We start from the raw sequence: 55575 nt of genomic DNA on the forward strand, positions 1-55575 counted from the left end.
GTCCAGATGGCCGCTCGGGGCCAAGCGCCAGCGCTCAGAGTGCACGGCGGTACTGGATGGCTTCGGCCAGATGCGAGGCGAGGATCAGCTCGCTATCGGCCAGATCGGCAATCGTGCGGGCTACGCGCAGGATGCGGTGGTAAGCGCGGGCTGAGAGATCCAGCCGGGTCATGGCCGTGTGCATCAGCTGCTGGCCGGCGCTGTCGAGGTATGCATGGCTATCAAGATCACGGCTGCCAAGGCGGGCGTTGTCGCAGCCTTGCCGGGCCAGCTGGCGTGCGCGTGCGGTGGTGGTACGGGCGCGGATGGCGGCACTGGATTCGCTCTGAACCGGAGTGCTCAGTTCGAGTTGCGAGACGGCGGGCACCTCGATGATCAGGTCGATGCGATCCAGAAACGGCCCCGACAGCTTGCCCTTGTAGCGGCTCACCTGATCGGGCGTGCAGCGGCAGCGGCCGTTGGGGTGGCCGGCATAGCCGCAGGGGCACGGGTTCATCGCAGCGACGAGCTGGAAGGCGGCCGGGAACTCCGCCTGACGTGCCGCGCGCGAGATGGTGATGCGGCGGTTTTCCAGCGGTTCGCGCAGCACTTCGAGCACTTTTCTGTCGAATTCGGGCAGCTCGTCCAGAAACAGCACGCCGCCGTGGGCGAGGCTGATCTCGCCGGGTCGCGGGTCGGAGCCGCCACCCACTAGCGCGACCGACGAAGCGGTGTGATGCGGCTGTCGATAAGGGCGTTGGCCGAATCGTGCCGGGTCAAACCCTTGCGAGCCCAGCGATTGCAAGGCCGCGGCTTCGAGCGCTTCGGCTTGCGCCATGGGCGGCAGCAAGCCGGGCAGACGGCTGGCCAGCATGGATTTACCGGTGCCTGGCGGGCCCACCATCAACAGCGAGTGCGCGCCCGCTGCGGCGATTTCGAGCGCGCGTTTGGCGGGGAGCTGGCCTTTGACATCGGCCAGATCGGGGTAGCCGGCAGGGGCATCGCAGGGTGGGGCCTCGGCCCTCGCCAGTGCGGTGTGACCAGCCAGATGGGCACAGACGGCGTTGAGACTGTCGGCGCCATATACGGCGGTCTCGGCAATCAATGCGGCTTCAGCTGCATTGGCGCTGGGCACGATGAAGGCGCGGCCCGCCCGGCTGGCGGCCAGCGACATGGCCAGCGCGCCACGTACCGGGCGTAGCTCGCCGGTCAGTGCCAGCTCGCCCGCAAATTCATAGTCTGCCAATGCCGCCATCGGCAGCTGATCGCTGGCCGCGAGGATGCCCAGCGCAATCGCCAGATCGAAGCGGCCGCTCTCCTTGGGCAGGTCGGCCGGGGCCAGATTCACCGTGATGCGTCGTGCCGGGAAATCGTAGCGCGCCGTCTGGATCGCCGCGCGGACACGGTCGCGGGCTTCCTTGACCTCGGTATCGGGCAGGCCAACGATGTTGAACGCCGGCAGGCCATTGGCAAGGTGCGCTTCGACGACGACTTCGGGTGCGGCAACGCCGTTCAGTGCGCGGCTGTAGAGCACGGCCAGCGACATGCGGATTCCTTGTTCAGGGCGAGTTGCGGCGGATTACAGCACGCGTACTGGACGGCGGCATCGTCAGTCCGGCGCGGCCGGGGTTGGTAAAGGCCGGTCTTGCCGCTATGTTGGTAAGCCCGACATGGATGGTTTCACGTGTTACCCACTACGCCACTCAAGATAACCCTGTGAATAGTCCCTTAGCCCCCACCATTCCTGATCGCCTGCCCGATTTCCGTAATCTGGGCGTGGTGTTGCGCGTGCTGGTGGGTGTCAACCTGATTGCACTGGCGGTAAGCCTGGCTGGGTCGGATACCTTGCCGGATGGCGGCTCGCGTTTCATGGCGGGCGCAGCCCTGCTCGAACCAGCCTTGTTGGTCCTGATGGCGATGCTGGCCGGCCTGCGCGACACCCTGCGCGCGTTGCCCTACACGGCGGGGGCCTTGCTGGTGCTACTGCTAGCCATGGGTACGGCAGGATTAAGCCACTGGGCGCTGGCCATGCTGTTTCCCACCAATGCTGCAGCCTATGGCCGCACCCTGGTGATAGCGGCGGCACTGACACTGGTGCTGCTGGGGTATTTCCGCCTGCGCGGCCGGGCGCTCTCGCCCCTGCTCACCGAAGCGCGTTTGCAGGCGCTGCAGGCTCGCATCCGCCCGCACTTCCTGTTCAACAGCCTCAACGCGGTGCTGAGCCTGATCCGCAGCGAACCGCGCAAGGCCGAGCGCGCACTGGAAGACTTGGCCGATCTGTTCCGCGTGTTCATGGCCGAGAACCGCGATCTGGTACCGCTGAAGCGCGAGGTGGAACTGGCGCGCCAGTATCTGGGTCTGGAGTCCTTAAGGCTGGGCGAACGCCTGCGGACCGAATGGCACCTGGAGAACATGCCCGGCGATGCGGCGGTGCCGCCACTGATTCTTCAGCCGTTGCTCGAAAACGCGGTCTACCATGGAATCGAGCCCTCGATACAGCCGGGGGTGATCGCAATTAATGTGTTTCGCGCAAGGAATGAGTTGCATATCGATATCCGTAACCCCTATTACAAAGAGGGGGGACGGCACCACGCCGGCAACAAGATGGCGATGGGCAATATCCGCGAGCGGCTGAGTCTGCACTTTGATGCGGAAGCCAGCCTGAAAACCACCGTAGGCAGCGACTATTATCAAGTGCATATCATCGTGCCTTACCGACCAGCGAAATCATGACCGCCACGCTCAGACTCTTTCTGGTTGACGACGAGCCGCTCGCTTTGAGCCGGCTACAGGATCTGCTGGCCGAGTGCCGCCCCAACTATCCGCATGAGGTGGTGGGTACGGCGCAGACCGGCACCGAGGCGGTGGAGAAGCTGGTGCAGCACCCTGCCGATCTGGTGCTCACCGATATCAACATGCCGGGCATGAACGGGCTGGAGCTGGCGCGCCATCTGGGCCGCCTGCATCACCGCCCGGCCGTGGTGTTCTGCACGGCGCATGATGAGTTCGCCGTGCAGGCGTTTGAAGTGCACGCGCTCGATTACCTGCTCAAGCCCATCCGTATCGAGCGCCTGGCTGCCGCGCTGGCACGGGCACGCGAGATGCCCCATGCCAACCACGACACGCTGGCGGCGCTATCGACCAGTGCACGGCGATACTTCAGTGTGGCCGAGCGTGGCCGGGTGCGGCTGGTGCCGGTGGACGCGGTGCTCTATCTCAAGGCCGAGCTCAAGTATGTGACCCTGAAAACGCGTGAGGCGGAGTTCCTGCTCGAAGAATCACTGACCCAGCTCGAAACCGAATTCGGCGAGCGCTTCCTGCGTATCCACCGCAACTGCCTGGTGGCCCGCGAGAAGCTGCTGGGCTTTGAACGCGACCATGATGAGGGTGAAGGCCACTGGGTGGCCGTGCTGGATGGCTGCGCCGACAAGTTGCCGGTCAGTCGCCGTCAGGCCCATGTGGTGCGCGAGTTCCGGCGCGCCGGTTAAGACGGGTGCATCAAGCGGGGGGGCTCAGCACCTCTGCTGTCAGCCGATCCAGATTCTGTTCATTGGCCGGGGCCACGATATGCGCGACGCCGCTGGCGACGCGTGGGTCGTCGAATACCTGCACCCAGCGAACCTGTGTACCTGTGCCGCCATCTATCGGAGCCAGTGAGATGGTGAGCCGGTAGCGCGGCTGCGATACATGCTGGATCACCAAGCGTTCGTTGAGGACGATCTCGGCAAAGCGGCTTTCGTTGGGATAGTGCTTGTTGTCCGGACCGTGCATCACATATACCCAGGCGCCTCCGGGCTCGAATTCACAGTGGCTGAACGTGTTGCTGAACCCGGCAGGCCCCCACCAGCGCGCCAGACGTGCAGGGTCGGTAAAGGCGGCAAACACGGTAGCGGGCGAGGCAGGAATGTCGCGGCGGGTGTCGAAGTGCATGGGGGCCTCGCCGCGAGCTTCAGTGGCCGCTGACGGCCTCGGCCGCTTGCAGTGAGTCCAGCGCGGGGGCAGTTTGTGTCAGCCCGGCCAGAAAACGCAGATAAACACGCGCCGTCGCCTCGGGCTTCTCCATCATCGGTACATGGCCGCAGGCAGGAATGATGGCAGCCTGCGCGTTGGCAATGCCGGCCTGGAACAGCTTGATCGAGGAGATATCCAGGACACGGTCGTCGTCGCCCCAAAGAATCAGCGTCGGAGCGCTGATCTGGGGCATGCGCTGATCCAGCCACACACGTTCGGTGAAGATCTCGTGGAACACCGCGTCCTGGTCATCCGATGCGAGTACGCGCTGGTCGATCTGGTAATCGCGCAGAAAGCCCGGCAGCCAGGGTGGGCGGTGGTAAACGAGCTTGAGCACCCGGTCGAAATCCGCCTCGTTGCGCACCAGCAGCCAGTTTTCACCGGCCATCGCGGCTTCGTAGAACGGGCTGCGCTTGGGCATATCCACACCCGCCGCGTTGAACAGGGCCAGCGAGGCAATCCGCTGCGGATAGGCCGCCGCAAAGGCCGCCGCAAAATAGCCGCCCAGTGAGTTACCGCACAGATGCACCTGTTCCAGATGCAGCATGTCGAAGAAGTCCTTGAGCCGCGCCACCTGGCGATCCAGCGAATACGATTGGCCCGGCAGGTAGCCGGTCTCGCCGAAACCGGGCAGATCGGGAATCAGGATGCGGAAATCCTTGCCCAGATGGGGTGTCATCAGCACCCAGTTGTCGCCGTCACCAGCAAAGCCGTGCAGCAACACCATGGGCGGCGCATCACGCCGTCCGGCTTCGTGGTAGACCAGCTCGAAGCCATCCACGCCGATGGTGTGACGCACATAGCCGGCGCGCTTGCGCAGCAGCGTGATTGTCAGCGTGGCCCAGTGGCGCCAGGTCAGGCCAATGCCGACGAGGACAACGCCAGCAAGGCCGACGACGAGCCACGGGTTCATGGTTTACTCTCCACTTCGTTCATTTCCGTATTCTAGCCACGTCCCCATGCAGATCGATACTTTCACAGCAAGTGATGGTGTGCGTATCACGCGCTACCACTGGCCGGTTGCTGCGCCTCGCCGGCTTGTCGTCATTGCCCATGGCATGGCCGAACACGCCGCCCGTTATGATGCGCTGGCCCGCCATCTGAACACGCATGGCTGCAGCGTGTGGGCGCTGGATCACCGGGGCCACGGTGGCAGCGCCCATGGGCGACCGGGACACTTTGCCGATGCGTCGGGCTGGGACGCCGTGGTGGGCGATCTGATCCGCTTGCTGGAGAACGTCCGCGCCAGCCATCCCGGTGTGCCCTTGGCCTTGCTGGGCCACAGCATGGGCGCCTTTGTGGCGCGCTCGCTGGTTCTGCAGCGTCCCGGCCTGATGGATGGTTTGATCCTCTCCGCGCCGGGCTTCCGCCAGGCCAGACTGGCCCGCTGGATGGGGCGCATTGCGGCCTGGGATGCTGGCCGACGCGGTGCGGACCAGCCCTCGTCCTTCTTGCGCAAGCTGGTGTTCGGCACCTTCAATCTGCGCTTTTTGCCAGCCCGCACCCCATTTGACTGGCTCAGCCGAGATCCGGCCACGGTGGATGCGTATATCGCCGATCCGCAATGCGGTTTCGATTGCACGCCGCGGCTCTGGCAGGACCTGTTCGAGGCGATTGTGGCCATGGAGGCGCGGGAAGGCAGCTTGGCCACTCTGCTGCCCGCGAGACTGTCGGTCTGGTTGATGGCCGGCTCGCACGATCCGGTCAGCATGGGTGGCAAGGGCTGCAAACAGCTGGCACAGCACTATGTCGCGCGCGGTGTGCGCGATGTGTACACCACCATCTACCCCGGCGGCCGCCACGAAATGTTCAACGAAACCAACCGCGACGAGGTCTGGCAGGCGCTGGTGCAATGGCTGGATCGGCGCTTTGATGGCAAGGCAGAGGCCGCACCATGAGCGCGCCCAGCCTGCGCACGCTGGAAGGCGTGCCCCTTGCCCAGTTGCACGAGGCCTTCATGGCCGCGTTCGCCGATTACAGCGAGCCGATACGGATGGATCAGGCCGGTTTTGCCACCTTGCTCCAACGGCGCGGCTTTGACGCGGCCTTGTCGGCCGGTGCGTTTGCAGGCGAGACGCTGGTGGCGTTCCACCTGATCTGCAAGGGCGAACACGGTGGCCGGCCCTCGGCCTACGACACCGGCACCGGTGTATTGCCGGCTTGGCGCGGCCAGCGCTTGAGCCAAGCCCTGTTCACCCAACTTCTACCGATCTGGCAAGCCGCGGGTCTCACGCAATGCGTGCTGGAAGTCATCGATACCAACACGCCGGCACGGCGCAGTTACGAAGCCTGCGGTTTTGCACCCGTGCGCCGCTTTGATTGCTTGACCCTGCCCATCCTGCCACCCGATGCACTGCCTGCCGGCGTGCAGCTGCGCGAAGTCAGTGCCGCCGCTGTGCCGGCGGCATGCCTGGCTTGGCTGGCGGAAGCCCCTAGCTGGCAGAACAGCCCGGCCTCGCTGGCGCGCAGCCCGCGACCCTTTGTGCAGCTGCGACAGGAGAGCGACGGCCGGCCGCTGGCCATCGGCGTACTCCATCCCGATACCGGCGATGTGCCGCTGTTTGCCGTGCGTCCTGAAGCCCGCCGCCTGGGGTTGGGCACCGCCCTGATTGCCAGCCTGCGGGGTCGCTCTACCAAGCCGCTGCGTTTCATCAATCTGACCGAGGGCAGCGCTTCGGTGGCTTTGCTGCAAAGGCTCGGGGCGGAAATCAATGCGCGCCAGTTCGAGATGATCTGGCGCTGGGATTGAATCAGCCGCGCTTGAACAACGCCAGCGCCAGCTCGCGCTGCACGGCGTGGTCCACTACCGGCTCGGGATAGTCCACCCCCAGCCGCACGCCGGCGCCGGCCAGCTCGATCGGTCGGGCCAGCCATGGCGCATGCAGCGCCTTGGTGGGCAGCTTGGCCAGTTCGGGCACATAGCGGCGGATGAACTTGCCCTCGGCGTCGAACTTTTCACTCTGGCTGACCGGGTTGAAGATGCGGAAGTACGGCTGTGCATCGCAACCTGTGCTCGCGGCCCATTGCCAGCCGCCGTTGTTGGCGGCTAGATCAAAGTCGATCAGCTTTTCGGCAAAGTAGCGCTCGCCCCAGCGCCAATCAATCAGCAGATCCTTGACCAGAAAACTCGCCGCCACCATGCGCAGGCGGTTGTGCATGAAGCCGGTCTGGTTCATCTGCCGCATGGCGGCATCGACGATCGGGTAACCCGTGCGGCCCTCGCACCAGGCGGCGAAGAGGTCCTCGTTGTTGGGGAAGGGCAGTGCCTCGTATTCGGGCTTGAAGGCGTGTTCGACCACATCGGGCCGGTGGTAAAGGATCTGGTGATAGAAGTCGCGCCAGATCAGCTCGCCCAGCCAGCCCAGGCTCCCGGCAGTCTGACGATCCCAAGCCGCACTGGCCAGCTGGCGGATCGAGGTCGTACCAAAACGCAGATGTACCGAGAGATACGACACGCCCTTGATTGCCGGGTAGTCGCGTGCGTCCTTGTAGCGGTCGATGCGATCGCAAAAGTCTTCGAAAAGCGCCGATGCACCTTCCGGCCCCGGCTGCACGCCCAGCGCCAGCAGATTGGTGCGTGCAAAGCCCAGTGCTTCCAGGCTGGGCAGAGGTTCGGGCACGCGCTTGGCTAAAGCGTCCAGATAGCGCTCCACCGGGTAGCTGCGCAGATAGAACGGGCTCAGCTGCTTGTACCAGGCGTTCTTGTACGGCGTGTACACGCTGAAATAGCGGCCGGCCTGGGTCAGCACCTCGTCGCGCTCGAAGATGACCTGGTCTTTGAAGGTGTGGAAATCGATACCCTGTGCTGCCAGTGCGGCTTGGACCTGTGCATCGCGCGCGATGGCGGCGGGCTCGTAATCGTGATTGGTGTACACCGCCTGCGCGCCCAGTTCGCGCGCCAGTTGCGGCAAGGCCTCGGCCGCCACGGCGTGGCGCACGAGCAGATCGCTGCCGCGAGCCTGCAACTGTCGCTTGAGCGCGTCTATCGTTTCCCAGATGAACTCCACGCGCCGGTCGGCACGCGGCAAGGCATCGAGAATGGCACGATCAAACACGAAGACCGGGATGACGGCAGCAGACTGCTTGAGCGCATGAAACAGCGCAGCATGGTCGTGCAGGCGCAGGTCGCGGCGCAGCCAGACCAGGGCAGTGGTGTAATGCGGCATGGTGTGTCCATGTTTTGTACGGTTCATTTAGTTTAACCCGCCCGGGTCGGTCGCGCAGCACAGCCCGGCAGGCGGCAAACACGTATGCGATAATTCCCCTTATGGAAACCATCAACCTGAGTCGCCAGTTCCTGATTGCCATGCCGGCCATGGCCGACCCGCTGTTTGCGCGGGCGCTCGTGTTCGTCTGCGATCACAGCGATCAGGGCGCGATGGGCGTGATCGTCAATCGCCCACTGGGCATGGATGTGCGTACCCTGTTCGAGCAGGTCGATATCGAGCTCAAGCGCGAAGACGTGGCCGGGCAGGAAGTCCACTTCGGCGGCCCGGTGCAGACCGACCGTGGCTTTGTGCTGCACCAGCCGCTGGGTAACTGGCAATCCACGCTGGCCGTAGAAGATGATCTGGGTCTCACCACGTCCAAGGATGTGTTGTTGGCCGTGGGTGATGGCGAAGGCCCGGACCGCATGTTCATCACGCTGGGCTACGCAGGCTGGGAAGCCGGCCAGCTCGAAGGCGAGCTCGCACAGAACGCCTGGCTGACCGTGGAAGCCGATATCGAACTGATCTTCCAGCTGCCCGCCGAAAAGCGCTACGACGCGGCGCTGGGTTTGCTGGGCATCGATATGGCCATGCTGTCGGATACGGCGGGGCACGCTTGAGCGGCTACGTGCTGGCCTTCGACTTCGGCGAGGTCCGCATCGGCGTGGCCGGCGGCAGCATGGAACTCGGTATCGCCACCCCGTTGGCTACGGTAACGGGGGCCGGCAATGATGAAAAATTTGCGGCCATCGGCAAGCTGATCCAGGAGTGGCAGCCGACTCAGCTGGTCGTTGGCCTGCCCAGCCATCTTGATGGCACGGAACACGAACTGAGCCGCCTCAGCCGCACCTTCGCCAATCGCCTCAACGGCCGCTTCGGCCTGCCGGTGGCACTGGTGGACGAGCGGCTGACCTCGGTCGAAGCCGACAGCCTGCTGAGCGAGGCGCAGACCTTCGGCAAAAAGCGCAAGGCGGCGCTTGATCAGGTGGCGGCGATGCGGATTTTGCAGTGCTGGTTTGACCAGCCTGCGTCGTAAGCCATGCAGACCTGCCTAGCAACGCGCCCGTTTGCCCAGGCTGATGCAAAGGCTGTGTCTGGCCTGCTCGACCAGCTCGGCTACCCGGTCGAAAGCGAATCGCAGGTACTGGCACGTTACGCCGACCTCGCCGGTGATGATAAACAGGCCGTGCTGGTCGCCGAATGCGCAGGCAAGGTCGTTGGACTGATCCACATGGCACGGGTGTACCTGCTGGCCTCCGACGGTTATGTGGAAGTGCATGCGCTGGTGGTAGACGAAGCCGCGCGCGGCATGGGCGTGGGTGCCCGGCTGCTGGACGCGGCAGAGGTCTGGACCCAGCGCTTCGGCAATTTGCGCGTGCGTCTCGGTTCGGGTGTGCATCGCCTAGAGGCACACCGGTTTTACGAACACCTAGGGTATACAAAGCGGCCCGGCTTCACGTTTGAGAAGCGCCTGACGGCCGCGGCAATCTGAAAGGCATCGGACGATGTACAACCCCCAACTCAACCGCCACGGCGAGCTGATCCACCTGCTCAGCACCGAAGGCCTGCCTGCCGCGATCCTGCGGCGCATACTCGACCGCGCGGCGACCTATGTGGCCGCCGGCGAGCAGGGCGAGAAGAAGCACGGCGATCTGGCCGGCAAGAGCGTGTTCAATCTGTTCTTCGAGAACTCCACGCGCACCCGCACGACTTTCGAGATTGCCCAGAAGCGCCTCAGCGCCGATGTGCACAGCCTCAATATCCAGGCCAGTTCCACGGCCAAGGGTGAGACGCTGCTCGATACGATTCACAACCTCGAAGCGATGGGCGCGGACATGTTTGTGGTGCGCCACGCCGAATCGGGCGCGCCCTTCCTGATCGCCAAGCATGTGCAGCCCGGTGTGGCCGTGGTCAACGCCGGTGACGGCCGCCACGCGCACCCGACGCAGGCGCTGCTCGATATGTACACGATCCGCCACTACAAGGGCGATTTCCAGAACCTGACCGTGGCGATTGTCGGTGACATCCTGCACAGCCGCGTGGCGCGCTCGCAGATTCATGCGCTGACCACGCTGGGCGTGCCCGAAGTGCGCGTGATCGGCCCCAAGACGCTGCTGCCGCGCGATGTCGAACAACTCGGCGTGCGCGTGTTCCATGATCTGCGCGAGGGCCTCAAGGGCGTGGACGTGATCATCGCCCTGCGTCTGCAGAACGAGCGCATGCACGGCGCGCTGCTGCCCAGCGCCAACGAATTCAACCAGTGCTACGGCCTGAGCCGCGACACGGTGGCACTGGCCAAGCCTGACGCCATCGTCATGCACCCCGGCCCGATGAACCGCGGGGTGGAAATCGACTCCGCGGTGGCCGACGGCCCGCAATCAGTCATCCTCAACCAAGTCACTTTCGGCATTGCGGTACGCATGGCCGTGATGAGCCTGCTTTCGGAGGCCCGCGCATGACCACGTCCCTGCACCTCAAGAACGGCCGCGTGATCGACCCGGCCAGCGGCCTCGATACGGTCGCCGATGTCTTCATTGCCGACGGCAAGATCGCCGCCATTGGCACTGCCCCGGCCGGCTTTGCCGCCGGCAGCGCCATCGATGCCTCGGGCCTGACCGTGATGCCGGGTCTGGTCGATCTGGCTGCGCGCCTTGGCGAGCCCGGTGGCGAACACAAGCACAAGCTGCGCTCCGAGCTGCAAGCAGCCGTGGCCGGCGGCGTGACCACGCTGTGCGCCATGCCCGACACCAAGCCCGCGCTTGATCAGCCCAGCCTCGTGCAGATGCTGCGCCAGAAGGCCGATGCGCTGGGTCTGGCGCGTGTGCTCCCCGTAGGTGCATTGACGCGTGGCCTCGACGGCAAGGAACTGACCGAATTCGCCAAGCTAGCCGGCGCCGGCTGCGTGGCGTTTACCCAGGCCGACAAGCCGCTGCCCGACCACCGCGTCCTGCTGCGTGCCATGCAATACGCGGCCACCTTCGGCCATACGCTGCGCCTGCGTCCGCAGGATGTGAGCCTGGCCGAAGGCGGCGTGGCCCACGAAGGCCAGGTCGCCACGCGGCTTGGTTTGCCACCGGTGCCGGCTGTGGCCGAAACCGTGGCGATCTCGACCATCGTGATTCTGATGAAGGACAGCGGTGCCCGCGTGCATCTGGAGCGCGTGTCCACGCGTGAAGGCCTGGAAATGATTGCTGCGGCACGCGCCTACGGTTTGCCGCTGAGCTGCGATGTGAGCATCAACCATGTGCATCTGGCCGATATCGACATCGGCTATTTCGACAGCAATATGCGCCTGAGCCCGCCGCTGCGCGGCGTGAGCGACCGCGATGCGATCCAGCACGGCCTGCTCGACGGCACGATTGCCGCGATCTGTTCTGACCACAACCCGGTCGGCAACGACGACAAGCTGGTCCCGTTTGGCGAAGCCAAGCCGGGCGCCACCGGTCTGGAACTGCTGCTGTCGATGACGCTGGCCTGGGCCGAGCAAAAACATGTGCCGCTGCCGCAGGCGCTGGCCAAGATCAGCAGCGCGCCGGCCGCGTTGATGGGTCTGCCTGCAGGCCAACTGGCGGTGGGTGCGCCGGCGGATATCTGCGTGTTCGATCCCTACGCCAACTGGCGCGCCACGCCGGAGAATTTGCGTTCGAGTGGCAAGCACACCCCGTTTGCAGGGATGGAATTGCGTGGCAAAGTTCGCTACACCTTAGTGGGTGGCGAGGTGGTTTATCGTCAGGATGCTTGACTCAAGCAAACGCTTGATTGAAATTGCGGTTTGTCCGCTCTCCAACCGATACAAGGAACGTCTCATGTCCGATCTCGACGCCAAGTTCAAAACCGCTGCTGAAGATGTCACCAAACTGTCCGAAGCGCCCGACAACTCGGTCAAGCTCAAGCTCTACGCGTTGTTCAAGCAGGCTTCCGAGGGCGACGTGAAGGGCGACAAGCCCGGCATGTTCGACTTCGTGGCCGGCGCCAAGTACAACGCCTGGGCCGAGCTGGCCGGTACCGATTCCGATACCGCCAAGCAGAAGTACATCGACCTGGTCGAAGCGCTGAAGGCCAAGGAATAAGCGTTTCACCACGCCATTAAAAGCCGACCTCCGGGTCGGCTTTGTGCTTTCTGGCGCAGACGGATCTCGTGGTAGGGTGCAATAAGGCGTAGCCGCATTGCTCCGCTTCATGGCCGAGGATTAGGTGCAATACGCTGCGCTTATTGCACCCTACGCTTCACGTACGGGTCGGGATTTGATACCCGGCCTGCCGCCATGCCATCATCCGCGCCAGCTTCCCCTTGTTTGCCACCATGACCGACCAGACTGATCTCCCGCTAGACGACGAACTGCCCGAGGAAACCGAGGCCGAGGCACCTGCCACGGCAGGCGGTAATGGCGAGCACCTGCCGCCGCCACCGAGCCTCAGCGACTTTGCCGGGGCCGATACGGTGCCGCTGGGCCGCTATGCGGAGCGTGCCTATCTGGAATACGCGGTCTCTGTGGTCAAGGGCCGGGCGCTGCCCGAAGTGGCTGACGGCCAGAAGCCCGTGCAGCGGCGCATCCTTTACGCGATGCACGAGATGGGCCTGGGCGCGGTGGCCAAGCCGGTCAAATCGGCGCGTGTGGTCGGTGAGGTGCTGGGTAAATTCCACCCGCACGGTGATAGCTCGGCCTACGAGGCCATGGTGCGCATGGCGCAGGACTTTTCCCTGCGCTATCCGCTAGTGGATGGCCACGGCAACTTCGGCTCGCGCGATGGTGACGGCGCGGCGGCCATGCGCTACACCGAAGCGCGGCTGACCAAGATTGCCGAGCTGCTGATGTCGGAAATTGACATGGGCACCTCGGACTTCGTCCCCAACTACGATGGTGCGTTCCAAGAGCCCAAGCTGCTGCCGGCGCGTCTGCCCATGCTGCTGCTCAATGGCGCATCGGGCATTGCCGTGGGCATGGCGACGGAGATGCCGCCGCACAATCTGGCCGAAGTAGCCGAAGCCGCGGTGGCGCTGATCAAGCAGCCCAAGCTGGAAATTGCCGACCTGCTCGATATTGTCCGCGGCCCGGATTTCCCCGGTGGCGGGCAGATCATCTCCAGCCGCGAGCAGATCTTGGCGGCCTACGAGAGTGGTCGCGGTTCGCTGGCTGTGCGTGCGCGCTGGAAGATCGAGGATCTGGCACGCGGCCAGTGGCAGCTGGTGATTACCGAACTGCCGCCCAATACATCGAGCCAGCGCGTCCTCGAAGAGATCGAAGATCTCACCAACCCCAAGATCAAGAAGGGCAAGAAGGCGCTCACGCAGGAACAGGTGCAGCTCAAGCAGCTGTTGCTGAGCCAGCTCGACACGGTGCGCGACGAATCGGGCAAGGATGTCACGGTGCGTCTGGTGTTCGAGCCCAAGAGCCGTACCCAGAACCCCGAAGAATTCGCCAATCTGCTGCTCACGCACACCAGCCTGGAAGGCAGCGCCAGCATCAATATGGTGGCGATCGGTCTGGATGGCCGGCCGCAGCAAAAGAACCTCAAGCAGCTGCTCAGCGAGTGGATCGCGTATCGCTTTGCCACCGTGACGCGCCGCACCCGGCACCGGTTGGGTCAGGTGGACGACCGCATCCATATTCTTGAAGGCCGGATGGTGGTGTACCTCAATATCGACGAGGTGATCCGCATCATCCGCGAGAGCGACGAGCCCAAATCGGCTTTGATGGCGCGCTTCAACCTGAGCGAGCGTCAGGCCGATGATATCCTCGAGATCCGCTTGCGCCAGCTGGCCCGGCTCGAAGGCATCAAGATCGAGCAGGAACTGGCCAAGTTGCGCGAAGAAAAGGCCGAACTCGAACACCTGCTGGCCGATGGCAACGCCATGCAGCGGCTCATCATCAAGGAAATCCAGGGCGATGCCAAAACCTTTGGCGACGCGCGCCGTACCCTGATCGAGGCCAAGGAGCGGGCGACGGTCACGGCCACCGTGGTGGATGAGCCGCTGACGGTGATTCTCTCGGAAAAGGGCTGGATACGTGCCCGCAGTGGCCACGGTGTCGATACGCAGAACCTCGGTTTCAAGGAAGGCGACAAGCTGATGGCGGCGCTGGAGTGTCGCTCGGTCGATACGGTGGTGCTGTTCGGCTCCGATGGCCGCATCTACAACGTGGCCGCCGCCAGCCTGCCTGGCGGGCGTGGCGATGGCGTCCCGGTGGCAACGCTGATCGAACTGGCTGCCAAGAGCCGCGTGGTGCAGCTATTGGTCGCCAAACCCGATGCCGGCGTGCTGATTGCCGGTGCTTCGGGTTATGCCTTCCACTGCGAATTCAAGGACCTGATGACACGCCAGAAGGCCGGCAAGGCTTTTGTCTCGCTCGACGAGGGCGAAGAGCTGGTCAAGGTGACCACGTTTGCGCCACGTGAAACCAATCTCGTCTGCTGTCTCTCCATGTCGGGCCGCCTGCATGCGTTTGCGCTCAGCGAACTCAAGGCCTTGGGCGGCGGTGGTCGCGGCATGATCGCCATGGCGCTCGACGAGGGCGATATGCTGTCCGCTATCACCATCAGTGATGGAGAAACCTTGGTGCTCAACGGCACTGGCCGCGGTGGCAAGCCGATGAGCCTGACCTTTGATGCGAATGATCTGGCGCCCTATATCGGCAAGCGGGCCAAGAAGGGCAAGCCGCTGGTCAGCGGGCTCAAGCTGGCGGGCTTCTAGCACGCATCCCTGCGCGCATCGCGGCGAGCCGCATTTCATCGCGGCCAGCTGCGCTGTGTCGCAGGCAGGCTGTCCGGCGCAGGGCGCTTGGCCACAATGGCCTCATCACGAACCCGAGGAATTCCAGCATGCGCTCCATTCTGATTGCCAGCCTGATGTTAGGCGCCACGGTATGTACCCAGGCCGAGACGGTGAAGGGCAACGGCAAGGTCAAGGAAGAAGTCCGCGAAGTGGCCGATTTCCAGAGTATCCGCAGCGAGGGTGCCTGGAGCTTGGATGTGCGGGTCGGCCCGGCACCCTCCATCCGGATCAAGGCTGATGACAATCTCTTGCCGCTGATCCAGACGGTGGTCGAAAAGAATGAGCTCACCATCCGCCTCAAGGAGGATGTCGGTGTGCGTTTGCGCGATGGCAGCAGTCTGCGCATCGAAGTGACCGTGCCCAAGCTCTCGGCTTACACCCATGAAGGCGCGGGCAAGACGGCATTCCACGACCTTCACGGTGAAGGATTTGCCCTGAAGTACGAGGGTGCCGGCCTGATCACCGCAACCGGCAAGGTCGATAACGTGGATATCAATGCAGAAGGCGCCGGCGCGATCGATTTCGATGCGCTCAAGGCCCGCAACGTCACGGTCAAGCTCGAGGGCATCGGTTCCGTGAGCGTGTATGCCAGCGAGGCGCTGCGCGCCGACGTGGAAGGCATCGGATCGCTAACCTACTACGGCAAGCCCGCCAAGGTCAGCAAGAGCGTATCGGGCATCGGTACTGTCCGCGCAGGCGACTGAGCCGCACCGGGAACACCGTATCGAGCACACCGGCCACCCTTTGCCCGGCGCAATGGGTGGCCTGCGCCCCTGGCAGGCCCGGCTATAGTGACTGGGCAAGCCAATGCGGGAGTGGGCAATGCCGTGGATGCGGGTTTTCTTGCTATGCCTGTTGCTGGGTCAGCCTGTCTGTGCCCAAGAGGTGCTGCGCATCTTCTCGTGGCCGGGCTATGTCACCCCCGCTGATCTGGAGCAGGTGAACCGTCTGTATGCCGCGCGCGGACTGGCGGTGCGGGCCGAGCTGATTACGCCGTATGCGGAGGGGCCGGAACAGATGTTCAAGGTCATGCGCGAAGGCCGGGCCGATGTCAGCTTCCTCACCCTCAATTACCTGCAGATGCAGCAGGGCCGCACGGCACGACTACTGCAGCCGATCAATCCGCGACGGTTGAGCAACTATGCCCGTTTGCGCCCTGAGCTGACGCGCCTCCCCATGGGCATGACCGGGGATCGGCCGCTGTACGTCCCGTTTGGTGGTGGTGCCTACGGCATCTGGGCCAATATGGACCAACTTCGGCCAGAGGCCCTGCCACGACGTCTCACGGATCTGCTGGAACCGCGCTGGACGGGCAAGCTTTCCCTGACCAGCGGCCAGGTGCAACCCAATGTCGCGCTCGCGTTCTTGGCCGTGGGTTTGCCGCCTTTCGAGCTGGACAATCTGGTCCAGCGCGGCCAGCGGGTGTCTGCCCGCCAGTATCTGCTCAGCGGCGAACCGCGCCGCTTCCTGCATGCGCTTTATCGTCAGGTCGGGCAGTTCTGGGTCAGCGAGCCGCGCTTTGATCAGGGCGCCCTGCTGGTGGCGAGCTATGGGCCGGAGATTGCCGGCTTGCGCGCACGAGGGCAGCACTGGGCGCTGGTCCGCTTTGCCGAGGGGCATACCGTGTGGCTGGATACCATGAACATCCTTGCGCGCGTGCGCGGTGCCAAGCTCGATGCCGCCTACCTGTTTATCGACCACATGCTCTCCGACCCGGTCCAGCGGCGCGTTGTTGAAGGCCTCAGCATGGTGGCCGTCACCACCTCGGTGAAAAATCCTCTGCTGGAGGCCGATCCGTCGTTCTTCCGCGCAGACCACTTCTGGCCGCCCTACGACTCGCTGGCGGATAACCTGATGCGCACTTTGTCGGACGAGGCCATGCGCAAGCGGGCCAGCGAGCCGGCGCCTGCCGGGGTAATCCCCTCCACGCCTTCGCGTAGCCGCTGATTTCTGAGACAATTCAAGCCTTTGCATGCGGCATGGGGGTTTCCCATGCCGTTCTGTTTTCCGGGCCACCATGAGTACTTCGCTGCGCATCACTGAAATCTTCCATTCGCTGCAAGGCGAGACCAGCCGGCTGGGCCTGCCGACGGTGTTCGTGCGGCTCACTGGTTGTCCGCTGCGCTGCGGTTATTGCGATAGCGCCTACGCGTTTCATGGCGGCGAGCGGATGAGCATCGCCGCCATCGTCGAGGCCGTAGCACAGTACGGCACGCCCTATGTGTGTGTGACCGGCGGCGAGCCGCTGGCACAGGCGGGTTGCCTGGACTTGCTGACCCGGCTCTGTGATGACGGCTATTCGGTGAGCCTGGAAACCAGCGGCCATCTGCCCATCGAGGTGGTGGACCCGCGGGTATCGCGGATTGTCGATATCAAGACCCCCGGTTCGGGCGAGGTCGACAAGAACCTGTGGGCCAATCTCCAGCACCTGAACGGCAACGACGAACTCAAGTTCGTGCTGGTGCATCGCCATGATTACGAATGGGCGCGAGATCTGCTGCTGGACAACCAGCTGCACCGGCTTTGTCCGGTGATATTCAGCCCGGTATGGGAGTCGCTGCCACCGCGTGAATTGGCGGAGTGGGTGTTGGCAGACCGATTGCCCGTGCGTGTGCAGGTGCAGCTGCACAAGATCCTGTGGGGCGATAAGCCCGGCGTGTGAACGGGGCGCCCCGCACGCGGGTCGGGCTTTAGCGTGGTTTCAGCTGCGTGCGATCAGTGCGAGTCGCGGGCCTGAACCAGAGTTCCGGCCGGTGCATGGGTGCGGCTTCGGCAGGGAAGTCCGGGTTCTCCAGCTCGATGATGCGGCGCTTGGGTATCTCCAGCCGCTTGAGTGTTTCGCCGTATTGTTGCTGGAAGAGGCGTTCGAAGCTGCCATCGGCAATGGCGAGATTGAGCCCCTTCTCGATCCGCTGAGCCAGCGCCACGTTATCGCGGTGGACAAAGAAGTACATCGCACCGGGGTAATAGATGGCGATGTGCGGGTCGAGCATGATGCCCTCGTGCCCGTGGTCCTTGATTTCCCAGAACACTTCGCTGGCCGCACGCGGGAAATAATCGATGCGGCCCAGTTTCAGCATCTTGAACAGGCCGGGATAGTGCGAGACGGCCTCCACCTCAAGCCGGTTGGCCCGGAGTATTGCGGTATCCGGCCAATCGTGACCCTGGCCTGCCCTAAGCGCAGCCAGATCGGCCGCGCGGCGGACATCGCGCAGCAGGTCGGGTTTTTGTTCGCTGACCAGTGCAAAGCGCCAGCCGTTAAGACCTTTGGTGATCGGAATCCGGATGGGCAGCAACTGTTTCTCGCGCTCGCGCGAGGTGACGGTCCAGACCACATCAATATCGCGGCCTGCCTGTAGCTGCGCCAGCAAGCGCGCCTGCGGCATCCACAGGCTTGCAGCTTGCAGCGTATCCCCGGCCCCTGCCTTCTGCAGTGCCAACGTCAGCAGGCGCAGATGGTACTGCCGCGCATTGTCGTCATTGGGCGGCGGCTTGGGGTAGCGAACCGTAGCGCATACGGCCTCACCCCCCAGCATCAGCATCAGGCTGAGCAGGAAGGGGCGGACCCGGCTGGCGGCGTGGTGGATTCGTAATCGGGACATGGTTTGCTTTACGATACCGGGTCGCCGCGACCTTGTCGTTTCGCGGCGCAACAAATGATCGGGGTTTGATGATGAATGCTAAAGCAGTGATCCTGCTCTCGGGCGGGCTGGACTCCGCCACCGTGCTGGCGATGGCCCGTAGCCAGGGCTTTGAGACCTACTGCCTGAGTTTCGATTATGGCCAGCGTCATAATGCCGAGCTGGCCGCTGCGCGCCGTGTGGCCACGTCCCTCGGCGCTGCCGCGCACCATGTGGCCAAGATCGATCTGGCCGCGTTTGGCGGTTCGGCACTGACTGATGCGACCATCGCTGTACCCGTCGATGGCGTGGTGGAAGGCGAAATCCCGGTCACCTACGTCCCGGCCCGCAACACCATCATGCTGAGCTTTGCACTGGGTTGGGCCGAGGTGCTGGGCGCCCGCGACATTTTCATCGGCGTGAATGCGGTGGATTACTCGGGCTACCCCGATTGTCGGCCTGAGTACATTTCCGCCTTCGAAGCCATGGCCCGTCTGGCCACCAAGGCCGGGGTCGAGGGTGAGGAGCTGCATGTCCGTACACCCTTGATCCGTCTGAGCAAGGCCGAGATCATCCAGGCCGGCACGGCACTGGGGGTGGATTATGCACAGACCGTATCGTGCTATCAGGCTGATACGGCAGGCCACGCCTGCGGTGTGTGTGATGCCTGTCGTCTACGCCAGGCAGGCTTTGCTGCCGCAGGCATCGTCGACCCAACCCGCTACGCCTGATTCTGTGCCTGCAACGTGATGGTTTCGGGTGGGCGCAGGAAACCACGCAGCCAGGCCAAGGCCTCGGCCTCTCGCGAGAAGGCTTGGCAGGGATAGGGTGGATGACGAAAGCGCAGGTACAGTTTGGCGGCTTGCATGGCCAAGGCATTGCTCATGACCATGCCCACCGCCAGTGTGACTTCGCAGATTTCCGGCCCGCTGCCGAAGACCTCGGCTTCGGTGGTGCCGGCCATCACACCCTGCCCGAAGATCATCACCGGCACCGGATACACCCCGATGGCCAGATGCTGTTCCAGCGCCGAGCGCATCGATGCCTCATCGATACGGGGGCGATAACCGTAGTCCACGCGCAGGATGCCGTCGTCGCCGAGCCAGACTTTGGGAGGAATGATGCGTTGCATCACCTCATTGAAGTTCAAGCCGGCCGTTGCCACAAGCGCCAATAGATACGCAGCCCCAGCAAAAGCGCCAGCACGGCACCGTAAAGCAGCGGTTCGCTCAGGTCGCGTTTCACCAGCCACAGGTAGTGCAGCACGCCCAGCACCCCCACCACATAAACCAGCCGATGCAGCAACCCCCAGCGTCGCTTGAGCCGCCGCATCATGGCGTCGGTCGAGGTCAAGGCCAGCGGAATCAGCAGCAGGAAGGCCGCAAAACCCAAGGTGATGAAGGGCCGCTTGAACACATCGCGCACGATGGCTGCAGCGTCGAAGAACTGGTCGAGCCAGATATACGTTGTGAAATGCAGGCAGGCGTAGAAGAACGCAAACAGCCCCAGCATGCGGCGCAGGCGGATCAGCGCGTTGTGGCCCGTCAGCCGCCTTAGCGGGGTGATGGCGAGTGTCAGCAGCAGCATCACCAGCGTCCAGGTGCCGGTGGAGCGCGTGATGAATTCGATCGGGTTCACGGCCATGCCGCTGAGCACGATCCAGCTGGCGCGGGCCAGCGGCAGCAGGCAGGCAATGAACAGGGTGGCTTTGATATAAGCGAGCGTACGGTTGGTCATGCTGCTTTGGTCGTTCGACGAAGACACGTCTGACGGCATAATGCCCCATTTGTTGCCTCGTCTCGCTTCCGGGTTCCCCATGCAAAGCTGTATCGCCTCTGCCTCGCGTCTGGTCGTCAAAGTCGGCTCGTCCCTGGTCACCAATGATGGTCGCGGTCTGGATCACGCCGCACTGAGCCGTTGGGCGGCCGAAATCGCGCCGCTGGTGCGCAGTGGCAAGCAGGTGGTGCTGGTCAGTTCGGGCGCGATTGCCGAAGGCGTGGCCCGGCTGGGCTGGCCCAAGCGGCCCAAGGCGTTGCACGAGCTGCAAGCCGCCGCCGCTGTGGGGCAGATGGGTCTGGTCGAAGCCTACGAGCGCTGCTTCCGTGCCCATGGTCTCAAGACCGCGCAGATTCTGCTCACGCACGAAGACCTGGCCGACCGCACGCGCTACCTGAATGCGCGCTCCACGCTGCTGACCCTGCTGGTGCTGGGTGTGATTCCCATCATCAACGAGAACGACACGGTCTCCACCGACGAGATCAAGGTCGGTGACAACGACACGCTGGGTGCGCTGGTCACCAATCTGATCGATGCCGACGCACTGGTGATCCTCACCGACCAGCGCGGCCTCTACGACAGTGACCCGCGCAAGAACCCGGATGCGCGCTTCATTAGCGAGTACCAAGCCGGCAAGCCCGAACTGGAAGCCATGGCTGGTGGCGCAGGTTCCAGCGTAGGTACCGGCGGCATGTACACCAAGATCATCGCCGCCAAGCGCGCCGCCCGCAGCGGCGCGAGCACGGTGATTGCCTCAGGCCGTGAAGACAAGGTGCTGACGCGCCTGGCCGCCGGTGAAGCCATCGGCACCCAGCTGACGGCACCCGAAAGCCGTCTGGCCGCACGCAAGCAGTGGCTGGCCGATCATTTGCAGGTACGCGGCGAGCTGAGGCTGGATGCCGGCGCGGTGCGGGCGCTGCGCGAGCAGGGCACCAGCCTGCTGCCAATCGGCGTGGTGGCGGTGGAGGGCGAGTTCCTGCGCGGCGAGATCGTCCGCTGTGTGGGGCCGGACAGCGCGGAAGTGGCGCGGGGGCTGGTCAACTACGCGGCGACCGATGCGCGGCGCATCCTCAAGTTGCCGACCAGCCAGATCGAGGCGGTGCTCGGGTTCATTGATGAGCCTGAGTTGATCCACCGCGATAATCTGGTGCTGCGCTGAGCGGCTACCTTGCGCTGTATCAAGCGCGGTGCACGACTTGATGCTGTAAATCGCTGTTTCTTCGAGTAAAATCGCCATCGCGCTGACCGGTATCGGTCGGCGCGTTGTTTTTAGCCTCTCAGGAATTCAGCATGTCCGGTCCCATCGTTGTTGCCGCGCTTTACCAGTTTGTCACCCTGTCCGATTACGTCGAGCTGCGCACACCGCTGCGCGATGCGATGGTCGAGTTCGGTATCAAGGGCACGCTCTTGCTAGCGCAGGAAGGCATCAACGGCACCGTGTCGGGCACGCGTGAGGGCATCGACAGCCTGCTGGGCTGGCTCAAGCGCGATGCGCGTTTTGCCGGGCTCGATCACAAGGAAAGCTACTGTGACGCGCATCCGTTCTACCGCACCAAGGTCAAGCTCAAGAAAGAGATCGTGACGCTGGGCGTGGACGGCGTAGACCCCAACAAGGCGGTGGGTACCTATGTGGAGCCCGAAGACTGGAACGCGCTGATCAGCGATCCGGAAGTGCTCTTGATCGATACGCGCAATGATTACGAGGTGGCCATCGGCACCTTCAAGGGCGCGATCGACCCAAAAACCACCACGTTCCGCGAATTCCCCGAATACGTGAAGCAACACTTCGACCCCAAGCGGCACAAAAAGGTCGCCATGTTCTGCACTGGCGGCATCCGCTGCGAAAAGGCGTCGAGCTATATGCTGGGCGAGGGTTATGCCGAGGTATTCCACCTCAAGGGCGGCATCCTCAAGTATCTGGAAACCATGCCCAAGGAGCAGAGCCTGTGGGAAGGCGACTGCTTTGTGTTCGATCAGCGCGTCAGCGTGGGCCACGATCTGGAGCCCGGTGAATACACGCTGTGCTACGGCTGCGGCGAGCCCGTGTCAGCGGCTGACCGTGCGGGTGACAAGTTCGAGAACGGCGTGCGCTGCCCGCGGTGCTGGGACAGTCTCAGCGAAGAGACCTTGAAGAGCGCGCGTGAACGCCAACATCAGATCGATCTGGCCAAGGCGCGCGGCGAACCGCATCCATTGGGTTTTGATGCGCGGCAGGCACGGCGCGAGGGCTGAACCCGACGCCTAGCGTACAGGCAGCAGCGGGCAAGCTTGGTTCAGCCGGATTTGCAGATCGGCGCGCAGCGCTGCCAGTTCGGCCATCTTTGCCTCCACCACGGCGAGCTTGCTGCGCAACAGCGCCGCAATCGCCGCCGCCTGATCGTCGGCCTGGCGCAGCGCCAGCAGGTTTTCGCCGATTTCCGCCAGGCTGAAACCGAGTTTCTGCGCGGTCTTGATATACAGCAGGTACTGCACCGTGTCGGGCGCGTACTCCCGGTAGCCGTTGTCGCGGCGGCGCGCAGCAATCAAACCCTGTTGCTCATAGAAGCGCAGGCTGTCGCGGCTCAGTCCGCTGGCGCTGGCCAATTCTCCGATGCGCATGGTGCCTCCTCTCCTTGCTTGACCTTGGAGCATACTCCACGGTTTAGATTGGCGGTCCTTCTTCATTACCCCCGAGGACGCCATGTGGACACTCCGGCAGTATCGCCAGATCGTGCGCGCCAGCGCAGCCTATGACCTGATCGTCACCGCACCCTTTGCTACCCCATGGACCTTTGCGCTGGTACACCAAGGCTTGGTCTGGCTGGATACCACCCTGGGTTTGCCAGGCCATATGCCGGCATTCGACCCGATTCATATCCTGATGGCCAATCTGCTGGGGTCCGTGGTGTGTGTGTGGTCGGTATTGCGTCTGCGCTCGCCACAACGCCGCTATGGCCGCTACGATGCCTACGCCCGGGCGTTGTTTTCGGCCTGGCAAATTTATGCACTGGCCCACGGTGCCAGCGCCATCATCGTCGTCTTTCTGGTCATTGAGATGGCTTTCGGGCTGGCGCAGGCCCTGCCTGTGACTACGCGGCAGCGCTACATGCCCGGCTTGGTCAGCAGCTAGAATCGCGATCTGATCCACTGTCCACCCAGGCCGCCATGCTGATCCAGTCCCACGCCGTTGACCTTGCCACGCCCACGGGCACCATGCGCACCTATGTGCACCGCCCGGCGGGCGAGGGCCGCTACCCGGCCATCCTGTTCTATTCAGAGATTTTCCAGCAGACCGGGCCGATCGAGCGCGCGGCCAAGATCATGGCCGGCCACGGCTATGTGGTGCTGGTGCCCGAGGTCTTCCACGAACTGAACCCCATCGGTACTGTGCTGGGCTACGACGATGCGGGTCGCGATAAAGGCAACGCCGACAAGGCCGCCAAGCCGGTCATGGCCTACGACGACGACAATGCGGCCATGCTGGCCTGGCTGGATACGCAGCCCTTTTTCAGCGGCAAGGTCGGGGCGATGGGCTTTTGCCTCGGCGGGCATCTTGCCTTCCGGGCGGCGCTCCACCCGCGTGTAGCTGCGACGGCTTGTTTCTATGCCACCGATCTGCACACGCATGTCATCCCCGATGCGCCGGGCCAGCACAGCATGGATCGCCTCGCCGAGATCGGTGGCGAGCTGCTGATGATCTGGGGCAAGCAGGACCCGCATATTCCGGCTGCCGGCCGGGCCGAGGTGTACGCCAGACTCAGTGCCGCTGGCCTGTGTTTCACGTGGCACGAATTCAACGGCCAGCACGCCTTCATGCGCGACGAGGGCGAGCGATATGACCCCGAGCTGGCCATGCTGGGCTATCAGCTGGCGCTGGGCTTGTTTCGGCGCGTGCTGGGCTAGTTCGGGTCCAGGCGGGCACTCGGCGGTTGCGGGCGATGCCGACGCGGCGGCCTGCAAGCCTTACAATACGCATCCAAGCTTAGAGCCGTTGCGGCCAGACCGGAACCCATGCCCAAAAAACCGACCTCGCCGCGCCCGCCCGTTACAGAGAAAGCCGGCCTGCATCCACGCAATGCGCATCGCAGCCGCTACGACTTCCCGGCCCTGATGGCTGCCAGCCCCGAGCTGGCGGGTTTTGTCGCCATCAATGCCTATGGCGATGACTCGATCGACTTCTCCAACCCCGCAGCGGTCAAGGCCCTGAACCGTGCCTTGCTGGTGCAGTTTTACGGGGTGCAAGGCTGGGACATCCCCGCCGACTACCTGTGCCCGCCCATCCCTGGTCGTGCCGACTACCTGCACCATCTGGCCGATCTGTTGGCCGATAGCGTGGACGGCAAATTGCTACGCGGGCCGGATATCCGCGTGCTCGATATCGGCGTTGGCGCCAATGCCATTTACCCGCTGATCGGCCATGCGGTGTATGGCTGGTCCTTTGTCGGTACCGAGGTAGACCAGCTCGCACTGGACAACGCCGCGGCCATCCTCGCCGCGAATCCTGCCTTCGAGCAGGCTATCGAGCTGCGCTTGCAGACCGAGGCGACGCAGTTTTTCCACGGCGTGATCCAGCCCGGCGAATGGTTCGACCTGTGCCTGTGCAACCCGCCGTTTCATGCCTCGCTGGCCGATGCGACGGCCGGCTCACAGCGCAAGTGGCAGAACCTGGGCAAGGCCGAGGCGGCCGGCAAGCAGCCGGTGCTGAACTTTGGCGGCCACGGTGGTGAGCTGTGGTGCGATGGCGGTGAAGAAGCCTTCATCTGCCGCATGATTGCCGAGAGTGCCACCCTGCCCACGACCTGCGTCTGGTTCACCAGCCTGGTCTCCAAGGTCGCTAGCCTGCCCGGCATCTACCGGGCGCTGGAACAAGCGGGCGCGGTGGTCAGCCATACAGTGGATATGGCCCAAGGCCAGAAGCAGAGTCGCTTCGTGGCTTGGACCTTTCTCGACAAAAGTGAGCAGAGCGCCTGGCGCAAGATGCGCCTGGGTCGTTGAGGCACTAGCCCAGAAAGCCCAGATTCCTGGTAGAGAAGTTGCCGATATTGGGCACTACCAGTGGCAGTTCCGAGGCCGACACCCCCATCCAGGTTGCTAGCGTGGCAGCGAGCTGATCCACGCTGGTGGTCGGCAGCAGGCGCCCCTGACCCACATCGTCGGGGCCGTTGACCGATACGCTGGGCAACTGGCCATAGAAGCGCCCGCCCTGCACCGCGCCACCCATCACGAAATGGTGGCTGCCCCAGCCGTGGTCCGAACCATCGCCGTTGGAACTCAGCGTGCGGCCAAAGTCCGACGCGGTGAACGTAGTGACCTGGTTGGCCACCCCCAGCTCGACCGTGGCGTTGTAAAAGCTCGCCAGCGCGTTGCTGACATTGGCCAGCAAGCCCGGATGCTGAGTGCCCAGATAATCGTGCAGGTCAAAACCGCCGATCGACACAAAGAACACCTGCCGCTGCGTGCCCAGCACGCTGCGTGCGGCGATCAGCTTGGCCACCATCTGCAACTGGCTGGCAAGATTGTTGGCGGGGTCGAACGGTGTAGCAATCGGCGATAGCCCGGCCAGCGCCGTAGTGACCTGCGAGTTGGCGCTGAGCGCCCGCCGCACCACCGTGCTGTGTTCGGCTTCGAGCAGATTGCTGCTGCCTTGCGCCGTGATCAGACTTTGCAGCGCGGTGGAGCAGGCGCTTGAGCCATACAGCGGCTTGGCCACGCCATTGAGTGCCACGGCCCCGCTGGGACTGAGCTGATACTGCACGGCGGCCTTACCCGACATATACACCGCGTTGCCGCTCACATTGATACAGGTGAAGGTGCTGGTGGCATTGCTGTTCAGGAACAGATCGCCGATGCGCCCACCCCAGCCGGAGGTGGCGCCTTCGGGGGAGGACGCCTGCCATACGGATTGCTGGTCGTTGTGCGAGAACAGCTTGGGCGGCAGGGGTACGCTGGCGGCCTTGTATTGCGCCAGCGTGGTGGGCTGGATCAGGGTGCCGATATTGAGCAGCACGCCGAGTTTGCCCTGATCGAAGATCGGCTTGAGCGCCGACATGCTCGGCGCCAGCGCCATCTGACGGGCGTCGGGCAGGGCCACCGTGGGGTTCAGCGCGGTGGCCGCCAAGGTGTCCCGTGGCGTGGCAAGGGCCTGACGGATTGCGGCATAGGCGTTGTAGCTGGCCGTGTCGTAGGGCACCAGCGTATTGCCGTAATCGTTACCGCCATACAGGAACACGCACACCAAGGCTTTGTAGCCGCCGCTGGCGTTGGCTGCGGCAGCTTCACCGATACTGGCAAGGCTCATGGCCCAGGGTGCGGCGGCACCGGCCAGGCTCAGGCTGGCGCTGCGGCGCAGGAATTCGCGACGGGTGATCTCTTTGAGTGACATGGTCGCGCTCCTTATTTGGCAATCAGGTATTCGGGCGATGCCATCGTCAGCAGCAAGGCAGCCTGAATCCGGTTGAGTCGTGCCGCATCGCTGCTGGCCGTAATCGCATTCACGGCGTTAGTGATGGTGTTCTGCGTGCTGCTCGATAGCTGGCCCGCCGCCAGCAGCAGATTGCAGCGCGCGACGAGCGCCGCGGCATCGTTGGCGAGCGTGAGCCAGCCGCTGTAGTCGGGCTTCACCTCGCCGACACCGTTCTGGATCACGGTCTGCATATAGTTGAGGTAGGCCACCACGGTGGATTCGTTGGTGATCTGGAACTCGGGCGCGACGAGCCCCGTGGTGCCGAGGCTCGTATTGGGTGGTACATAGCCGGGGCGGAAGAAGTTGAACACGCTAGGCGAGCGCAGCGGGCTCTGACCCAGCCGGGTACTGGCACTGGAGGTATCGCCGATATTCCACAGATCGGTCGGCGATTTCACGGCCGCCGTGCGCGCCCACTGCACGAAACGCAGTACTGGCTCGCGCAATTTGCCCCAGCTGGCGGGTTGCGCTGCCGGCGCACTGCGTGCCTCGGGGTCCAGTAACACCGCGCGCAGGGTGGCTTTAAGATCGCCCCGGATGCCGTTGGTGTTGTTGAAGGCGGTGGCCACGCGGCCCACATAGGCCGCGCTGGGATTGCTGGTCACCAGCCGCTGGATTAGCTGGCGGCCGATGAAAGGGCCGACATTGGGATGGTTGGCAATCGTATCCAGCGCGATCTTGAGCGCGTCGACACCCGGCGTGCTGCCGGGGATGGTGACGCCCAGAAACGTCTTGTCCAAGGTGGAGTGGCGGCTGGCGACCAGGCTCATGGGCCGGCGCTGGAAATCGGGCTTGGTCTTGTCGTAGGCCGTGTAGTCCCAGCCGGTGAATACGCGGGCCAGACCGCTGATATCGGCCTGCGCGTAGGTGTCGAGCGGTTTGCCATCGGCACCGGTTTTGACCGTGCCGTCGTTATTAAGCTGATACAGGCCCAGCGAGAATAGTTGCAGCACTTCACGCGCATAGTTCTCGTCGGGCACACGGCCCTTGGCATCTTCTTTCTGGTTGCCGCGCATGTTCAGGTAGTTGCCCATGCCGGTCGACAAGGTCACGGCTTCGAGCAGGCCGCGGTAGTTGCCGAAGGCATACTCTTCCAGCGTGTCCACATAGGCGGCCATACAGAAACCCCGCCAGGGCACGGGCAGGCCGGTCATGGACACCACGAAGATTTCCGACAAGGCCAGCACCATGCGCTGGCGCAGCGTGTCTGGGGCGCTGATCAGCTTGCGCCACAGGGTGTTATCGGTGCCCTGGAAGCCGTTCGCGTTGTTCGGGTCGTTCTGGTAACCCCGGGCAATCATCCAGTCCCAGTGGCCCTGATTGCGGGGCAGGGCAAACTGCGCGTCCAGCCAGCCGCTGTAACCCGCGGCCTTTACCTGGGCCAGATCGGCGTCCGTGACCGCCAGTGCGGCTTGCATCAGAAAGCGCGCGGCGTCCGGGTCCGTGATGGCAGCGGGAGGCGGGCTTGGCGCCGGCGTGGGGGTTGGCGTGGGCGGGGTACCGCCTGCTGGTGGCGGCGAGCCACTGCCGCCATCACCACCGCCACCGCAGGCGGCCAGCAAGCTGGCGGCGAGCGCCGCGCTGGCCAGGCCGGGTGCCGGGCTTGTGACGGGCGGAGTGTCGGCAATATCGACGGATGGCGCTATGACGTCCTGGGTGTCCATGGCCGATTCCCTTTCTCGCCGGGCGGCGATCAAAAATATGACATCAGTATATTCTGCTTGCGCGCTAAAAATATGACAAAGTCGTAAGCAGGTGGCCTGGTATGTAAATCTTTGCAAGTGCCCCGACGAACGGCAGGCACAAGCCACGCGCTGGCAGGGAAGTCGCCAGACGGCTTATGCTTTGCGCCCAAGCTGCCGTGTTGTGTAAAGGCCCCCATGCACCCTCAAGAACACCCCGACTTGCCCCTGCTTCGGAATGCGCTGGCGCAGGGCCACCCTACGCCCTTGCTGCTGATGAAGGCGACGACGCTTACAGCGCAGGTCCAGCGTTTCCGGGCCGCCTTGCCCCGCGTGATCCCCCACTTTGCCGTCAAATGCAATCCCGATCCGGCTGTGCTGCGTACGCTGCGGGCAGCCGGAGCAGGTTTTGAGATCGCTTCGCCGGATGAGCTGCAACGGTGTCTGGCACTCGGGGTGCCGGCGGCTGAACTGTATTACAGCAACCCGGTTCGCGCGCGCGATGCCATTGCCCAAGCGGCGCGGGCGGGCGTGCAGTGGTTTGTGATTGATAGCATCGAAGAGCTGCACAAGGTGCATGCCATCCACCCCGGCGCCAGCCTGTATCTGCGCCTGCACACCAGCAACGAAGGCGCGGTATCGCCGCTATCGGACAAGTTCGGCGTTCTGGAGGCAGATATTGCGCCGCTGCTGGATGAGGCGATGCGCTTGCGTGCGGATCTGGCGGGGGTCACGTTTCACGCGGGCTCACAGTGCTTGAACCCCGACAACTGGCTGATCGGCATTCGTGCGGCGCTGGCGGTATTCGGGCAGATGCGTGAGCGCGGATTGCGGCCAAGGTTGTTGAATCTGGGCGGTGGCTACCCGGTCCGCCACCGTGAACCGGTGCCTGATATCGAGACCATCGCCGCGCAGGTCAATACGTTGCTCGCCAGCGTTCCGGACGAGGTGCACATCATTGCCGAACCGGGCCGGTTTCTGGTGTCGGAAGCCGGTTGGTTGCTGACACGTGTGATCGGTACCACGGTCAGACGGGGTCAGCCTTGGGCCTATCTGGATGCGGGGGTATTCCAAGGTTTGCTCGAAAGCATTACCGGGATTGAATACGATCTGTACACCGAGCGGCACGGGCCCAGGGTGCCTTGGGTGATTGCCGGGCCGACCTGTGATTCGATGGATATCTGCCATCGCGCCCAGCCTATGCCTGCGGATCTGCGCGAAGGCGATCTCGTCTACGTGCGCAACGCCGGTGCCTACAGCAATGCCTGCAGTAGCGGCTTCAATGGCTTTGCGCTGCCCGAGGTGGTGCTGGTGTAGACCTGCTGCACCGCCGTTTGTAGTCGGACTCAACAAATTGCCATTCCTGCGGAGTAGCAAAGTTACGATAGAGGTCTAAATTATGGCTATTTATCAACGACTTGGCTTGCCTGCGCGGGCCTGAGACGCGATAATGCGCGCGCTTCTTATACGGCCACCCCGGCATAAAGGTGGCCCGTCTTATTGCTTCCTGTTTAAAGAGACCTTTCCTGATGGCTGCAACCTGCAAGCAACTCGCCGATGCAATCCGTGCCCTGTCCATGGATGCTGTGCAACAAGCCAATTCCGGTCACCCCGGCGCCCCCATGGGCATGGCCGAAATCGCACTGGCGCTGTGGGGTGGCCATCTGCGTCACAATCCGAGCAACCCGCTGTGGGCCGACCGCGACCGTTTCGTGCTCAGCAACGGCCACGGCTCGATGCTGATCTACTCCTTGCTGCACCTCACCGGCTACGCGCTGCCGATTGAAGAACTGAAGAACTTCCGCCAGTTCCACAGCAAGACCCCGGGCCACCCCGAATACGGCTACGCCCCCGGCGTGGAAACCACCACCGGCCCGCTGGGCCAGGGCATCACCAATGCCGTGGGCATGGCACTGGCCGAAAAGATGCTGGCCGCGCAATTCAACCAGCCTGGCCACGCGATCGTTGACCACCACACCTATGTGTTCATGGGTGACGGCTGCCTGATGGAAGGCATCAGCCACGAGGCCTGCTCGCTGGCCGGCACCTGGAAGCTGGGCAAACTGATCGCCTTCTGGGACGACAACGGCATCTCCATCGACGGCCATGTCGAACCCTGGTTCAGCGACGACACGCCCAAGCGTTTCGAATCCTACGGCTGGCAAGTGATCCGCGCGGTCGATGGCCATGATGTCGACGCCGTCGATGCCGCCATCCGCGCCGCCAAGGCCAATGCCGACCAACCCGCCCTGATCTGCTGCCGCACCGTCATCGGCAAGGGCTCGCCCAACAAGGCTGGCACGCACGATGTGCACGGCGCCGCCCTGGGTGCCGCCGAAGTCGCCGCCACGCGTGAAGCACTGGGCTGGGCGCATGCACCGTTCGAGATCCCAGCCGATGTGTATGCGGGCTGGGATGCCAAGGCCAAGGGCGCGACCCTGGAAACCGAGTGGAACGCCAAGTTCGCCGCCTACCGTGCCGCCCACCCCGCGCTGGCTGCCGAGTTCGAGCGCCGCATGAAGGGCGAGCTGCCCGCCAATTGGGCTGAAACCAAGGCCGCCGCCATCGCCAAGATCAGCGACGCCGCGCAAACCGTGGCCAGCCGCAAGGCCAGCCAGATCGCGATTGAAGCGTACTCGCCGTCCTTCCCCGAATTCGTCGGCGGCTCGGCCGACCTGACCGGCTCGAACCTGACCAACTGGACCGGCAGCAAGTGGATCGATGCCGCGACCGGCGCCGGCAACTACATCAGCTACGGCGTGCGCGAGTTCGGCATGGCCGCGATCATGAACGGCATGACGCTGCACGGCGGCCTGCGCCCCTACGGCGGTACCTTCCTGATGTTCAGCGAGTACGCCCGCAACGCGCTGCGCATGGCGGCGCTGATGAAGATCAACCCGATGTTCGTGTTCACCCACGATTCCATCGGCCTCGGCGAAGACGGCCCGACGCACCAGGCCGTGGAACAGACCGCCACGCTGCGTTACATCCCCAATATGGACGTCTGGCGTCCGTGCGACACCACCGAAACCGCCGTGGCCTGGGCGCATGGCATCGAGCAGAAGTCGCGCCCGAGCAGTTTCATCCTCAGCCGCCAGAACCTGATGTTTGTTTCACGTGACGCCGATCAAACCGCCAATATCGCCAAGGGCGGCTATGTGCTGCGCGAAGCAACCGGCGGCGCACCCAAACTGATCCTGATTGCCACCGGTTCGGAAATGGAACTGGCGATCAAGGCCCGCGAGCAGCTCGAAGCCGAAGGCACGCCGACGCGCGTGGTATCGATGCCGTGTACCAATGTGTTCGACCGCCAGGATGCTGCCTACCGTGCCGCCGTGCTGCCCAAGGGTGTCGTGCGCGTGGCGATTGAAGCCGGCGTCAGCGATTTCTGGCGCAAGTACGTAGGCCTCGACGGCGATGTGGTCGGTATCGACACCTTCGGCGAATCGGCCCCGGCGGGCGTGCTGTTCAAGCACTTCGGTTTTACCGTGGAGAACGTGGTCGCCAAGGCGCGCGCCGTACTGTAAGCCCGCGCGGCCAGCCGTAACCTGCCAAGCCGGCCTGAGGGCCGGCTTGTGCATTGCAGGCAGCCCGCATTGAGCAAGGAAAGAACAATGAGTGAAGCGCCAGCTCTTGAACCCAAACGGTGCAAGAAATGCGGCTTTCCCGGCCTCGTCATGAAGGCCGGTTCCAACCGCTGGTGGGTCGAATGCGAGAAGTTCGGCCGCAATGGCAACTGCAAGGCCATCAGCGATCAGGCCAGCACGCGCAAGGCGGCGATCCAGAACTGGAATGCCAACTGCGCTTGAATCCACGGCCACGCCATAAAAAAACGCCACCTGAGGGTGGCGTTTTTTTTATGGCTGCCGATGCGCGAGCAAACATAAGCTACGCGAACAACATAGATGAGGAGGAAGTAAGCCATGAAATGGCGATCGATCTGGACAGCACTGCTGATCATGCCACTGCTCAACTACGCAGAGGACCTACGGAAGTTAAACGCAGCATGTGTCCCCGCCGCATTCTCTGAGGCATTTTTCAAAGGTTTGAGACGATCTTATGCATCGCTGACCGTTTGCAGATTCCATCAAGACGTGGAGGTAGTAGTCAAAGCAGATGCGCAAGGCCGGTTGCGGGTTGAGCGCATCAGCAATGACTTGCCGCACCTGACGGATATGCTGTTTGACGGGCTGATGGCTGCGCCTCTGCGCTGCGCCCTCCCGCCTGATCAAGCCCACCGGATGCAATTCGCGTTCCAGATGAGTGTCGATAGCAGCTTCCCTGAGTGTGCGCGGCATGATAAATCCGAGGATCTGACCAATCAGGTCCTGCTCAACATTGCCGCCAAATCGCCCGCCAACTGGCCAGCGGCTTTGCAGTACGACAAGCCGCCTGCGTTTGATACGGTAGAGCGGATCATGCTGCCGGCAGCATTGCTCAGAAAGTCGGCCTCGCTAGGCAAGGCGCGCCTGCTGTTGCTGGTGGATGAGCAAGGCTCGGTCAGTGTTGCCGGCATGGAGGGCGCGGACGAACCCACGCTTGCTGCCAGCCTTAAAGCCGCGGTGGCGACCTGGAAACTGCGACCCGCCCAGCGCGACGGCAAGCCCACAACTACCCTGCTGACCATGCCGATGATTTTGCGCGTGGCGGAGTTTCCATCCGATCTGGCGCATCCCTTTGTCCAGGTAGCCCAAGGCGGTGCCGCCTTGCTGCATACACGGCACGACACGCTGCCGGGTGTGGAGACATTGGATGCGCCCCTGCAGGCTTTCTATCAGCCAGCGATAGAGATTCCGGAGGTGAACGACCCGAGCCTGTCTGGAAAGACCGTGGAGGCCTCGGCCATTGTCGACAAGACAGGCCGTGTTCATTGGCCCGAAATCATCACGCCAGTGCAGGAGGACATCGATGCGGCAGTGCTGCACCGGCTGGGGCAGTGGCGCTTTCACCCACCGCTGCGTGCGGGCAAGCCGGTGGTTGCCAGGCTCAAGGTTGACGTAACAATCCCTTGAAGTGTGGCTCCTCGATTTGGAGCAGGCTGAATCTTCGTCTTGACGACTCTTGTCTTTAACACCACGCGAAATCCGGCTTTGACGCCCATGAGATCAACTGGTAGAAAGCGCTTTCAAGGAAAATATAAACGAGAGACGCATGTCGCACGCCATGAACACCACCGAGCTGTTCCTGCTCGCTATGATCATCATCTTTACCTTGCCCTACCTGATCTGGCGGCTGGGGAAGACGGATTACTACGCGCCGCTGGTGGTGGTGCAGATCATCACCGGCATCCTGCTGGGCCCCGGCGTCATGGGCAAAGCGTTTCCCGAGTACTACCAGTTCATCTTCACGCCTGCCGTCATCCAGTCGCTCAACGGGATTGCCTGGTGGGCGGTGATGATCTTCGTGATGATTGCCGGTATCGAGCTGGATTTGAAAAAGGCTTGGGAACACCGCCGCGAGAGCCTCGTGACCGCCGGATTTGCCCTGGTGACGCCACTGGCCTTTGGTGCTGTTGCCGCCATCGGCATGCTCCAGTACGCCGGCTGGGTCGGCCCCAAAGGCATGGACTGGCAGTTCGTGCTGGGTGTGGGCATGGCCTGCGCGGTCACCGCCTTGCCGATCCTGATCCTGTTGATGGAAAAGCTTGAAATCCTGCGCCAGCCCATCGGCCAGCGCATCCTGCGTTATGCGAGTGTGGACGATATTGCTATCTGGGGGGTGCTTGCGCTGATCCTGCTGGATTGGGAGCGTGTGGGGCGCCAGGCGGGATTCCTGCTGGCCTTCATTCCCATCACGCTGCTGTATCGCAAGCTGATGAGCAAGCTGCAGGAGCGCGACCGCTGGTTCGTAATCCTGATCTGGCTGGCGCTGTGTGGCTTTGCGGCAGACTGGGCGGGTCTGCATTACATGGTGGGCGCCTTCCTGGCGGGTGCGGTCAGCGATGCCGACTGGTTTGCGCAGGAAACCCTGGATCAGCTGCGCCACCATATCCTCCTGGTGGTGATGCCGGTGTTCTTCCTCAGCACCGGTCTGCGTACCAACTGGGAAGTGGGCGGTGCGGCCGTGTTCATTGCGGCGGCCGTGCTGCTGGTGGCATCGGTCAGCGGCAAACTGATCGGCGTCCGAATCGCCGGCCGTATTCTGGGCTGGGCACCGGGCGAGGCGTCGATCATTGGCTGGCTGTTGCAGACCAAGGCGCTGATCATGATCATCTTCGTCAATATCCTGCTGGATAAAGGCATCATCACCAGCGAAACCTTTACCGCGCTGCTCTTGATGGCTGTGGCCAGCACCATGCTGACGATCCCGGTGGTGTATCCCAAACTGCAGCGGATGAAGGAGCTGGTTTTCCGCACCGCCTGATCCGGGGCCCAGCCCCGGCATTTCTCCGTGGCCAGCGCACGTTGCAGCGCAACAAAAAGTCGCGTTTGTAGTCGCCTTTCAAGGACTTGGGCGGGTACAATCGCGCCTTTGTAGTTTTGCGGGCGACGACTACATGTCGCCCGGCCTTGCCACGGAGATCCCCCAGCATGTCCATCCGCATCGCCATCAACGGCTACGGACGCATCGGCCGCAATGTGCTGCGCGCACTGTATGAGCTCAATCGCAACGAAGAATTCAAGATCGTGGCGATCAACGCCTCGGGCGATATCGAGACCAATGCGCATCTGACCCGCTTCGATACCGTGCACGGCCGCTTTGCCGCCGATGTGAAGGCCGATGGCGACTGGTTGCGGATCAACGGCGAGAACATCCGCTTTTTCTCCACCCGCAATCCGGCCGAATTGCCCTGGGGTGATCTGGGCATCGATATCGTGCTCGAATGCACGGGTGCCTTCACCAGCAAGGCCAAGTGCGCTGCCCACCTGCAGGCTGGCGCCAAGAAGGTGCTGATCTCTGCCCCTGGCGACAAGGATGTGGATGCCACCGTGGTCTACGGCGTGAACCACAATGTGCTGACCGGTGACATGACCGTGGTGTCGAACGCCTCGTGCACCACCAATTGTTTGGCACCTGTCGCCAAGATCCTTAACGATCACATCGGCATCGAGAAGGGTCTGATGACCACGATCCACGCCTACACCAATGATCAGGTGCTCACGGATGTGCGCCACAAGGACCTGCGCCGCGCCCGTTCGGCCACGCAGAGCCTGATCCCCACCAAGACCGGTGCCGCCGCGGCCGTGGGCCTGGTGCTGCCGGAACTGAACGGCAAGCTCGATGGCTTTGCCGTGCGCGTACCCACGATCAACGTCTCGATGGTGGACCTGACCTTCATCGCCGGTCGCAACACCAGCAAGGAAGAGATCAACGCGCTGATGCGTGACGCGGCCGGTGGCGAGATGAAGGGCGTGCTTGGTTACAACGACCTGCCGCTGGTGTCGATCGACTTCAACCACACCAACGAAGCCTCGATCTTCGACAGCACGCTGACCAAGGTCAGCAATGGCAATCTGGTCAAGATCGGTTCCTGGTACGACAACGAGTGGGGCTTCTCGGTGCAGATGCTCAACACCGCCCGCGCGATGATGCTGGCCAAGTAAGCCGTATCGCCCAGCGAAGAGGCCATGCTGTGCATGGCCTTTTTTGCGTCAGATGCAAACACGTAGGGTGCATCAAGCGCAGTGCAATGCACCGGAACTGTCTCGGATAACGCATCGGTGCAATGCGGCCTTTGGCCTTATTGCACCCTACATGGAGGGGCATGTAGTCCGGTATTACTGGGCCACAAACGCTGGGCTGCCTACAATGCGTGAACCTGTGCCGGAGTATGCCCATGCAGACCGTCCCGCAACCGACTTCCCGTCCTGAAAAACTGGCCCGCTTTGCGTCCTGGGTGATCGCGATCCTGTTCGCGATCATGCTCAACTACCTGGGCGGCCTGGTCATCCGTGACCTGTTCTACCTGCCTGGCGATGGCCCGCCGCAGTACACGGCGTATCTGGACACGCCCGAGATCCAGACGCTCAAGCAGCAACGTGAATCGCTCAATGACCAGTTGCGTACAGCGCGGGAAACCGAGTCGCTACTTGCCACGAACCACACCCGCGCCGAGCAACGCTACCGCGAGACCCGCCAGACCTTCGACAACTGGATCGCCACGCGCGGCACCACGGCCGATCGGCAGCATGATGCCGAAGTACTGGCCCGCACGCGCGAGCTGGACGGTCTGCTCAAGGAGGCGTCCGACTGGCGCACCAAGCTCAATACCGCGCAGGACGATGTGACGGCCCTGACGCGGCAGATCGAGCCGCTGGATACCGCGCGCTATCAAGCCGAGCGTGTGGCGCGAGATCGTTTCGATACCGATATGCGCAGCTACCAGATCAAGGTGTTTGCACTGCGGCTGGTGGTGGTGTTGCCCTTGCTGCTGTTGGCGCTATGGCTGTTCCGCCGCTACCGCCAGCACCGCTACTGGCCGTTTGTGTATGGCTTCGGCTTTTTTGCGTTGTTTGCGTTTTTCTTTGAGCTGGCCCCGTATCTGCCCAGCTTTGGCGGGTATATCCGCGCCGTGGTCGGTATCGGCCTCACCGGCTTGGCGGGCGTTTACCTGATCCGCTGGTTGCAGGGCTATCTCGAACGCAAACGGCAGGAACAGGCGCAGAACCAGTCCAAGCGAGCGCAAGGCATTGCCTACGACCGCGCCATGATCGCTTACCGCAAGCACCTGTGCCCGGGCTGCGAGCGTGATTACCGCATGGCCGGCGATCAGGCCAACTACTGCCCGCACTGTGGCCTGACGCTGTTTGCCCAGTGCAGGGCATGCAGCCACCGCAACTTTGCTTTCTTCCCCTATTGCTCAGCCTGTGGCGCGAGCGCGCCAGCGGCCAAGACCGAATCCAATCCCGCTTCCTAGAGGTTCCCCATGAAATTCAAGAAACTCACCGATCTCGACCTGGCCGGCAAACGCGTGCTGATCCGCGTGGACATGAATGTCCCGGTCAAGGACGGCGTGATTGGCGACGACACGCGCATCCGCGCCAGCCTGCCGACCATTGAGCACGCCCTCAAGGCCGGTGCCGGCGTGATCCTGATGACGCATCTGGGCCGCCCGACCGAAGGCCAGATCAACGAAGAGGACAAGCTCGCCCCCGTGGCCAAGCGCCTTGGTGAGCTGATGGGCCGCAATGTGCCTGTGATTGCCGACTGGCAAGGCTATGGTGTGAAGGCCGGCGAGCTGGTCATGCTGGAAAACATCCGCACCAATGTCGGTGAAAAGAAGAACAAGGATGAGCTCGGCCAAGCCTACGCCGCACTGTGCGATGTGTTTGTGCACGACGCCTTCGGTACATCGCACCGTGCCGAAGCCTCGACCTATGCCGTGGCCAAGTTCGCCCCGGTGGCGTGCGCCGGCATCCTGATGGCCGCCGAACTCGACGCGCTGGGCAAGGCACTGGCCCAGCCGGCGCGGCCCCTGGTTGCCATCGTGGCCGGTTCCAAGGTATCGACCAAGCTGACCATCCTCGAAGCCTTGGCCGACAAGGTCGATCAGCTGATCGTCGGCGGCGGCATCGCCAACACCTTCCTGCTGGCCGAGGGCAAACAGATTGGTAAATCGTTGGCCGAGGCCGATCTGGTCGACCAGGCGCGCGCCGTTATCGCCAAGATCCGCGCCCGCGGCGGCGATGTGCCGCTGCCGACCGATGTGGTCGTGGGCCAGAAGTTCGACGCCAACGAGCCCGCCGTGACCAAGCCACTGGCAGCCGTGACGGATAGCGACATGATCTTCGATATCGGCCCCGATTCGGCCAAGGCGCTTGGCGATATCGTCGCCAAGGCCGGCACCATCGTGTGGAACGGCCCTGTTGGTGTATTCGAGTTCGACCAGTTCGGTGGCGGCACCAAGACCCTGGCCCAGGCCATTGCCAACAGCCCCGGCTTCTCGATTGCCGGCGGCGGCGACACGCTGGCGGCCGTGGCCAAGTACGGCATCACCGAACAGATCAGCTATATCTCGACCGGTGGTGGTGCCTTCCTGGAGTTCCTGGAGGGTAAGACCTTGCCGGCGGTGGAAATTCTGGGCCAGCGCGCCGATTGATTCTCCACGCCCCGCCCGCCATCGAGCGATGCCAGGCGGGGCGCTTGGGTATCCCCGCACATCAGCGAAATGTAGTCGGGATTACAACACTACAACTCAGGTAAAATCCGCGCCGACCATTTACCTTCGGAGTCATCCATGCCTCTCGTCTCGATGCGCCAGCTGCTCGACCATGCAGCCGACAACGCCTACGGCCTGCCGGCCTTCAATGTGAACAACCTCGAACAGGTGCTGGCCATCATGCAGGCCGCCGACGAGTGCGACAGCCCGGTCATCATGCAGGGCTCGGCCGGCGCGCGTAAGTACGCGGGTGAAGCCTTTCTGCGCCACCTGATTCTGGCTGCAGCCGAGGCCTACCCGCATATTCCTATCGTGATGCACCAGGATCACGGCGCCAGCCCGGCCGTGTGTATCCAGGCCATGCGCTCGGGCTTTTCGAGCGTGATGATGGATGGCTCGCTGCTAGAAGACGCCAAGACCCCGTCGAGCTACGACTACAACGTGGACGTGACCCGCAAGGTGGTGGACATGGCCCACGCCATTGGCGTGAGCGTGGAAGGCGAGCTGGGTTGCCTGGGCTCGCTGGAAAGCGGCATGGGCGAGAAGGAAGACGGCCACGGCGCCGAAGGCGTGCTGAGCCACGACCAGCTGCTGACCGACCCCGATGAGGCTGCCGATTTCGTCAAGAAAACGCAGGTGGATGCCTTGGCCATTGCCATTGGTACCAGCCATGGCGCTTACAAGTTCACACGCAAGCCCACCGGCGACATTCTGGCGATCGAGCGCATCAAGCAGATCCACGCGCGCATCCCCAACACTCACCTGGTGATGCACGGCTCCAGCTCGGTGCCGCAGGAATGGCTGGAAATCATCCGCCAGTACGGCGGCGAGATGAAGGAAACCTACGGCGTACCGGTGGAAGAGATTGTCACCGGTATCAAGCACGGCGTACGCAAGATCAATATCGACACCGATATCCGCCTGGCGATGACGGGCGCGACTCGCCGCTTCCTGGCCACCCACAAGAGCGAATTCGACCCGCGCAAATTCCTCAAGGATGCCACGGCCGCCGCCAAGGATATCTGCAAGGCACGCTTCGAAGCCTTTGGCTGTGCCGGGCAAGCCAGCAAGATCAAGCCGGTTTCCATGGAAAAGATGAGCGACCTGTACAAGCAGGGCAAGCTGGCTGCCATCGTCCAGTAAACCCCGTCCCGGCGAGCGTGCGAGCCTGTTTGCCGCTCACCGCTTGGGCTAAGTCTTTGAAGTCACACGCATGTAACAAATACCGTTTAGCGCCTCGCTGCGCGTAAATGGTCAACAGCGGCTAACATGCTTCAAACGTTCGACCGCCAACGACCGGCGTTTTTCGAGAGACTCGCCCCGCCTTGCGCGGGGCATTCTTTTTTCTGCGCCCGCCGGCTTGTCGGTTTGCCGCCGCTCAAGCAAATGCACAAACAGTATTTGGCGGCCTGCGGATGGGCAGGCACGATGTACGCGTCCCCCGCACTGCGATGCCTGTCATGCCATTCACGTCCAAATTCCCCGGTCTGGGCCTTACCATCTTCAGCCAGATGAGCGCGCTGGCGCAGGAAACCGGCGCCATCAACCTCTCGCAGGGATTCCCCGACTTTGCTGTCTCGCCCGGCTTGCTCGACGGCGTCAGCGCCGCCATGGCGGCAGGGCACAATCAATACGCACCGATGCCGGGCTTGCCGGCGCTGCGCCAGGCGATTGCGACCAAGCTGCAAGCCACGCAAGGCATCGATATCAACCCGGATACCGAGATTACGGTAACGGCCGGTGCCACCCAGGCCCTGTATACGGTGATTGCCACCGTACTGCGGGCTGGCGACGAGGCGCTGATTCTGGAACCGGCGTACGACAGCTACGCGCCGGCCATCGTCGCGCAGGGGGCATTGCCTGTGCGAGTCAGCCTGAGCGCGCCGGCTTTTGCGATCGATTGGGATGCAGTCAATGCCGCCATCAGCGCGCGCACCCGGCTGATCATCATCAACAACCCCAACAACCCGGCCACCAGCGTGTTCAGCGCGGCCGATCTCGAAGCCTTGGCCGCCTTGGCCGAGCGCCATGATCTGCTGGTGCTCAGTGACGAGGTTTACGAGCATCTGGTGTATGACGGCCAGCCGCACCGCAGCGTGCTGGCCCATCCGCAACTGGCATCTCGCAGTTTTGCCGTGTATTCCTTCGGCAAGACTTTCCATGCCACGGGCTGGAAAGTCGGCTATTGCATCGCCAGCGCGCCACTGATGGCGGAATTCCGCAAGCTGCACCAGTACCTGGTGTTCTCGGTGTCCACCCCCATGCAGGTGGCGCTGGCCCAGCATCTGGCCGACCCTGCGAGCTGGCAGACCCTGGCCCCGTTCTACGCGGCCAAGCGCGATCATCTGGCGACCGGTTTGCAGGTGGCGGGCTTTACGCTTTTGCCCTGTGCGGGCACTTACTTCCAGCTGGCGGACTATTCGGCCATCCGCCCCGAACTATCGGAAATCGACTTCGCGCGCTGGCTCACACGCGAGATCGGCGTGGCCAGCATTCCGCTCAGCCCCTTTTATGCCGATGGCCGCAATCAGCACTTGGTGCGCTTCTGTTTTGCCAAGCGCGAGGTCACGCTGGACGCGGCCATCGAAAAGCTGGCCAAGCTAGCCTGAATCCGCTGCGGGCCCGCCAAAGCACGCAGTCGGCGTGGCGTTGAGACTGATCAGGCAGGCAGGGAAGCGGGTTGTTGCATCGCTCGCAGGCGCGCTTGCCAGACATCGAGCTTGATGCCACGGCATATCAGCCAGAGGCTGAGGGCGAGTTCGCCGATCAATGACGGCAACAGCACCCAGGGGAACAACATGCCGGCGAGTGCAGGGGCGAACAGCAAGGCGGCACTGTTGATCAGGTAGCTCACACCAGCCGCCAGCAGCAGGATGCCGAGGGTCGCAGGCAGGAACCCCGAACGGACAATCAGGTAGCCGCGTATCAGGCAGGTAAAGCCGAAGAAAATCAGCCCGATGGCAAAGCCGTGGCCATGCAGGTTGACGGCGAACTGGGTCAGGGCCGCATGCAACTGCGGCGACACCGCAGCAGGGCCCAGATAGTCAGCCGCGAGCAGCAATGGCGCCAGCAGGGTCAGCTTGTTGGCGGCGAGCACGGCGGTCTGGACGATATTGAGGATCGTCGCGCACAGGGCGAGCGGCTGGCTGATGGGCCTGAGCAGCAGATAGAACAGGACGATCAGCGGGATATCCAGCAGTTGCATGACGAGATCGCCCGCGATCCCGGCGCGCCAAAGGCCGGGCGACTGGGCGATATTGCTGGCCGTCGCCATGGCATCACCTGCCACGATCAAGGTGCTGCGTACAAAGGCCTCGCCGAACAGGCCCAGCAGGATATTGGCGAGGTAAGCGATGCCCCCGGCAAACAGATAGCGCCGCAGGTGGGTTTCAAAATGCATGGACAGGTTCCGGTGGGAATGCGGGTTCGTGGGTTCAGCGATTCAGCAGCACGATGGCCCAGATGATCGCGATATTGAGCAAGCTGGCCAGTTGCGCGGCGCTGCCCAGGTCCTTGGCGCGCTTGGCAAGCAGATGGTGATCCAGCGAGGTGTGATCGACGGCGGCTTCAATTGCCGAGTTGAGCAGCTCCACCACCACGCTGAGCAGGTGGGCAAACACGATCAGCCCACGACCCCAGCCCGGCAGCGGCAACCACAGCGACAGCCCGATCCCGAAGACGGCCTTGAGGCACACCTGCCGGAAGGCCGACTCATGCCGCCAGGCTGCGCGAAAGCCATCGATCGAATAACCGGTGGCGTTGATCAGGCGGCGCAGGCCGGTCTTGCCCTTGAACGGGCTCTCGCTAGGTGCAGTCATCGAATCACTCTTCAGGAATGTGCTCGGGCATGTCGGCAAAGATATCGCGGTAAGCGGCATACATGGCGGCGGTCATGACCGGCATCAGAACCAGAAAGCCCAGCATCAGGGGAATCACCGCCACAATCATCAGCAGCAGGCAAATCAGGCTGAAAACCAGCAACGGTGCCCAGTTGGCCAGCATGGCGGCAATCGAGGCGCGCAGCGCCGGCAGGGCATCGGCACCGCCCAGGGCGACGAGGCCCGGCGCAAAGGTCAGCGGTAGCAGGATGATCAGATAGATCAGCAAGGCGATGAGGCCGATCAGCACAAGCAGCAGCACGCTGGCCCCCAAGCCTGCAGCACCGGCGGTCATTTCGACCGGGTTATCTCCCATGCCGGCGAAGACGCCGCTGAATATCGCGCCCAGGCCCGCCACCATGGCCAAGCCGATCACGATGGCAAACAACACGATCTGGGCCACCAGCAGGATCAGGCCGATGAGGACGAGGGGGGCAAACGGCTTCTGGAAACCCGCAAACAGGTGGGCCACTTCCAGCTCCTCGCCGCGCTTGAGTTGTGCGCAGCCTATCATCAGGCCGCCCAGCAAGACGGGCGTGAACAGCGTGGCCAGCACCTGACCGAAGGGCACGACCGATACCATCAAGGACGCGATGAACCAGATCACGATCACCCCGATCCACACGCCCGGCTGACGCCGGAACAGGTCAAAGCCTTCGCTTATCCAGGCGGCGCCGCGACCGGCTGCCACGGTCCGGAATTCGAGTTCTGAGTGGATCATGCTGAGGGCTCTCCCTGAGGGTTGAATGATGATCGAAGATTGTGACAGCCCATATTAGGGCCAGCCGCCGTGTGACGCCATGCCTGGCGTGCGCGCGAATGTTGCAGCGCGCATGGTCAGTACCGTCCGGCAGTGGGTACAGTACGTGTGTACAACTTCAGGAGACGGCCGTGGCCTACGCGAGCTTCCGCGAGTTTTATCCGTACTACCTTGGGGAGCATCAGAACACCATCTGTCGCCGCTTGCACTTTGTGGGCAGTGCGCTGGTGCTGGGGGTGCTTGCCGGGGCGCTGGTCACGGCGCAATGGCGCTGGCTGTGGGCGCTGCCGCTGATCGGCTATGGCTTTGCCTGGGCGGGCCATTTCTTTTTCGAGCACAACCGCCCCGCCACGTTCAAGCACCCGGTTTACAGCCTGATGGGCGACTGGGTGATGTTCTGGCAGATGCTCACCGGGCGTATCCGCTTTTGAGTTGCGCGCAGGCCGTCATCGCGTAGGGTGCAAAGCGCTGTGCTGGTTGCACCCTACGCGGGCTTTTGCTGCGCCTGGATGGCTATCAACCCTTGGTAGCGGGTTTTCTTTTGCTGGCGGCGGCTGGTTTGCTTGGGGTGTCGGCCGGCTTGGCCAGCTTGGCCGCGCCGTTGACGCTAGCTGGGGCACGCTTCTTGGCCGCTGGCGCGCGTTTGGCAGGTGCGGGTTTGGCTGGCGCGCTGGCGACTGCTTTGGCGACGACTTTCGGCGCAGGCTGGATTGGTGCGTCTGCCTTGGCGGGTGGCTTGGGCGCCGTATCCAGTTCCAGAATCCGTCGTACCTGCGCATAGCGCTGGGCGCTCGAGTCTTCGGGTTTGATCGGCCCGGCCGCGCTGAACAGGCGCAGTACCGCGTCCATGAGCCGGTGCCGGTCTTCCATCTTGGGTAACAGCTTCGGCAGACCTTCCAGCGCACGCTCCTCATCCAGCATCAGCACCACCGACTGGCGCTGCACGGCGGCGCGGAATTCGGCCAGCGAGGCGGTTTCCACCTGTCCGTCCGTTACCATCTGCTGCAGCAGTTTGTAGGCGCGCTCATCCACCGCGTGCTCTTCGGCGATGTAGGCCATGATGCGTACAAAGGCATCGAGCGCCGAGCCGTGGTCGAAATTGCGCAACGCTTCCTTGATATTGAGCCGCTCCAGCTGCTTGCGCAGTGACTGTGCCTGCCGCGCCGGGTTCGGGCGGTTCAGTTCCACACCAAGCAGGGTGGCCAGCCAGGGCGAGCCGTAGGTGTGCTTGAACAGTTGCTCGTAGAACTGGTCGCGCTGGTCGCGGTAGTGATCGAGCTGCTTTTCCACCAGCCGGGAGAACTGCTTTTCGAGCTGCAGGAAAGGGTTGTCGGTGCTCACGGGTGCGCGCTGTGCCTTGACCTGCTCGGTCAGCGATTTGAGCCCCCAGCACAGCGGGTTCAGGTCGGAAATGCTGTAGCGTTCGAAGCGCGAGGGATGCAGGGCGCGGCCGATATGGGCGGTGATTTCGTTACTGCCGGCGCGTACCCAAGGGGATACGAACTGGTCATACAAGGATTGATTGATCTTGGCCAGCCGGTTTACCACCTCGAACTGCCGTTCCGACTCGCGGCCGTCACCGAGCGCCAGAATGTCGCTGACTTCGCGCGGTTCAAAGCGGATCAGGTAGCGGTCGCCGATCAGTTCGAGATTCGGCATGTCGGGGCGCGTGTCTTCGATCTTGGCTTCGTAAAGCCCCGGCGGCAGCATGTCGATCAGGTCCACGGCGCTGACAATCTGCGCATGTTCACGGTTGGCCACGCTGGCCGACACAAAGATGCCCAGATGGCCGATCTTGTCGTGCAGGCAGTAAACAATCACCTGGCCGTGCGCGCGGATGTCTTCCACATCGGCATAGAGGTCGGGAATCCAGTTCAGCGCTTGCTGTGGCGGGGTGATGTTGTCGCCCCAGGAGGCAAACACCACGATGGGTGAGCGGATATTGCGCAGGTCGACCTGATGTTCGCCATCGGCGCTCACCAACTCGCCCGAGGTGAGCTTGTTGCCCACGAACAGGTTCTGCACGATCCAGTCGATTTCCTCGCGGTTGAGCAGGAAATGCCCGCCCCACCAGCGTTCAAAGGTGAGAAAGCGCTCACCCTCGGTATCAGACTTGGCGTACAGGTTGTAGAGCTTGCTCCAGTAGGTGTTGGCCGGGTCCAGCTGTTCAAAGTTGTGCACCAGCCAGGCACCATCGAAATGGCCATTGCCGATATCGCCAAGGAACGAAGCTGGCCAGGTGCCGCCGTTGAGCCCGCCGTTGTAGCGCATGGGGTGCTTGCCCTCTACCCCGGCCCAGTAAGACAGCGGCGAACCCGCCAGCAGCAGCGGGCCGACCAGTTCGGGCGCGACCGAGGCCAGGATCATCAGCGCCCAGCCGCCCTGGCAGTTGCCGATCACCAGCGGCCTGCCTTCGCTATCCGGGTGCAGATCGCGCACCTTGCGCAGGAACGCCACCTCGGCCCGTGCCACGCATTCGATCGTCTGACCCTTTACGGGTTCGGGGAAGAACATCACGAAGTAACAGGGGTGGCCGTTGCGCAGCGCCAGACCGATCTCGCTGTCGATCTTGGAACCCCCGATACCGGGTCCATGACCTGCGCGCGGGTCGATGACGACAATCGGGCGTTTGTCGGCGTCAATCCGACAACCCTCAGGTGGCACGATGCGCACCAGCGCGTAATTGGCCGGGCGTTCCAGCGTGCGGCCATCCACCACCATCTCGTAATCGAATACCAGCACGGGCGGCTGGCCGGCCTGCGAGTGTTCGAGATACAGATTGCCACGCTGGCGCAGCAGATCCAGTGTGAGCACGCTGCGCTCCATGGCGTCGCGCCAGTATTCGCCGGCGGCACCAAGGTTTGCATCGAAAGATGTGGGGAAGGGGTGGGCCATGCATATCTCCGGGCGCGATGGTGCGCCGCAACATGGCTCAAGTTAGGCGGTAGGGGCCGTAGCGTCAAGGGCCGGCTGGCGGGCAAAATAAAAACGCGGGCACAAGGCCCGCGCTGGTTTCACGTAGCACCGCGCATTGGCGCGGTAAAGGATCAGATACTGGCAGCCAGACGCGAACCTTGGTTGATGGCTCGCTTGGCATCGAGTTCTGCCGCCACATCAGCTCCGCCGATCAGGTGCACCGGTTTGCCGGCAGCCTTGAGGGCGGCTTCGAGTTCGCGCAGCGGGTCCTGGCCGGCACAGATGATCACATTGTCCACCGGCAGTAGCTGTGGCTGATCCTTGATGCGGATATGCAGGCCGGCATCGTCGATCTTGTCGTACTGCACGGCCGAGATCATCTCGACCTGCTTCATCTTCAGCGCCTGACGGTGCACCCAGCCCGTGGTCTTGCCGAGGCCGTCGCCCACTTTGCTGGCCTTGCGCTGCAGCAGCCAGACCTGGCGCGGCGAGGCGTGTGGCTTGGCACCTTGGGCGGCGAGGCCACCGCGCTCGGTCAGCGTCTTGTCGATGCCCCACTCACGCAGGAAGGCGTCGGTATCGAGGCTGGTCGGCGTGCCTTCGTGCGTCAGGTACTCGGCCGTATCAAAGCCGATACCGCCTGCGCCGATGATGGCGACCGACTTGCCGACCGGCTTTTCATGCTTGAGCACGTCCAGATAGTTGAGCACCTTGGGGTGGTCGATACCTTCGATGGCCGGCTTGCGCGGTGCAATGCCGGTGGCGAGGACGATTTCATCAAACGCGGTCAGCTCGTCGGCGGTGGCGCGGTGGTTGAGGCGGATCTTCACGCCGGTCTGGTCGAGGCGTCGCTTGAAGTAGCGCAGGGTCTCGTGGAACTCTTCCTTGCCGGGAATCTTCTTGGCCACATTGAACTGGCCACCGATTTCGTGGCTGGCTTCGAACAGCGTCACATCGTGGCCACGCTCGGCGGCGACCGACGCAAACGCCAAGCCGGCCGGGCCAGCACCCACCACGGCGAGTTTCTTCTTGGCCGTTGTAGGGGTGTAGTTCAGTTCGGTTTCGTGGCAGGCGCGCGGGTTGACCAGGCAGGAGGTCATCTTGCCTTGGAAGATATGGTCCAGGCAGGCCTGATTGCAGCCGATACAGGTGTTGATATCGAGCGCGCGGTCTTCCTCGGCTTTCTTGACCCAGTCGCTATCGGCCAGGAAGGGGCGCGCCATCGACACCATGTCACCATCGCCACGGGCCAGTACTTCTTCGGCCACATCGGGCATGTTGATACGGTTGGTGGCGACCAGCGGAATGCCCACGTGGCCCTTGAGCTTCTTGGTCACCCAGGTAAAGCCGGCGCGCGGCACCATGGTGGCAATGGTCGGAATCCGCGCTTCATGCCAGCCGATACCCGTGTTGATGATGGTGGCACCGGCGGCTTCCACCGCCTTGGCGAGCTGGATGGTTTCGTCGAGTACCGAGCCGTTGTCGACCAGATCCAGCATCGACAGACGGTAAATGATGATGAAGTTCGGCCCCACAGCAGCACGCACGGCCTTGACGGCCTCAATCGGGAAGCGGATACGGTTCTCGTAGCTGCCGCCCCACTGGTCGGTGCGCTTGTTGGTCTTGGCGGCGATGAACTGGTTGATCAGATAGCCTTCGCTGCCCATCACTTCCACGCCGTCGTAACCGGCGTCCTGGGCCAGTTTGGCGCAGCGCGCAAAATCGGCGAGCGTGTCGTGGATCATCTGCTCGCTCATTTCCACCGGTTCGTAGAAGGCAATCGGCGAGGTGATCGGCGAGGGTGCCACCGGGTTCTTCTGAAAGCTGTAGCGGCCCGTATGGAGGATCTGCAGGCAGATCTTGCCATCGGCCGCGTGCACGGCGTCGGTCACGATCTTGTGGTGGGCCACCTCATCGGCGTTGTGCAGCATGGCACCGCCTTCGTAGACCCGGCCTGCCTCGTTGGGGGCCACGCCACCGGTCACGATCAGACCCACGCCACCACGAGCACGCTCGGCATAGAAGGCGGCCATCTTCTCGAAACCGTTGGGTGCTTCTTCCAGACCCGTGTGCATCGAGCCCATCAGGACGCGGTTCTTCAGCGTGGTAAAGCCCAGGTCAAGCGGGGCAAGCAGGTGGGGGTAACGGGCGTGCGGCATGGGAAGTCTCCGGGGAAGCGGCCGGCTCTGGTGGGCGGCGTCTCAGCACATTGTAGGTGGCCGTGCCGGATTCGACAGCCCGGCCAAGTCGTTGACGGCAAAGATACTTAGCCACGCGCAGCTAGTCAATCGAGCACTTGCTTGGTAACGATTCCAGCAGGTGTCATGTGCTTATCCCGCACGGTCTTGGGGTGGATCAGACGTATGGAAGCAGGGTGGGTGTGTGGCAATTGACGTTAACGTCAAATACTTCTGCGCACTTTTTATAAAGCCCTTAGAATTCGCGCGCTTACGTGGGGTCGAACAGACGATGGTCCCACGCCCTATGACTTCACCCAGCCACAAGCTACAACGAAGTTAGCCAAGACTGCGATCCCGATCCGGGCCAAGCGGTAGACAAGGAGACAACGATGGGAGCACCCGTTTCCCTCGACGACAAGTACGCGCTCGAACAGGGCCGCGCCTTTCTGAACGGCACGCAGGCGCTGGTGCGCTTGCCCATCCTGCAACATCAGCGCGATGTCGCCGCAGGCCTCAATACCGCGGGTTTCATCTCCGGTTACCGGGGATCGCCACTGGGCGGCCTGGACCAGGAGTTCGCCCGCGCCAAGAAATTCCTTGAGCCCCGCCATATCGTCTTCACGCCCGGTGTGAACGAAGATCTGGGCGCGACCGCTGTGTGGGGTTCGCAACAGGTCGGTCTGTTCCCCGGTGCCAAGTACGATGGCGTGTTCGCCATGTGGTACGGCAAGGGCCCGGGCGTGGATCGCTCGGGCGATGTGATCCGCCACGGCAACGCGGCGGGTTCGTCGGCGCAGGGCGGTGTGCTGCTGATTGCAGGGGATGACCACGCCGCCAAGTCGTCCACCCTGCCGCACCAGACCGATCACGCCTTCGATGCCTTCATGGTGCCGGTGCTCAATCCGGCCGGCGTGCAGGAATTCCTCGATTTCGGTATCCATGGCTGGGCCATGAGCCGCTACTCCGGCTGCTGGGTCACGCTCAAGGCGATTACCGATACGGTTGAAAGCTCCAGCATCGTCGAGATCGATCCGAACCGCGTGAAGGTGACGCTGCCGGCCGATTTCAACATGCCCGAAGGCGGCCTCAATATCCGTTGGCCCGATCCGCCCCTGGTGCAGGAAGAACGCCTGCTGCACCACAAGCTCTACGCCGTGCTCGCCTATGTGCGTGCCAACGGCCTGAACAAGATCGTGGTCGATTCGCCCAAGCCGCGTCTGGGCATCATGACCGCCGGCAAGAGCTATCTCGATGTGATGCAGGCGCTCGACGACCTGGGCATCGATGAGAAGCTCGCGGCCGATATCGGCCTGCGTATCTTCAAGGTGGGCCTGACCTGGCCGCTCGAACCCAACGGCACCCATGCATTCGCCGAAGGCCTCGACGAAATCCTCGTGGTCGAGGAGAAGCGTCAGGTACTCGAATACCAGCTCAAGGAACAGCTCTACAACTGGCAGGAATCCGTGCGTCCGCGCGTGATCGGCAAGTTCGACGAGAAAGGCGAGTGGACCCTGCCCGAAGGCAACTGGCTGCTGCCCGCCGCGGGCGAGCTGACGCCGGCGATGATCGCCCGCGTAATCGCCAGCCGTATCGCGCGCTTTTACACCAGCCCCATCATCGAGGAACGCCTCAAGTTTCTCGATGAGAAGGAAAACCAGCTCAAGCGTCCGCGCGAGATCATCCTGCGTCAGCCTTACTTCTGCTCGGGCTGCCCGCACAACACGTCTACCAAGCTGCCCGAAGGCTCGCTGGCGCTGGCCGGTATCGGCTGCCATTACATGGCCATGTGGGTGACGCCGGGCACCAAGATGTTCAGCCAGATGGGTGGCGAAGGCGTGACCTGGGCCGGTATCCAGCCGTTTACCGACACCAAGCACATGTTCGTGAACCTGGGCGACGGCACCTACTTCCACAGCGGCATCCTGGCCATCCGCCAGGCGATCTCGGCCAAGCTCAACATCACCTACAAGCTGCTTTACAACGATGCCGTGGCGATGACGGGCGGCCAGGCTGTGGACGGCACGCTGACCGTGCCTATGCTCACCCGCCAGCTCGAAGCCGAAGGTGTGAACAAGATCATCATCACCACCGACGACCCGGCCAAGTACCAGGGTGTGCAGGGGCTCGCAGCGGGCATCACCGTGCATCACCGCGATGAGCTGATGACCATCCAGAAGCAGCTGCGCGAGATTCCCGGCGTGACCGTGCTGATCCACGATCAAACCTGTGCCGCCGAGAAGCGCCGCCGCCGCAAGCGCGGCAAGATGATCGACCCGCCGCGTCGTGTGGTCATCAACGAGCGCGTCTGCGAAGGGTGTGGCGACTGCTCCAAGCAATCGAACTGCCTCAGCGTGATTCCGGTGGAAACCGAATATGGCCGCAAGCGCAAGATCGACCAGAGTTCGTGCAACAAGGACTTCAGTTGCCTGAAGGGCTACTGCCCGAGCTTTGTCACGCTGGAAGGCGAAGTCAAACCCAAGCGCAGCAAGCTGGGCGCCGAGGCGTTCACCAGCCTGCCCGAGCTGCCGCAGCCCAAGCTGCCGGTGCTGGATCACCCATGGAGCGTGCTGGTCACGGGGGTGGGCGGTACCGGTGTCGTCACCATTGGTGGCGTGCTGGGCATGGCCGCGCGTCTGGATGAGATTGGCGCTACGGTGCTGGATCAGACCGGCCTCGCGCAAAAGGGTGGTGCGGTTACCACCCACCTGCGCTTTGCCGCCACGCAGGACAAACTCCACGCCGTGCGTATTGCCGCGGGCGACGCCAATGTGGTGCTGGGCTGCGATATGGTGGTTACGGCCACCAACGATTGTCTGGCCAAGATGCGCCGTGATCACACCTATGCGGTGATGAACGGCTTCGAAGCTGCCACGGGCGATATCACCAAGAACCCGGACATGGTGTTCCCGGCCAACTCCATGCTCAAGACCATCGAGCAGGCCGTGGGTGAGCAGCACTTCGATGTGGTTGATGCGACGCAGATTGCCACGGCACTGATGGGCGACAGCATTGCCACCAATATGTTCATGCTCGGCTTTGCCTGGCAGCGTGGCCTGATTCCGGTGTCGGAGGCCTCGATCCTGCGCGCCATCGAACTCAACGGCGCAGCCATCGACATGAACAAACAGGCCTTCATCTGGGGCCGCCATACCGCCGTGGATCGCATCCGCGTTGAAAAGATCGCTTTCCCGCAGGTGCAGATGGCGATCAAGCTGGCCAACCAGACGCTGGACGAGTTCATCGCCCGCCGCGTGGCCGACCTGACCCAGTACCAGGACGCCGCTTATGCCGCCCGCTACACCACGCTGATCGAACGTGTACGCAACGCCGAGCGTCGCGCCACGCCCGAATCGGAACTGCTGAGCTGGGCTGTGGCCCGTGCCTACTTCAAGGTACTGGCTTACAAGGACGAGTACGAAGTCGCCCGTCTGTACACCGACGGCGAGTTCCAGAAGAGCATTGCCGAGCAGTTCGACGGCAACTTCAAACTCAACTTCAGCCTTGGCCCGACCTGGCTGCAATGGATGGCCAAGCACGGCCAGACGCGCAAGTTCCGCTTCGGCAGCTGGGTCATGGGTGCCTTTGGTGTCCTCGCCAAGCTCAAGGGCTTGCGCGGCACCGCGCTCGACGTCTTCGGCCGCGCCGAAGACCGGCAGATGGAACGCCGTCTGATCGGTGAATTCGAGCAGGGTCTGGATGCACTGCTGGCCGGCCTCAACGCCGACAAGCTGCCCCAGGCCGCCGAGATCATCGGCCTGATCAACAAGGTGCGTGGCTATGGCCACATCAAGCTGGCAGCTTACGAAGCGTTCAAGCCCGAATGGGACAAGCGCCTCAAGGACTATCAGTCGGCCACCACGCCGGCGCCGGTGGCCAAGGCCATGCCGATCCGCATCTAGTTGCTGGCTGCGTGAAAAACAAAACGCCACCTTTCGGGGTGGCGTTTTGTTTGGTGTCGTAGGGTACGAATAAGGCCGCAGGCCGCATTGCACCAATGACCAAGGCGGTGCAATGCGCTGCGCTTATTGCACCCTACAGGGCATCAACCGTTGGCAATCTGTCGCGCATTCGCCAGGCTGTCCTGCATCTCCCTGCGGTAAAACAGGTAGTCGAACTCGGGCGCGGGTGCACCCAGGCGGGTGGCGATGGCGCCGATCTGGCCGCGGATGCCGGCGCACTGGTGGCAAAAGTGGGTCAGCACATCGTGTACCCACTGGCGATGTTCGAGCGTGCCGCCCTGGAGGTAGCGCAGTTCCTGTTCAAAGAACTCAGGCGGCTGGGCTTGCAGCCAGTGCTGCAGCTGACGGGCGCTTTGCTTGAGGGCGAGCTTGAGTTCGCGCCAATCGTCGTGCAGCTGGCTGTCGAGCCGCAGTTCGGGCGATTCGCCGTTGAGGCGACCGGACCAGATCAGGTTTTGCACCAGCAGGTGGTTCACCGTGCCATGGATGCTCTTGTAGAACAGGCCTTCATCCTGCTTGCGCAGATCGTCCGAGAGCTTGTCCAGGCTTTCGAACAGGCGCTCGTTGGCCCAGTGCTGGTAGTCGATCTGGTATTGAAAGTAGGTCTTCCAGGCAATCATGAATATTTTCTCCTTGCCTGAGCTTAGACAGCGCCTTGCGGCACCGCAACAGCCGTATGATCGGCCTTAACAGCCGCTCATGTCTCGCGCAGCTTTTGTTCGATCAGCGTGTGCAGCTGTTTGAAGTCCGGCTCGCCCAGATAGCGCTGTACCACCTTGCCCTGTTTGTCGATCAGCACTGTGGTGGGGGTGAGTTTGATATCGCCAAAGGCCTTGGCAATGCTGCCGTCGGTATCCAGTGCCACAAAGAATGGCAGCTGGGCTTTCTCGGTATAGGCCGACACGTAGTTGGGCGGGTCGTAGCTCATGGCCACGGCCACGGTTTCAAAGCCCTGCTCGGCGTATTTCTTGTGGGTTTCGATCAATTTGGGCATCTCGGCCATGCAGCCGGTGCAGCTGGTGGCCCAGAAGTTCACCAGTACCACCTTGCCCTTGAGCGCGGCCTGGCTGGTTTGCTGACCCTTGATCGAAACGTACTGTACGGCAGGAGCGCTAGGCTGGGCGGCGTTGCCAAGGATGATGATGCTGGCTACGGCGGCGGCCACGGCGGCGCCGATGGCGAATTTGAAGGCGGATTTCATGGTCTGGGGCAATCGGGCTGATGGCGTTTGGATCGGCAATCGGCCGGCAAGTTGCAAAGCCGGTATTGTATTGATTTATCGGCCTTTCTGCGCATAACGGTATAATCCGCCGCCTATTCAGTACAGCGAGCACAGCGATGGCAATCCAGTGGTACCCCGGCCATATGAACAAGGCGCGTAAGCACATCGCCGATACCATGGCCAAGGTGGACATGGTGATCGAAGTGCTCGACGCCCGCTTGCCGCGCATCACCACCAACCCGCTGATCCGCGAGTTGCGGGTGCATCGTCAGCGTCCCAGTCTCAAGGTGCTCAACAAGGCCGATCTGGCCGATCCGCAAGTCACCGCGGCTTGGGTGCAGCATTTCCGCCAGGAAGCCAACACCGCCGTCATTACCCTCGAAGAGGCCACGAAGCATCGCGATATGGGCAAGCTGATCAAGCTGTGCCGCGAGCTGGTGCCGCATCGCACGGGGGGCGAAAAGCCGGTGCGGGCCATGATTCTGGGCGTGCCCAATGTGGGCAAGTCCACGCTGATCAACGCACTGGCCAAGCGCAAGCTGGCCAAGGTGGCCGATACGCCGGGCGTGACCCAGAGCCAGCAACGCATCGAACTGCCCGACGGCACCATCCTTGTCGATACCCCCGGCATGATGTGGCCCAAGATCGCATCCAATAACGATGGCTACAAGCTCGCGCTCTCGGGCACCATCGGCCGTAATGCTTTTGATGCGGTGGATGTGGCCTGGTACGCGCTGGAGTGGTTGTCGGTCTATGCGCCCGAGGCGCTCAAAACCCGTTATCGCCTTGCCGATACCAGCCAGCCGCCCGAAGTGCTGTTCGAGCAGGCGGGGCGCAGCCTGGGATATGTGATTGGCGGCAACCGCGTCGATGACCAGAAAACCGCCGAGCGCATCCTTACGGATTTCCGCGCCACCACGCTGGGCCGCGTTTCGCTGGAGCGTCCGGACCAGGCGCTGGATCTCGATCTGCACGAAACCGAAGACGAAGCACCCTACGCCAGCGGCGACGCTGATGCCGAGGCATGAGCGGGCTGCGTAGCACGCTGTGGATGTTGATGGCGGCGCCGGTGCTGGCAAGCGTCAGCGTGCGTGACGACAGCGGCAGCACGGTTGAACTGTCTCAGCCGGCGCGGCGCATTGTCAGCCTGAGCCCGCATGCGACCGAATTGCTGTATGCCATGGGTGCGGGTGCCTTGCTGGTCGGGCGCGATGGCGCCAGCGACTATCCGGGCGCTGCGCGGGCGCTGCCGGTGGTGGGGGTGTATGGCGCCTTCAATGCCGAGGCCATCATCGCGCTCAAGCCCGATCTGGTCATTGCCTGGGAAGGCCCGCGCGCGGGCACGGCGCTGGATACGCTCAAGCGCCTGGGCATCCCCATTTTTGCCAGCCAGCCTGCGACCGTACGCGATATCCCCGCTGCGATGCGCGCCTTCGGTGTACTCACCGGACGCGATGGCGCCACTCCCGCCCGTCGCTTCGAGCAGGAATGGCGCGCCATCGAGGCCCGTTATGCACGCGGACCGATACTCACGGTGGTGCCCCAGGTGGGCGATGAACCGGCCATGACGGTCAATGGACGGCAGTTCGTGAGTGCCGTGTTTGCCGCTTGCGGCACGCGCAATCCGTTTGCGGACGAGGTAGCCGCCGTGCCGCTGTTGTCGGCCGAGGCTTTGCTGGCCGCCAGACCGCAAGCGATAGTGGCATTGGCAGAGCCGGTCATGGCGGCGCAGTGGCTCAAGCGCTGGCAGCCGCTGCCCTTGAAGGCGGCGCTGCTGGACGCATCACCCGACACGTTGGGCCGCCCCGGTCCCCGTGTGCTGGCCGCGGCCAGCACCCTGTGTGCAAGGCTTGATAAGCTGCGCAAGGCCAGCCAGCGCAAAATCGACTAGAATTCGCCGGCAAACCGTCATCACCGCGAGCCCATGGAAGCCGAACTCAGCAATCTAGAAGACCGGGTCACCACGCTGGCCATGCTGTGCCAGCAGCTGCGCCGCGAGAACCTTGAGCTGCGCCAGTCTGCATTGGCACTCAAGAACGAGCACCGGCGCGTCCAGGACAAACTCGACGCC

The 55575-nt window shown here is 63.0% G+C and carries 52 protein-coding genes (1 of these 52 running past the window's edge); 35 read left to right on the forward strand and 17 right to left on the reverse strand.

Annotated elements, in window-relative coordinates; translation table 11 throughout:
- Nucleotides 1-34: 34 nt before the first annotated feature.
- Nucleotides 35-1525 (reverse strand): YifB family Mg chelatase-like AAA ATPase, encoded by a 1491-nt coding sequence (locus O9X62_RS04795; protein ID WP_269531625.1) that lies wholly within the window; start codon nucleotides 1523-1525, stop codon nucleotides 35-37.
- Nucleotides 1526-1695: 170 nt separating this feature from the next.
- Between O9X62_RS04795 and O9X62_RS04800 the strand changes: the two genes are divergently transcribed.
- Both O9X62_RS04800 and O9X62_RS04805 read left to right on the forward strand, forming a co-directional pair.
- Entirely contained in the window at nucleotides 1696-2712 is a 1017-nt protein-coding gene (locus tag O9X62_RS04800; RefSeq protein ID WP_269531626.1) for a sensor histidine kinase, read from the forward strand.
- Nucleotides 2709-3467 carry a LytTR family DNA-binding domain-containing protein gene (locus tag O9X62_RS04805; RefSeq protein WP_269531627.1) on the forward strand — a complete coding sequence of 253 codons (759 nt, stop codon included), beginning with the start codon at nucleotides 2709-2711 and terminating at the stop codon, nucleotides 3465-3467. The genes O9X62_RS04800 and O9X62_RS04805 overlap by 4 nt, the downstream gene beginning before the upstream one ends.
- A gap of 10 nt (nucleotides 3468-3477) precedes the next feature.
- On the opposite strand, the gene O9X62_RS04810 is transcribed toward O9X62_RS04805, so the two are convergent.
- Together O9X62_RS04810 and O9X62_RS04815 are read right to left on the reverse strand one after the other, a co-directional pair.
- Nucleotides 3478-3909 (reverse strand): SRPBCC domain-containing protein, encoded by a 432-nt coding sequence (locus O9X62_RS04810; protein ID WP_269531628.1) that lies wholly within the window; start codon nucleotides 3907-3909, stop codon nucleotides 3478-3480.
- A gap of 19 nt (nucleotides 3910-3928) precedes the next feature.
- Complete coding sequence (locus O9X62_RS04815; RefSeq protein ID WP_269531629.1) at nucleotides 3929-4903, reverse strand: alpha/beta fold hydrolase; 975 nt, start codon at nucleotides 4901-4903, stop codon at nucleotides 3929-3931.
- 46 nt (nucleotides 4904-4949) lie between these two features.
- On the opposite strand from O9X62_RS04815, the gene O9X62_RS04820 reads away from it, so the two are divergent.
- Both O9X62_RS04820 and O9X62_RS04825 read left to right on the forward strand, forming a co-directional pair.
- The gene (locus O9X62_RS04820) at nucleotides 4950-5888 is read left to right on the forward strand and encodes an alpha/beta hydrolase (protein ID WP_269531630.1); all 939 of its coding nucleotides are present in this window, start codon (nucleotides 4950-4952) and stop codon (nucleotides 5886-5888) included.
- On the forward strand, nucleotides 5885-6739 hold the full coding sequence (locus O9X62_RS04825) for a GNAT family N-acetyltransferase (protein WP_269531631.1): 855 nt from the start codon (nucleotides 5885-5887) through the stop codon (nucleotides 6737-6739). Before O9X62_RS04820 ends, O9X62_RS04825 begins: the two co-directional genes overlap by 4 nt.
- Before the next feature lies 1 nt (nucleotide 6740).
- On the opposite strand, the gene O9X62_RS04830 is transcribed toward O9X62_RS04825, so the two are convergent.
- Nucleotides 6741-8183, reverse strand: a complete 1443-nt coding sequence (locus tag O9X62_RS04830; RefSeq protein ID WP_269531632.1) for a deoxyribodipyrimidine photo-lyase — start codon at nucleotides 8181-8183, stop codon at nucleotides 6741-6743.
- Nucleotides 8184-8257: 74 nt separating this feature from the next.
- Here O9X62_RS04830 and O9X62_RS04835 point away from each other — a divergent pair, with 74 nt between their 5' ends.
- The 10 genes from O9X62_RS04835 to queE all read left to right on the forward strand — a co-directional run bounded on the left by O9X62_RS04835 (nucleotide 8258) and on the right by queE (nucleotide 17632).
- Nucleotides 8258-8818 (forward strand): YqgE/AlgH family protein, encoded by a 561-nt coding sequence (locus O9X62_RS04835; RefSeq protein WP_269531633.1) that lies wholly within the window; start codon nucleotides 8258-8260, stop codon nucleotides 8816-8818.
- Entirely contained in the window at nucleotides 8815-9234 is a 420-nt protein-coding gene (gene ruvX / locus O9X62_RS04840; protein WP_269531634.1) for a Holliday junction resolvase RuvX, read from the forward strand. The genes O9X62_RS04835 and ruvX overlap by 4 nt, the downstream gene beginning before the upstream one ends.
- A gap of 3 nt (nucleotides 9235-9237) precedes the next feature.
- Entirely contained in the window at nucleotides 9238-9690 is a 453-nt protein-coding gene (locus O9X62_RS04845) for a GNAT family N-acetyltransferase (protein WP_269531635.1), read from the forward strand.
- Nucleotides 9691-9703: 13 nt separating this feature from the next.
- The gene (locus O9X62_RS04850; RefSeq protein ID WP_269531636.1) at nucleotides 9704-10657 is read left to right on the forward strand and encodes an aspartate carbamoyltransferase catalytic subunit; all 954 of its coding nucleotides are present in this window, start codon (nucleotides 9704-9706) and stop codon (nucleotides 10655-10657) included.
- Nucleotides 10654-11940 carry a dihydroorotase gene (locus O9X62_RS04855; RefSeq protein WP_269531637.1) on the forward strand — a complete coding sequence of 429 codons (1287 nt, stop codon included), beginning with the start codon at nucleotides 10654-10656 and terminating at the stop codon, nucleotides 11938-11940. The genes O9X62_RS04850 and O9X62_RS04855 overlap by 4 nt, the downstream gene beginning before the upstream one ends.
- Before the next feature lie 64 nt (nucleotides 11941-12004).
- Nucleotides 12005-12268 carry an acyl-CoA-binding protein gene (locus tag O9X62_RS04860; RefSeq protein WP_269531638.1) on the forward strand — a complete coding sequence of 88 codons (264 nt, stop codon included), beginning with the start codon at nucleotides 12005-12007 and terminating at the stop codon, nucleotides 12266-12268.
- Nucleotides 12269-12501: 233 nt separating this feature from the next.
- Nucleotides 12502-14889: a DNA topoisomerase IV subunit A gene (parC, locus tag O9X62_RS04865; protein ID WP_269531639.1), complete on the forward strand. Its 2388-nt coding sequence runs from the start codon at nucleotides 12502-12504 to the stop codon at nucleotides 14887-14889.
- A 128-nt stretch (nucleotides 14890-15017) separates the two neighbouring features.
- Nucleotides 15018-15674: a head GIN domain-containing protein gene (locus O9X62_RS04870; RefSeq protein ID WP_269531640.1), complete on the forward strand. Its 657-nt coding sequence runs from the start codon at nucleotides 15018-15020 to the stop codon at nucleotides 15672-15674.
- A 127-nt stretch (nucleotides 15675-15801) separates the two neighbouring features.
- A complete protein-coding gene (locus O9X62_RS04875) occupies nucleotides 15802-16917 on the forward strand; it encodes a PotD/PotF family extracellular solute-binding protein (RefSeq protein WP_269531641.1) in 1116 nt (371 codons plus the stop codon).
- Nucleotides 16918-16987: 70 nt separating this feature from the next.
- Nucleotides 16988-17632, forward strand: coding sequence for a 7-carboxy-7-deazaguanine synthase QueE (gene queE, locus O9X62_RS04880; protein WP_269531642.1), 645 nt, complete (start codon nucleotides 16988-16990; stop codon nucleotides 17630-17632).
- A gap of 28 nt (nucleotides 17633-17660) precedes the next feature.
- Here the strand turns inward: queE and O9X62_RS04885 are convergent, their stop codons facing one another.
- On the reverse strand, nucleotides 17661-18572 hold the full coding sequence (locus tag O9X62_RS04885; protein ID WP_269531643.1) for an ABC transporter substrate-binding protein: 912 nt from the start codon (nucleotides 18570-18572) through the stop codon (nucleotides 17661-17663).
- Nucleotides 18573-18640: 68 nt separating this feature from the next.
- Between O9X62_RS04885 and queC the strand changes: the two genes are divergently transcribed.
- The gene (gene queC, locus O9X62_RS04890) at nucleotides 18641-19321 is read left to right on the forward strand and encodes a 7-cyano-7-deazaguanine synthase QueC (protein ID WP_308446423.1); all 681 of its coding nucleotides are present in this window, start codon (nucleotides 18641-18643) and stop codon (nucleotides 19319-19321) included.
- On the opposite strand, the gene O9X62_RS04895 is transcribed toward queC, so the two are convergent.
- Both O9X62_RS04895 and O9X62_RS04900 read right to left on the reverse strand, forming a co-directional pair.
- Complete coding sequence (locus tag O9X62_RS04895; RefSeq protein WP_269531644.1) at nucleotides 19312-19740, reverse strand: hypothetical protein; 429 nt, start codon at nucleotides 19738-19740, stop codon at nucleotides 19312-19314. The genes queC and O9X62_RS04895 overlap by 10 nt on opposite strands.
- Nucleotides 19737-20327 carry a sulfite oxidase heme-binding subunit YedZ gene (locus tag O9X62_RS04900; RefSeq protein ID WP_269531645.1) on the reverse strand — a complete coding sequence of 197 codons (591 nt, stop codon included), beginning with the start codon at nucleotides 20325-20327 and terminating at the stop codon, nucleotides 19737-19739. The genes O9X62_RS04895 and O9X62_RS04900 overlap by 4 nt, the downstream gene beginning before the upstream one ends.
- 79 nt (nucleotides 20328-20406) lie before the next feature.
- Between O9X62_RS04900 and proB the strand changes: the two genes are divergently transcribed.
- Together proB and O9X62_RS04910 are read left to right on the forward strand one after the other, a co-directional pair.
- A complete protein-coding gene (proB, locus tag O9X62_RS04905) occupies nucleotides 20407-21525 on the forward strand; it encodes a glutamate 5-kinase (protein ID WP_269531646.1) in 1119 nt (372 codons plus the stop codon).
- 131 nt (nucleotides 21526-21656) lie between these two features.
- Nucleotides 21657-22598, forward strand: coding sequence for a rhodanese-related sulfurtransferase (locus tag O9X62_RS04910; RefSeq protein WP_269531647.1), 942 nt, complete (start codon nucleotides 21657-21659; stop codon nucleotides 22596-22598).
- A gap of 9 nt (nucleotides 22599-22607) precedes the next feature.
- Here O9X62_RS04910 and O9X62_RS04915 read toward each other — a convergent pair whose 3' ends face one another.
- On the reverse strand, nucleotides 22608-22964 hold the full coding sequence (locus O9X62_RS04915) for a MerR family transcriptional regulator (RefSeq protein WP_269531648.1): 357 nt from the start codon (nucleotides 22962-22964) through the stop codon (nucleotides 22608-22610).
- Nucleotides 22965-23046: 82 nt separating this feature from the next.
- On the opposite strand from O9X62_RS04915, the gene O9X62_RS04920 reads away from it, so the two are divergent.
- The 3 genes from O9X62_RS04920 to rlmF all read left to right on the forward strand — a co-directional run bounded on the left by O9X62_RS04920 (nucleotide 23047) and on the right by rlmF (nucleotide 25340).
- Nucleotides 23047-23475, forward strand: coding sequence for a hypothetical protein (locus O9X62_RS04920; protein ID WP_269531649.1), 429 nt, complete (start codon nucleotides 23047-23049; stop codon nucleotides 23473-23475).
- Nucleotides 23476-23510: 35 nt separating this feature from the next.
- Nucleotides 23511-24248: a dienelactone hydrolase family protein gene (locus O9X62_RS04925; RefSeq protein ID WP_269531650.1), complete on the forward strand. Its 738-nt coding sequence runs from the start codon at nucleotides 23511-23513 to the stop codon at nucleotides 24246-24248.
- A 108-nt stretch (nucleotides 24249-24356) separates the two neighbouring features.
- The gene (rlmF, locus tag O9X62_RS04930) at nucleotides 24357-25340 is read left to right on the forward strand and encodes a 23S rRNA (adenine(1618)-N(6))-methyltransferase RlmF (RefSeq protein WP_269531651.1); all 984 of its coding nucleotides are present in this window, start codon (nucleotides 24357-24359) and stop codon (nucleotides 25338-25340) included.
- Between the two features lie 4 nt (nucleotides 25341-25344).
- Here the strand turns inward: rlmF and O9X62_RS04935 are convergent, their stop codons facing one another.
- Nucleotides 25345-26727: a DUF1501 domain-containing protein gene (locus tag O9X62_RS04935; protein ID WP_269531652.1), complete on the reverse strand. Its 1383-nt coding sequence runs from the start codon at nucleotides 26725-26727 to the stop codon at nucleotides 25345-25347.
- A gap of 11 nt (nucleotides 26728-26738) precedes the next feature.
- Nucleotides 26739-28472, reverse strand: a complete 1734-nt coding sequence (locus tag O9X62_RS04940; protein ID WP_269531653.1) for a DUF1800 family protein — start codon at nucleotides 28470-28472, stop codon at nucleotides 26739-26741.
- A gap of 216 nt (nucleotides 28473-28688) precedes the next feature.
- Here O9X62_RS04940 and O9X62_RS04945 point away from each other — a divergent pair, with 216 nt between their 5' ends.
- From O9X62_RS04945 to O9X62_RS04990, 10 genes are all read left to right on the forward strand, one after another.
- Nucleotides 28689-29807: a type III PLP-dependent enzyme gene (locus tag O9X62_RS04945; protein WP_269531654.1), complete on the forward strand. Its 1119-nt coding sequence runs from the start codon at nucleotides 28689-28691 to the stop codon at nucleotides 29805-29807.
- Nucleotides 29808-30019: 212 nt separating this feature from the next.
- The gene (gene tkt, locus O9X62_RS04950; RefSeq protein ID WP_269531655.1) at nucleotides 30020-32017 is read left to right on the forward strand and encodes a transketolase; all 1998 of its coding nucleotides are present in this window, start codon (nucleotides 30020-30022) and stop codon (nucleotides 32015-32017) included.
- Nucleotides 32018-32104: 87 nt separating this feature from the next.
- Nucleotides 32105-32299: a hypothetical protein gene (locus O9X62_RS04955; protein ID WP_269531656.1), complete on the forward strand. Its 195-nt coding sequence runs from the start codon at nucleotides 32105-32107 to the stop codon at nucleotides 32297-32299.
- 432 nt (nucleotides 32300-32731) lie between these two features.
- Complete coding sequence (locus O9X62_RS04960; protein WP_269531657.1) at nucleotides 32732-33502, forward strand: hypothetical protein; 771 nt, start codon at nucleotides 32732-32734, stop codon at nucleotides 33500-33502.
- A gap of 139 nt (nucleotides 33503-33641) precedes the next feature.
- Nucleotides 33642-34853, forward strand: a complete 1212-nt coding sequence (locus O9X62_RS04965) for a cation:proton antiporter (RefSeq protein ID WP_269531658.1) — start codon at nucleotides 33642-33644, stop codon at nucleotides 34851-34853.
- A gap of 167 nt (nucleotides 34854-35020) precedes the next feature.
- Nucleotides 35021-36034 carry a type I glyceraldehyde-3-phosphate dehydrogenase gene (gene gap, locus O9X62_RS04970; RefSeq protein ID WP_269531659.1) on the forward strand — a complete coding sequence of 338 codons (1014 nt, stop codon included), beginning with the start codon at nucleotides 35021-35023 and terminating at the stop codon, nucleotides 36032-36034.
- A gap of 233 nt (nucleotides 36035-36267) precedes the next feature.
- A complete protein-coding gene (locus O9X62_RS04975) occupies nucleotides 36268-37347 on the forward strand; it encodes a hypothetical protein (protein WP_269531660.1) in 1080 nt (359 codons plus the stop codon).
- 9 nt (nucleotides 37348-37356) lie between these two features.
- Nucleotides 37357-38529, forward strand: a complete 1173-nt coding sequence (locus O9X62_RS04980) for a phosphoglycerate kinase (protein ID WP_269531661.1) — start codon at nucleotides 37357-37359, stop codon at nucleotides 38527-38529.
- A 138-nt stretch (nucleotides 38530-38667) separates the two neighbouring features.
- Nucleotides 38668-39732: a class II fructose-bisphosphate aldolase gene (gene fba, locus O9X62_RS04985; protein WP_269531662.1), complete on the forward strand. Its 1065-nt coding sequence runs from the start codon at nucleotides 38668-38670 to the stop codon at nucleotides 39730-39732.
- Between the two features lie 317 nt (nucleotides 39733-40049).
- Nucleotides 40050-41198 carry a methionine aminotransferase gene (locus O9X62_RS04990; protein ID WP_308446424.1) on the forward strand — a complete coding sequence of 383 codons (1149 nt, stop codon included), beginning with the start codon at nucleotides 40050-40052 and terminating at the stop codon, nucleotides 41196-41198.
- A 50-nt stretch (nucleotides 41199-41248) separates the two neighbouring features.
- Here O9X62_RS04990 and O9X62_RS04995 read toward each other — a convergent pair whose 3' ends face one another.
- Genes O9X62_RS04995 through O9X62_RS05005 form a run of 3 tightly spaced genes read right to left on the reverse strand, consistent with a single transcriptional unit; the run spans nucleotide 41249 to nucleotide 43188 of the window.
- The gene (locus tag O9X62_RS04995; RefSeq protein WP_269531664.1) at nucleotides 41249-41989 is read right to left on the reverse strand and encodes a DUF4386 domain-containing protein; all 741 of its coding nucleotides are present in this window, start codon (nucleotides 41987-41989) and stop codon (nucleotides 41249-41251) included.
- A 34-nt stretch (nucleotides 41990-42023) separates the two neighbouring features.
- Nucleotides 42024-42407, reverse strand: a complete 384-nt coding sequence (locus O9X62_RS05000; RefSeq protein WP_269531665.1) for a diacylglycerol kinase — start codon at nucleotides 42405-42407, stop codon at nucleotides 42024-42026.
- Between the two features lie 4 nt (nucleotides 42408-42411).
- Nucleotides 42412-43188 (reverse strand): BPSS1780 family membrane protein, encoded by a 777-nt coding sequence (locus O9X62_RS05005; protein ID WP_269531666.1) that lies wholly within the window; start codon nucleotides 43186-43188, stop codon nucleotides 42412-42414.
- Nucleotides 43189-43358: 170 nt separating this feature from the next.
- On the opposite strand from O9X62_RS05005, the gene O9X62_RS05010 reads away from it, so the two are divergent.
- Complete coding sequence (locus tag O9X62_RS05010) at nucleotides 43359-43658, forward strand: DUF962 domain-containing protein (protein WP_269531667.1); 300 nt, start codon at nucleotides 43359-43361, stop codon at nucleotides 43656-43658.
- Between the two features lie 85 nt (nucleotides 43659-43743).
- Here O9X62_RS05010 and O9X62_RS05015 read toward each other — a convergent pair whose 3' ends face one another.
- Together O9X62_RS05015 and O9X62_RS05020 are read right to left on the reverse strand one after the other, a co-directional pair.
- Nucleotides 43744-46122: a DUF3141 domain-containing protein gene (locus tag O9X62_RS05015; RefSeq protein WP_269531668.1), complete on the reverse strand. Its 2379-nt coding sequence runs from the start codon at nucleotides 46120-46122 to the stop codon at nucleotides 43744-43746.
- A 152-nt stretch (nucleotides 46123-46274) separates the two neighbouring features.
- Entirely contained in the window at nucleotides 46275-48302 is a 2028-nt protein-coding gene (locus O9X62_RS05020) for an NADPH-dependent 2,4-dienoyl-CoA reductase (protein ID WP_269531669.1), read from the reverse strand.
- Nucleotides 48303-48712: 410 nt separating this feature from the next.
- On the opposite strand from O9X62_RS05020, the gene O9X62_RS05025 reads away from it, so the two are divergent.
- Nucleotides 48713-52222 carry an indolepyruvate ferredoxin oxidoreductase family protein gene (locus O9X62_RS05025; protein ID WP_269531670.1) on the forward strand — a complete coding sequence of 1170 codons (3510 nt, stop codon included), beginning with the start codon at nucleotides 48713-48715 and terminating at the stop codon, nucleotides 52220-52222.
- A 143-nt stretch (nucleotides 52223-52365) separates the two neighbouring features.
- Here the strand turns inward: O9X62_RS05025 and O9X62_RS05030 are convergent, their stop codons facing one another.
- Together O9X62_RS05030 and O9X62_RS05035 are read right to left on the reverse strand one after the other, a co-directional pair.
- The gene (locus O9X62_RS05030) at nucleotides 52366-52902 is read right to left on the reverse strand and encodes a DinB family protein (RefSeq protein WP_269531671.1); all 537 of its coding nucleotides are present in this window, start codon (nucleotides 52900-52902) and stop codon (nucleotides 52366-52368) included.
- 77 nt (nucleotides 52903-52979) lie between these two features.
- A complete protein-coding gene (locus O9X62_RS05035; protein WP_269531672.1) occupies nucleotides 52980-53483 on the reverse strand; it encodes a TlpA disulfide reductase family protein in 504 nt (167 codons plus the stop codon).
- Nucleotides 53484-53620: 137 nt separating this feature from the next.
- Between O9X62_RS05035 and ylqF the strand changes: the two genes are divergently transcribed.
- The 3 genes in view from ylqF to O9X62_RS05050 are tightly spaced (at most 33 nt apart) and all read left to right on the forward strand, a layout consistent with a single transcriptional unit that may run on beyond the window.
- Nucleotides 53621-54532, forward strand: coding sequence for a ribosome biogenesis GTPase YlqF (gene ylqF / locus O9X62_RS05040; RefSeq protein ID WP_269531673.1), 912 nt, complete (start codon nucleotides 53621-53623; stop codon nucleotides 54530-54532).
- Nucleotides 54529-55395: a helical backbone metal receptor gene (locus O9X62_RS05045; RefSeq protein ID WP_269531674.1), complete on the forward strand. Its 867-nt coding sequence runs from the start codon at nucleotides 54529-54531 to the stop codon at nucleotides 55393-55395. The genes ylqF and O9X62_RS05045 overlap by 4 nt, the downstream gene beginning before the upstream one ends.
- A gap of 33 nt (nucleotides 55396-55428) precedes the next feature.
- Nucleotides 55429-55575, forward strand: the 5' portion of a protein-coding gene (locus tag O9X62_RS05050; protein ID WP_269531675.1) for a hypothetical protein. 75 nt of this gene lie beyond the right edge of the window; the window shows 147 of its 222 coding nt (coding positions 1-147); its start codon is at nucleotides 55429-55431; its stop codon lies beyond the right edge, outside the window.

The organism is Chitinimonas sp. BJYL2 (assembly GCF_027257935.1).
Classification (GTDB): Bacteria; Pseudomonadota; Gammaproteobacteria; order Burkholderiales; family Chitinimonadaceae; genus Chitinimonas.

Excerpts from the sequence above, each read along its gene's own strand:
- O9X62_RS04795 (WP_269531625.1), bottom strand. The coding sequence starts at position 1,525 with ATGTCGCTGGCCGTGCTCTACAGCCGCGCACTGAACGGCGTTGCCGCA.
- O9X62_RS04805 (WP_269531627.1), top strand. The coding sequence starts at position 2,709 with ATGACCGCCACGCTCAGACTCTTTCTGGTTGACGACGAGCCGCTCGCT.
- O9X62_RS04810 (WP_269531628.1), bottom strand. The coding sequence starts at position 3,909 with ATGCACTTCGACACCCGCCGCGACATTCCTGCCTCGCCCGCTACCGTG.
- O9X62_RS04815 (WP_269531629.1), bottom strand. The coding sequence starts at position 4,903 with ATGAACCCGTGGCTCGTCGTCGGCCTTGCTGGCGTTGTCCTCGTCGGC.
- O9X62_RS04820 (WP_269531630.1), top strand. The coding sequence starts at position 4,950 with ATGCAGATCGATACTTTCACAGCAAGTGATGGTGTGCGTATCACGCGC.
- O9X62_RS04825 (WP_269531631.1), top strand. The coding sequence starts at position 5,885 with ATGAGCGCGCCCAGCCTGCGCACGCTGGAAGGCGTGCCCCTTGCCCAG.
- O9X62_RS04830 (WP_269531632.1), bottom strand. The coding sequence starts at position 8,183 with ATGAACCGTACAAAACATGGACACACCATGCCGCATTACACCACTGCC.
- O9X62_RS04835 (WP_269531633.1), top strand. The coding sequence starts at position 8,258 with ATGGAAACCATCAACCTGAGTCGCCAGTTCCTGATTGCCATGCCGGCC.
- O9X62_RS04845 (WP_269531635.1), top strand. The coding sequence starts at position 9,238 with ATGCAGACCTGCCTAGCAACGCGCCCGTTTGCCCAGGCTGATGCAAAG.
- O9X62_RS04850 (WP_269531636.1), top strand. The coding sequence starts at position 9,704 with ATGTACAACCCCCAACTCAACCGCCACGGCGAGCTGATCCACCTGCTC.
- O9X62_RS04855 (WP_269531637.1), top strand. The coding sequence starts at position 10,654 with ATGACCACGTCCCTGCACCTCAAGAACGGCCGCGTGATCGACCCGGCC.
- O9X62_RS04860 (WP_269531638.1), top strand. The coding sequence starts at position 12,005 with ATGTCCGATCTCGACGCCAAGTTCAAAACCGCTGCTGAAGATGTCACC.
- parC (WP_269531639.1), top strand. The coding sequence starts at position 12,502 with ATGACCGACCAGACTGATCTCCCGCTAGACGACGAACTGCCCGAGGAA.
- O9X62_RS04870 (WP_269531640.1), top strand. The coding sequence starts at position 15,018 with ATGCGCTCCATTCTGATTGCCAGCCTGATGTTAGGCGCCACGGTATGT.
- O9X62_RS04875 (WP_269531641.1), top strand. The coding sequence starts at position 15,802 with ATGCGGGTTTTCTTGCTATGCCTGTTGCTGGGTCAGCCTGTCTGTGCC.
- queE (WP_269531642.1), top strand. The coding sequence starts at position 16,988 with ATGAGTACTTCGCTGCGCATCACTGAAATCTTCCATTCGCTGCAAGGC.
- O9X62_RS04885 (WP_269531643.1), bottom strand. The coding sequence starts at position 18,572 with ATGTCCCGATTACGAATCCACCACGCCGCCAGCCGGGTCCGCCCCTTC.
- queC (WP_308446423.1), top strand. The coding sequence starts at position 18,641 with ATGATGAATGCTAAAGCAGTGATCCTGCTCTCGGGCGGGCTGGACTCC.
- O9X62_RS04900 (WP_269531645.1), bottom strand. The coding sequence starts at position 20,327 with ATGACCAACCGTACGCTCGCTTATATCAAAGCCACCCTGTTCATTGCC.
- proB (WP_269531646.1), top strand. The coding sequence starts at position 20,407 with ATGCAAAGCTGTATCGCCTCTGCCTCGCGTCTGGTCGTCAAAGTCGGC.
- O9X62_RS04910 (WP_269531647.1), top strand. The coding sequence starts at position 21,657 with ATGTCCGGTCCCATCGTTGTTGCCGCGCTTTACCAGTTTGTCACCCTG.
- O9X62_RS04915 (WP_269531648.1), bottom strand. The coding sequence starts at position 22,964 with ATGCGCATCGGAGAATTGGCCAGCGCCAGCGGACTGAGCCGCGACAGC.
- O9X62_RS04920 (WP_269531649.1), top strand. The coding sequence starts at position 23,047 with ATGTGGACACTCCGGCAGTATCGCCAGATCGTGCGCGCCAGCGCAGCC.
- O9X62_RS04925 (WP_269531650.1), top strand. The coding sequence starts at position 23,511 with ATGCTGATCCAGTCCCACGCCGTTGACCTTGCCACGCCCACGGGCACC.
- rlmF (WP_269531651.1), top strand. The coding sequence starts at position 24,357 with ATGCCCAAAAAACCGACCTCGCCGCGCCCGCCCGTTACAGAGAAAGCC.
- O9X62_RS04935 (WP_269531652.1), bottom strand. The coding sequence starts at position 26,727 with ATGTCACTCAAAGAGATCACCCGTCGCGAATTCCTGCGCCGCAGCGCC.
- O9X62_RS04940 (WP_269531653.1), bottom strand. The coding sequence starts at position 28,472 with ATGGACACCCAGGACGTCATAGCGCCATCCGTCGATATTGCCGACACT.
- O9X62_RS04945 (WP_269531654.1), top strand. The coding sequence starts at position 28,689 with ATGCACCCTCAAGAACACCCCGACTTGCCCCTGCTTCGGAATGCGCTG.
- tkt (WP_269531655.1), top strand. The coding sequence starts at position 30,020 with ATGGCTGCAACCTGCAAGCAACTCGCCGATGCAATCCGTGCCCTGTCC.
- O9X62_RS04955 (WP_269531656.1), top strand. The coding sequence starts at position 32,105 with ATGAGTGAAGCGCCAGCTCTTGAACCCAAACGGTGCAAGAAATGCGGC.
- O9X62_RS04960 (WP_269531657.1), top strand. The coding sequence starts at position 32,732 with ATGCAATTCGCGTTCCAGATGAGTGTCGATAGCAGCTTCCCTGAGTGT.
- O9X62_RS04965 (WP_269531658.1), top strand. The coding sequence starts at position 33,642 with ATGTCGCACGCCATGAACACCACCGAGCTGTTCCTGCTCGCTATGATC.
- gap (WP_269531659.1), top strand. The coding sequence starts at position 35,021 with ATGTCCATCCGCATCGCCATCAACGGCTACGGACGCATCGGCCGCAAT.
- O9X62_RS04975 (WP_269531660.1), top strand. The coding sequence starts at position 36,268 with ATGCAGACCGTCCCGCAACCGACTTCCCGTCCTGAAAAACTGGCCCGC.
- O9X62_RS04980 (WP_269531661.1), top strand. The coding sequence starts at position 37,357 with ATGAAATTCAAGAAACTCACCGATCTCGACCTGGCCGGCAAACGCGTG.
- fba (WP_269531662.1), top strand. The coding sequence starts at position 38,668 with ATGCCTCTCGTCTCGATGCGCCAGCTGCTCGACCATGCAGCCGACAAC.
- O9X62_RS04990 (WP_308446424.1), top strand. The coding sequence starts at position 40,050 with ATGCCATTCACGTCCAAATTCCCCGGTCTGGGCCTTACCATCTTCAGC.
- O9X62_RS04995 (WP_269531664.1), bottom strand. The coding sequence starts at position 41,989 with ATGCATTTTGAAACCCACCTGCGGCGCTATCTGTTTGCCGGGGGCATC.
- O9X62_RS05000 (WP_269531665.1), bottom strand. The coding sequence starts at position 42,407 with ATGACTGCACCTAGCGAGAGCCCGTTCAAGGGCAAGACCGGCCTGCGC.
- O9X62_RS05005 (WP_269531666.1), bottom strand. The coding sequence starts at position 43,188 with ATGATCCACTCAGAACTCGAATTCCGGACCGTGGCAGCCGGTCGCGGC.
- O9X62_RS05015 (WP_269531668.1), bottom strand. The coding sequence starts at position 46,122 with ATGGCCCACCCCTTCCCCACATCTTTCGATGCAAACCTTGGTGCCGCC.
- O9X62_RS05020 (WP_269531669.1), bottom strand. The coding sequence starts at position 48,302 with ATGCCGCACGCCCGTTACCCCCACCTGCTTGCCCCGCTTGACCTGGGC.
- O9X62_RS05025 (WP_269531670.1), top strand. The coding sequence starts at position 48,713 with ATGGGAGCACCCGTTTCCCTCGACGACAAGTACGCGCTCGAACAGGGC.
- O9X62_RS05030 (WP_269531671.1), bottom strand. The coding sequence starts at position 52,902 with ATGATTGCCTGGAAGACCTACTTTCAATACCAGATCGACTACCAGCAC.
- O9X62_RS05035 (WP_269531672.1), bottom strand. The coding sequence starts at position 53,483 with ATGAAATCCGCCTTCAAATTCGCCATCGGCGCCGCCGTGGCCGCCGCC.
- ylqF (WP_269531673.1), top strand. The coding sequence starts at position 53,621 with ATGGCAATCCAGTGGTACCCCGGCCATATGAACAAGGCGCGTAAGCAC.
- O9X62_RS05045 (WP_269531674.1), top strand. The coding sequence starts at position 54,529 with ATGAGCGGGCTGCGTAGCACGCTGTGGATGTTGATGGCGGCGCCGGTG.